The 55,435-nt window shown below is 58.0% G+C and carries 58 protein-coding genes and 1 tRNA gene (1 of these 59 cut by a window edge); 22 read left to right on the forward strand and 37 right to left on the reverse strand.

Annotated features, from left to right (window positions below; all coding sequences use genetic code 11):
- On the reverse strand, window positions 1–2,794 hold the 5' portion of the coding sequence (gene purL / locus KDX37_RS09280) for a phosphoribosylformylglycinamidine synthase (RefSeq protein WP_231652451.1). Its footprint begins 1,103 nt before the window's first position; only the first 2,794 of its 3,897 coding nucleotides appear in the window; its start codon is at window positions 2,792–2,794; its stop codon lies beyond the left edge, outside the window.
- 212 nt (window positions 2,795–3,006) lie between these two features.
- On the opposite strand from purL, the gene mltF reads away from it, so the two are divergent.
- The gene (mltF, locus tag KDX37_RS09285; RefSeq protein ID WP_231652371.1) at window positions 3,007–4,506 is read left to right on the forward strand and encodes a membrane-bound lytic murein transglycosylase MltF; all 1,500 of its coding nucleotides are present in this window, start codon (window positions 3,007–3,009) and stop codon (window positions 4,504–4,506) included.
- On the opposite strand, the gene tadA is transcribed toward mltF, so the two are convergent.
- The 4 genes from tadA to KDX37_RS09305 form a co-directional block, all read right to left on the reverse strand.
- Complete coding sequence (tadA, locus tag KDX37_RS09290) at window positions 4,503–5,012, reverse strand: tRNA adenosine(34) deaminase TadA (protein WP_231652373.1); 510 nt, start codon at window positions 5,010–5,012, stop codon at window positions 4,503–4,505. The two genes, mltF and tadA, sit on opposite strands and share 4 nt — an antisense overlap.
- On the reverse strand, window positions 5,012–6,385 hold the full coding sequence (locus tag KDX37_RS09295; protein WP_231652374.1) for a multicopper oxidase family protein: 1,374 nt from the start codon (window positions 6,383–6,385) through the stop codon (window positions 5,012–5,014). Before KDX37_RS09295 ends, tadA begins: the two co-directional genes overlap by 1 nt.
- Before the next feature lie 267 nt (window positions 6,386–6,652).
- Window positions 6,653–7,438 carry a hypothetical protein gene (locus KDX37_RS09300; protein WP_231652375.1) on the reverse strand — a complete coding sequence of 262 codons (786 nt, stop codon included), beginning with the start codon at window positions 7,436–7,438 and terminating at the stop codon, window positions 6,653–6,655.
- 336 nt (window positions 7,439–7,774) lie between these two features.
- Window positions 7,775–8,716 (reverse strand): alpha/beta fold hydrolase, encoded by a 942-nt coding sequence (locus KDX37_RS09305; RefSeq protein WP_231652376.1) that lies wholly within the window; start codon window positions 8,714–8,716, stop codon window positions 7,775–7,777.
- Between the two features lie 90 nt (window positions 8,717–8,806).
- Between KDX37_RS09305 and KDX37_RS09310 the strand changes: the two genes are divergently transcribed.
- Window positions 8,807–9,391 (forward strand): CGNR zinc finger domain-containing protein, encoded by a 585-nt coding sequence (locus tag KDX37_RS09310; RefSeq protein WP_231652377.1) that lies wholly within the window; start codon window positions 8,807–8,809, stop codon window positions 9,389–9,391.
- A 191-nt stretch (window positions 9,392–9,582) separates the two neighbouring features.
- On the opposite strand, the gene guaA is transcribed toward KDX37_RS09310, so the two are convergent.
- From guaA to KDX37_RS09330, 4 genes are all read right to left on the reverse strand, one after another.
- Complete coding sequence (gene guaA / locus KDX37_RS09315) at window positions 9,583–11,160, reverse strand: glutamine-hydrolyzing GMP synthase (RefSeq protein WP_231652379.1); 1,578 nt, start codon at window positions 11,158–11,160, stop codon at window positions 9,583–9,585.
- Between the two features lie 105 nt (window positions 11,161–11,265).
- Entirely contained in the window at window positions 11,266–12,735 is a 1,470-nt protein-coding gene (guaB, locus tag KDX37_RS09320) for an IMP dehydrogenase (RefSeq protein WP_231652380.1), read from the reverse strand.
- Window positions 12,736–12,830: 95 nt separating this feature from the next.
- Window positions 12,831–13,379: a sugar ABC transporter ATPase gene (locus tag KDX37_RS09325; protein WP_231652382.1), complete on the reverse strand. Its 549-nt coding sequence runs from the start codon at window positions 13,377–13,379 to the stop codon at window positions 12,831–12,833.
- A gap of 71 nt (window positions 13,380–13,450) precedes the next feature.
- Window positions 13,451–14,230: a sulfite exporter TauE/SafE family protein gene (locus tag KDX37_RS09330; RefSeq protein WP_231652383.1), complete on the reverse strand. Its 780-nt coding sequence runs from the start codon at window positions 14,228–14,230 to the stop codon at window positions 13,451–13,453.
- A gap of 210 nt (window positions 14,231–14,440) precedes the next feature.
- Between KDX37_RS09330 and xseA the strand changes: the two genes are divergently transcribed.
- The 5 genes from xseA (at window position 14,441) to KDX37_RS09355 (ending at window position 20,946) form a co-directional block, all read left to right on the forward strand.
- Window positions 14,441–15,820 carry an exodeoxyribonuclease VII large subunit gene (xseA, locus tag KDX37_RS09335; protein WP_231652384.1) on the forward strand — a complete coding sequence of 460 codons (1,380 nt, stop codon included), beginning with the start codon at window positions 14,441–14,443 and terminating at the stop codon, window positions 15,818–15,820.
- A 7-nt stretch (window positions 15,821–15,827) separates the two neighbouring features.
- Entirely contained in the window at window positions 15,828–16,652 is an 825-nt protein-coding gene (locus tag KDX37_RS09340) for a peptidoglycan DD-metalloendopeptidase family protein (protein WP_231652385.1), read from the forward strand.
- Between the two features lie 209 nt (window positions 16,653–16,861).
- A complete protein-coding gene (locus KDX37_RS09345; RefSeq protein WP_231652386.1) occupies window positions 16,862–17,524 on the forward strand; it encodes a DUF4214 domain-containing protein in 663 nt (220 codons plus the stop codon).
- Window positions 17,525–18,035: 511 nt separating this feature from the next.
- Window positions 18,036–19,706: a 2-isopropylmalate synthase gene (gene leuA / locus KDX37_RS09350; RefSeq protein ID WP_231652387.1), complete on the forward strand. Its 1,671-nt coding sequence runs from the start codon at window positions 18,036–18,038 to the stop codon at window positions 19,704–19,706.
- A gap of 370 nt (window positions 19,707–20,076) precedes the next feature.
- Complete coding sequence (locus KDX37_RS09355; protein WP_231652389.1) at window positions 20,077–20,946, forward strand: isocitrate lyase/PEP mutase family protein; 870 nt, start codon at window positions 20,077–20,079, stop codon at window positions 20,944–20,946.
- A gap of 82 nt (window positions 20,947–21,028) precedes the next feature.
- Here the strand turns inward: KDX37_RS09355 and KDX37_RS09360 are convergent, their stop codons facing one another.
- The 22 genes from KDX37_RS09360 to trmJ form a co-directional block, all read right to left on the reverse strand.
- Window positions 21,029–21,457: a hypothetical protein gene (locus tag KDX37_RS09360; RefSeq protein ID WP_231652390.1), complete on the reverse strand. Its 429-nt coding sequence runs from the start codon at window positions 21,455–21,457 to the stop codon at window positions 21,029–21,031.
- A gap of 60 nt (window positions 21,458–21,517) precedes the next feature.
- On the reverse strand, window positions 21,518–22,309 hold the full coding sequence (locus tag KDX37_RS09365) for an amidohydrolase (RefSeq protein WP_231652391.1): 792 nt from the start codon (window positions 22,307–22,309) through the stop codon (window positions 21,518–21,520).
- The gene (locus tag KDX37_RS09370) at window positions 22,297–23,445 is read right to left on the reverse strand and encodes a pyridoxal phosphate-dependent aminotransferase (protein WP_231652393.1); all 1,149 of its coding nucleotides are present in this window, start codon (window positions 23,443–23,445) and stop codon (window positions 22,297–22,299) included. Before KDX37_RS09370 ends, KDX37_RS09365 begins: the two co-directional genes overlap by 13 nt.
- Before the next feature lie 112 nt (window positions 23,446–23,557).
- Entirely contained in the window at window positions 23,558–25,027 is a 1,470-nt protein-coding gene (gene der / locus KDX37_RS09375) for a ribosome biogenesis GTPase Der (RefSeq protein ID WP_231652394.1), read from the reverse strand.
- A 135-nt stretch (window positions 25,028–25,162) separates the two neighbouring features.
- Window positions 25,163–26,317 carry an outer membrane protein assembly factor BamB gene (gene bamB / locus KDX37_RS09380; protein ID WP_231652395.1) on the reverse strand — a complete coding sequence of 385 codons (1,155 nt, stop codon included), beginning with the start codon at window positions 26,315–26,317 and terminating at the stop codon, window positions 25,163–25,165.
- Window positions 26,310–26,951, reverse strand: a complete 642-nt coding sequence (locus KDX37_RS09385; RefSeq protein WP_231652397.1) for a tetratricopeptide repeat protein — start codon at window positions 26,949–26,951, stop codon at window positions 26,310–26,312. Before KDX37_RS09385 ends, bamB begins: the two co-directional genes overlap by 8 nt.
- A 39-nt stretch (window positions 26,952–26,990) precedes the next feature.
- Window positions 26,991–28,289 (reverse strand): histidine--tRNA ligase, encoded by a 1,299-nt coding sequence (hisS, locus tag KDX37_RS09390; RefSeq protein WP_319941684.1) that lies wholly within the window; start codon window positions 28,287–28,289, stop codon window positions 26,991–26,993.
- Between the two features lie 43 nt (window positions 28,290–28,332).
- Complete coding sequence (ispG, locus tag KDX37_RS09395) at window positions 28,333–29,442, reverse strand: flavodoxin-dependent (E)-4-hydroxy-3-methylbut-2-enyl-diphosphate synthase (protein ID WP_231652398.1); 1,110 nt, start codon at window positions 29,440–29,442, stop codon at window positions 28,333–28,335.
- Window positions 29,443–29,445: 3 nt separating this feature from the next.
- Window positions 29,446–30,447 carry a RodZ domain-containing protein gene (locus KDX37_RS09400; RefSeq protein WP_231652399.1) on the reverse strand — a complete coding sequence of 334 codons (1,002 nt, stop codon included), beginning with the start codon at window positions 30,445–30,447 and terminating at the stop codon, window positions 29,446–29,448.
- Window positions 30,447–31,208, reverse strand: a complete 762-nt coding sequence (gene pilW / locus KDX37_RS09405; RefSeq protein ID WP_231652400.1) for a type IV pilus biogenesis/stability protein PilW — start codon at window positions 31,206–31,208, stop codon at window positions 30,447–30,449. The genes KDX37_RS09400 and pilW overlap by 1 nt, the downstream gene beginning before the upstream one ends.
- 26 nt (window positions 31,209–31,234) lie before the next feature.
- Window positions 31,235–32,383 (reverse strand): 23S rRNA (adenine(2503)-C(2))-methyltransferase RlmN, encoded by a 1,149-nt coding sequence (gene rlmN / locus KDX37_RS09410; protein ID WP_231652401.1) that lies wholly within the window; start codon window positions 32,381–32,383, stop codon window positions 31,235–31,237.
- 32 nt (window positions 32,384–32,415) lie between these two features.
- The gene (gene ndk, locus KDX37_RS09415) at window positions 32,416–32,841 is read right to left on the reverse strand and encodes a nucleoside-diphosphate kinase (RefSeq protein ID WP_002552482.1); all 426 of its coding nucleotides are present in this window, start codon (window positions 32,839–32,841) and stop codon (window positions 32,416–32,418) included.
- 96 nt (window positions 32,842–32,937) lie between these two features.
- A complete protein-coding gene (iscX, locus tag KDX37_RS09420) occupies window positions 32,938–33,138 on the reverse strand; it encodes a Fe-S cluster assembly protein IscX (protein ID WP_231652402.1) in 201 nt (66 codons plus the stop codon).
- A gap of 14 nt (window positions 33,139–33,152) precedes the next feature.
- The gene (gene fdx / locus KDX37_RS09425; protein WP_231652403.1) at window positions 33,153–33,494 is read right to left on the reverse strand and encodes an ISC system 2Fe-2S type ferredoxin; all 342 of its coding nucleotides are present in this window, start codon (window positions 33,492–33,494) and stop codon (window positions 33,153–33,155) included.
- A gap of 3 nt (window positions 33,495–33,497) precedes the next feature.
- Window positions 33,498–35,360 (reverse strand): Fe-S protein assembly chaperone HscA, encoded by a 1,863-nt coding sequence (gene hscA, locus KDX37_RS09430; RefSeq protein ID WP_231652404.1) that lies wholly within the window; start codon window positions 35,358–35,360, stop codon window positions 33,498–33,500.
- Between the two features lie 45 nt (window positions 35,361–35,405).
- Window positions 35,406–35,927, reverse strand: coding sequence for a co-chaperone HscB (hscB, locus tag KDX37_RS09435; protein WP_231652405.1), 522 nt, complete (start codon window positions 35,925–35,927; stop codon window positions 35,406–35,408).
- 11 nt (window positions 35,928–35,938) lie between these two features.
- Complete coding sequence (gene iscA / locus KDX37_RS09440; protein ID WP_231652407.1) at window positions 35,939–36,262, reverse strand: iron-sulfur cluster assembly protein IscA; 324 nt, start codon at window positions 36,260–36,262, stop codon at window positions 35,939–35,941.
- A gap of 43 nt (window positions 36,263–36,305) precedes the next feature.
- Window positions 36,306–36,692 (reverse strand): Fe-S cluster assembly scaffold IscU, encoded by a 387-nt coding sequence (gene iscU, locus KDX37_RS09445; protein WP_062383507.1) that lies wholly within the window; start codon window positions 36,690–36,692, stop codon window positions 36,306–36,308.
- A gap of 85 nt (window positions 36,693–36,777) precedes the next feature.
- On the reverse strand, window positions 36,778–37,992 hold the full coding sequence (locus KDX37_RS09450; protein WP_231652408.1) for an IscS subfamily cysteine desulfurase: 1,215 nt from the start codon (window positions 37,990–37,992) through the stop codon (window positions 36,778–36,780).
- A gap of 44 nt (window positions 37,993–38,036) precedes the next feature.
- Window positions 38,037–38,528: a Fe-S cluster assembly transcriptional regulator IscR gene (iscR, locus tag KDX37_RS09455; RefSeq protein ID WP_231652409.1), complete on the reverse strand. Its 492-nt coding sequence runs from the start codon at window positions 38,526–38,528 to the stop codon at window positions 38,037–38,039.
- A gap of 157 nt (window positions 38,529–38,685) precedes the next feature.
- Window positions 38,686–39,462, reverse strand: a complete 777-nt coding sequence (cysE, locus tag KDX37_RS09460; RefSeq protein WP_231652411.1) for a serine O-acetyltransferase — start codon at window positions 39,460–39,462, stop codon at window positions 38,686–38,688.
- Window positions 39,462–40,229 (reverse strand): tRNA (cytosine(32)/uridine(32)-2'-O)-methyltransferase TrmJ, encoded by a 768-nt coding sequence (gene trmJ / locus KDX37_RS09465; RefSeq protein ID WP_231652412.1) that lies wholly within the window; start codon window positions 40,227–40,229, stop codon window positions 39,462–39,464. The genes cysE and trmJ overlap by 1 nt, the downstream gene beginning before the upstream one ends.
- 181 nt (window positions 40,230–40,410) lie before the next feature.
- Here trmJ and suhB point away from each other — a divergent pair, with 181 nt between their 5' ends.
- A complete protein-coding gene (gene suhB / locus KDX37_RS09470; protein WP_231652413.1) occupies window positions 40,411–41,226 on the forward strand; it encodes an inositol monophosphatase family protein in 816 nt (271 codons plus the stop codon).
- A gap of 64 nt (window positions 41,227–41,290) precedes the next feature.
- Here suhB and KDX37_RS09475 read toward each other — a convergent pair whose 3' ends face one another.
- The 6 genes from KDX37_RS09475 to queA all read right to left on the reverse strand — a co-directional run bounded on the left by KDX37_RS09475 (window position 41,291) and on the right by queA (window position 47,375).
- On the reverse strand, window positions 41,291–41,830 hold the full coding sequence (locus KDX37_RS09475; protein ID WP_231652415.1) for a glycine zipper 2TM domain-containing protein: 540 nt from the start codon (window positions 41,828–41,830) through the stop codon (window positions 41,291–41,293).
- A 109-nt stretch (window positions 41,831–41,939) separates the two neighbouring features.
- Entirely contained in the window at window positions 41,940–42,851 is a 912-nt protein-coding gene (gene secF, locus KDX37_RS09480; protein WP_231652416.1) for a protein translocase subunit SecF, read from the reverse strand.
- Window positions 42,852–42,860: 9 nt separating this feature from the next.
- Window positions 42,861–44,729: a protein translocase subunit SecD gene (gene secD, locus KDX37_RS09485; RefSeq protein ID WP_231652418.1), complete on the reverse strand. Its 1,869-nt coding sequence runs from the start codon at window positions 44,727–44,729 to the stop codon at window positions 42,861–42,863.
- A 62-nt stretch (window positions 44,730–44,791) separates the two neighbouring features.
- On the reverse strand, window positions 44,792–45,127 hold the full coding sequence (gene yajC / locus KDX37_RS09490) for a preprotein translocase subunit YajC (protein WP_002552468.1): 336 nt from the start codon (window positions 45,125–45,127) through the stop codon (window positions 44,792–44,794).
- 53 nt (window positions 45,128–45,180) lie between these two features.
- Entirely contained in the window at window positions 45,181–46,296 is a 1,116-nt protein-coding gene (gene tgt, locus KDX37_RS09495) for a tRNA guanosine(34) transglycosylase Tgt (RefSeq protein WP_231652454.1), read from the reverse strand.
- Between the two features lie 14 nt (window positions 46,297–46,310).
- Entirely contained in the window at window positions 46,311–47,375 is a 1,065-nt protein-coding gene (gene queA / locus KDX37_RS09500) for a tRNA preQ1(34) S-adenosylmethionine ribosyltransferase-isomerase QueA (RefSeq protein WP_231652419.1), read from the reverse strand.
- A gap of 117 nt (window positions 47,376–47,492) precedes the next feature.
- Between queA and KDX37_RS09505 the strand changes: the two genes are divergently transcribed.
- The 14 genes from KDX37_RS09505 to KDX37_RS09570 form a co-directional block, all read left to right on the forward strand.
- Window positions 47,493–47,577, forward strand: a tRNA-Leu gene (locus KDX37_RS09505).
- Window positions 47,578–47,784: 207 nt separating this feature from the next.
- Complete coding sequence (locus KDX37_RS09510) at window positions 47,785–48,990, forward strand: tyrosine-type recombinase/integrase (protein WP_231652421.1); 1,206 nt, start codon at window positions 47,785–47,787, stop codon at window positions 48,988–48,990.
- A gap of 121 nt (window positions 48,991–49,111) precedes the next feature.
- Entirely contained in the window at window positions 49,112–50,116 is a 1,005-nt protein-coding gene (locus KDX37_RS09515) for a hypothetical protein (RefSeq protein WP_231652422.1), read from the forward strand.
- A 177-nt stretch (window positions 50,117–50,293) separates the two neighbouring features.
- A complete protein-coding gene (locus tag KDX37_RS09520; RefSeq protein WP_151318993.1) occupies window positions 50,294–50,518 on the forward strand; it encodes a helix-turn-helix transcriptional regulator in 225 nt (74 codons plus the stop codon).
- Window positions 50,515–51,177, forward strand: a complete 663-nt coding sequence (locus KDX37_RS09525; RefSeq protein WP_231652423.1) for a hypothetical protein — start codon at window positions 50,515–50,517, stop codon at window positions 51,175–51,177. Before KDX37_RS09520 ends, KDX37_RS09525 begins: the two co-directional genes overlap by 4 nt.
- Entirely contained in the window at window positions 51,174–51,452 is a 279-nt protein-coding gene (locus KDX37_RS09530; RefSeq protein WP_231652424.1) for a helix-turn-helix domain-containing protein, read from the forward strand. Before KDX37_RS09525 ends, KDX37_RS09530 begins: the two co-directional genes overlap by 4 nt.
- Window positions 51,449–52,102: a KilA-N domain-containing protein gene (locus KDX37_RS09535; RefSeq protein ID WP_231652425.1), complete on the forward strand. Its 654-nt coding sequence runs from the start codon at window positions 51,449–51,451 to the stop codon at window positions 52,100–52,102. Before KDX37_RS09530 ends, KDX37_RS09535 begins: the two co-directional genes overlap by 4 nt.
- Window positions 52,099–52,263 (forward strand): hypothetical protein, encoded by a 165-nt coding sequence (locus KDX37_RS09540; protein WP_231652427.1) that lies wholly within the window; start codon window positions 52,099–52,101, stop codon window positions 52,261–52,263. Before KDX37_RS09535 ends, KDX37_RS09540 begins: the two co-directional genes overlap by 4 nt.
- Window positions 52,264–52,716: 453 nt before the next feature.
- Window positions 52,717–53,022 (forward strand): hypothetical protein, encoded by a 306-nt coding sequence (locus KDX37_RS09545; RefSeq protein ID WP_231652429.1) that lies wholly within the window; start codon window positions 52,717–52,719, stop codon window positions 53,020–53,022.
- Window positions 53,019–53,228, forward strand: a complete 210-nt coding sequence (locus tag KDX37_RS09550) for a hypothetical protein (RefSeq protein WP_231652430.1) — start codon at window positions 53,019–53,021, stop codon at window positions 53,226–53,228. The genes KDX37_RS09545 and KDX37_RS09550 overlap by 4 nt, the downstream gene beginning before the upstream one ends.
- Window positions 53,225–53,623, forward strand: a complete 399-nt coding sequence (locus tag KDX37_RS09555) for a hypothetical protein (RefSeq protein ID WP_231652431.1) — start codon at window positions 53,225–53,227, stop codon at window positions 53,621–53,623. The genes KDX37_RS09550 and KDX37_RS09555 overlap by 4 nt, the downstream gene beginning before the upstream one ends.
- On the forward strand, window positions 53,620–53,952 hold the full coding sequence (locus KDX37_RS09560) for a hypothetical protein (protein ID WP_231652432.1): 333 nt from the start codon (window positions 53,620–53,622) through the stop codon (window positions 53,950–53,952). Before KDX37_RS09555 ends, KDX37_RS09560 begins: the two co-directional genes overlap by 4 nt.
- A gap of 62 nt (window positions 53,953–54,014) precedes the next feature.
- Window positions 54,015–54,299, forward strand: a complete 285-nt coding sequence (locus KDX37_RS09565; RefSeq protein WP_231652433.1) for a hypothetical protein — start codon at window positions 54,015–54,017, stop codon at window positions 54,297–54,299.
- On the forward strand, window positions 54,296–55,435 hold a 1,140-nt coding region (locus KDX37_RS09570; protein ID WP_231652434.1), incomplete at its 3' end, for a DUF927 domain-containing protein. The genes KDX37_RS09565 and KDX37_RS09570, both read left to right, overlap by 4 nt.

Raw genomic sequence — 55,435 nt, forward strand, 5'->3', positions numbered from 1 at the left:
TAACTGCTCCAAGCTCTTCGTTGAACAGAATAGCGCTCAGCTCGGATGCGTTGTCAGCCAGACCGTCGAGGTGCAGGTTCAGACCGCAATGACCGGCGAAGGCCATTTCCAGCGTGCTGACCAGCAGACCACCGTCGGAACGGTCGTGATACGACAGGATGTGGCCGTCGGCGTTAAGGCCCTGGACGACGGCGAAGAACGCCTTGAGGTCTTCGGCATCGTCAACGTCGGGCGCAACACGACCCAGCTTGCCATGCGTCTGGGCAAGAATGGACGCGCCCATACGGTTCTGACCACGACCCAGGTCGATCAGGATAAGGTCAGTGATGCCTTTATCCATACGCAACTCAGGGGTCAGGGTCTGACGGATATCGACGACCGGTGCAAAGCCGGTCACGATCAGCGACAGCGGCGAGGTCACGCTCTTCTCGGTGCCCTCATCACTCCAGCGGGTTTTCATGGACATGGAGTCCTTGCCCACCGGAATGGTGATACCGAGTTCAGGACACAGCTCCATGCCGACCGCTTTCACGGTGTCATAAAGACGGGCGTCTTCACCTGGGTGACCAGCAGCCGACATCCAGTTGGCCGACAGTTTGATGTCGGACAGCCTGGCAATGCGCGAGGCCGCAATGTTGGTCAGGGTTTCGCCGATGGCCATACGGCCGGAAGCCGGAGCGTCCAGCAGCGCAAGCGGCGTGCGCTCGCCCATGGCCATCGCTTCGCCGGTATTCACGTCAAAACTGGTTGCCGTCACAGCACAGTCAGCCACTGGCACCTGCCATGGACCCACCATCTGATCACGCGCCACCAGGCCGGTGATGCTGCGGTCACCGATGGTGATCAGGAAGCTTTTGCTGGCGACCGCTGGGTGACGCAGCACGCGCTGAACGCTTTCTTCTATATCCAGCGTGCTTGGGTCGAAATCGTCACCGATCTCGTCCTCACGCTCGACTGAACGGTGCATGCGCGGCGCCTTGCCAAGCAAGACTTCAAGCGGCATGTCGACCGGGCTGTTGCCGAAATGGCTGTCGGTGACGGTCAGTTGCGGCTCGGCAGTGGCTTCGCCGACGACGGCGAACGGGCAACGCTCGCGCTCGCAGATAGCCTTGAAACGGTCAAAATCTTCAACGCCAACGGCCAGGACGTAACGTTCCTGGGACTCGTTGCTCCAGATTTCCAGCGGGGCCATGCCCGGCTCGTCGTTAGGCACGTTGCGCAGTTCGAAACGACCGCCACGACCACCGTCGTTGACCAGCTCAGGGAAAGCGTTGGAGAGACCGCCAGCGCCGACATCGTGGATGAAGCTGATCGGGTTGCGATCACCCAACTGCCAGCAACGGTCGATGACTTCCTGGCAACGACGCTCCATTTCCGGGTTTTCGCGCTGTACCGAAGCAAAATCCAGATCAGCCGAGCTGGTGCCGGTTGCCATCGAAGACGCCGCACCGCCGCCCAGACCAATCAGCATCGCCGGGCCACCCAGCACGATCAGCTTGGAGCCGACGGTAATCTCGCCCTTCTGGACGTGATCTTCGCGAATGTTGCCCATACCGCCAGCCAGCATGATCGGCTTGTGGTAACCACGGACTTCGTCGCCGTGCGGTGTGGTGATCGACTGTTCAAAGGTACGGAAGTAGCCGGTCAGCGCCGGACGACCGAATTCGTTGTTGAACGCAGCACCGCCCAGCGGGCCTTCAATCATGATGTCCAGCGCAGTAACGATGCGGTCCGGCTTGCCGTAAGGGACTTCCCACGGCTGCACGAAACCTGGAATCTGCAGGTTGGAAACGGTGAAACCGGTCAGGCCAGCCTTTGGCTTGGCACCACGACCGGTAGCACCCTCGTCGCGGATCTCGCCACCAGAGCCAGTTGATGCGCCCGGGAACGGAGCAATGGCGGTCGGATGGTTGTGAGTCTCGACCTTCATCAGAATGTGCACAGGTTCCTGCACCGCGCCGTACTGACGGGTTTCAGGATCCGGGAAGAAGCGGCCGGCGACGCTGCCGACGATCACCGAGGCGTTGTCCTTGTAAGCGGACAGCACGCCTTCACTGTGCATCTGATAGGTGTTCTTGATCATGCCGAACAGGCTTTTCTCCTGACTTTCGCCATCAATATCCCAACTCGCGTTGAAGATCTTGTGGCGGCAGTGCTCGGAGTTCGCCTGCGCGAACATCATCAGTTCGATGTCATGAGGGTTGCGACCCAGACCATTGAAGCTAGTCACCAGATAGTCGATCTCGTCTTCAGCCAGGGCTAGACCCAGTTCGACATTCGCTTTTTCCAGCGCAGCGCGACCGCCACTCAGGATGTCGATAGCGGTCAGCGGCTTGGGCTGGGCGTGACTGAACAGACCGGCGGCCTGTTCGTGGTCGCTCAGGACCAATTGAGTCATGCGGTCGTGCAGCCCATCGGCAATAAGCTGAGCGTTAGCATCGCTGAACTGACCCGCCACATAAAAGGCTATCCCGCGCTCGATGCGCTGAATCTTGGCCAGGCCGCAATTGCGGGCGATGTCACTGGCCTTGCTCGACCAGGGCGAAATAGTGCCAAACCGCGGCAAGACCAGAAACAGACGGCCGCTCGGCTCTTGAACAGGCACACTCGGGCCGTACTTCAGGAGTCGGTCGAGAACCTGCTGTTCTTCGCTGGTCAGAACGTCGGTGACGTCGGCGAAGTGAGCGAATTCAGCGTACAAGCCACTGACAGCTGAAACTTTTTGTTTCAGTTGTTCTAGTAATTTGCTGTGGCGGAAGGCAGAAAGGGCAGGAGCACCGCGCAGGATCAACATCTTCGGGACAGCCTCGGGAAGGGGGTGTGCTTTGAGGCCACGCATTCTAGCCTAAAGCGGACCTTTGAGCACTCAAAACGGGTGCATCTGATGCGCCCGAATGTCGCCCCGACCTTAAAAGTGAAATAAATATGCCAAAACGGCATCACCTATCAGACGCAAGCCTCACTGTCGAGATATGGCGCCCGGGGCGCTTTGCGTATACTGCACGGATGTTCTTCCAATCAGACTTCCGCCCTCGTTGTGCCAAATGGCTCATCGCAACCGGACTCTTCCTGATGCTCAGCGCCTGTGTGGACAAACCCAACACACTGGAGCGAGTAAAGGAGGACGGCGTGCTGCGCGTGGTCACTCGTAACAGCCCGGCGACTTATTTCCAGGACCGCAACGGTGAAACCGGCTTCGAGTACGAGCTGGTCAAGCGGTTTGCGGAGGATCTGGGCGTCGAACTGAAAATCGAGACTGCTGACAACCTTGACGATCTGTTCGACCAAATGAACAAGCCAGGCGGCCCGGTGCTCGGCGCTGCAGGCCTTATCGATACCGAGAAGCGCCGGCAGCAGGCGCGTTTCTCTCATGCCTATCTGGAAGTCACCCCACAAGTCGTCTACCGCAACGGCCAGTCACGCCCCACCGACCCTGGCGATCTGGTGGGCAAGCGCATCGTCGTGCTTAAAGGCAGCAGTCATGCCGAGCAGCTTGCGGCGCTGAAGGTGCAGACTCCGGGCATCGAGTACGAAGAATCCGATGCGGTCGAGGTCGTCGACCTGCTGCGCATGGTCGACGAAGGGCAGATCGACCTGACGCTGGTCGATTCCAACGAACTGGCCATGAACCAGGTGTATTTTCCTAATGTGCGGGTCGCGTTCGATCTGGGCGAGGCTCGCGAGCAGCGCTGGGCCGTGGGGCCGGGCGAAGACAACAGTCTGCTCAACGAAATCAATGCCTACCTCGACAAGGTCGAAAAGAATGGCACGTTGCAGCGCCTCAAGGACCGGTACTACGGTCATGTCGATGTTCTGGGCTATGTGGGTGCCTATACCTTCGCCCAGCATTTGCAGGAACGCCTGCCCAAATACGAAAAGCACTTCCAGACATTCGCCAAGAAAGAGCAGGTTGACTGGCGGCTGCTGGCCGCAATCGGCTATCAGGAATCCATGTGGCAGCCTGCCGTCACTTCAAAGACTGGCGTTCGCGGACTGATGATGCTGACCCAGAACACAGCGCAAGCCATGGGCGTGACCAACCGTCTGGACGCCAAGCAAAGCATTCAGGGGGGTGCCAAGTATTTTGCTTACGTAAAGGATCAGTTGGACGAGAAGATAGAAGAGCCCGATCGTACATGGCTTGCGCTCGCGTCCTACAACGTTGGCAGTGGCCATCTCGAGGACGCACGCAAACTTGCAGAAAACGAGGGCCTGAATCCCAATAAATGGCTCGACGTTAAAAAAATGCTGCCGCGCCTTGCGCAGAAGAAGTGGTACAGCAAGACTCGTTATGGATATGCCCGTGGCGGCGAACCTGTGCACTTTGTTGCCAACATCCGCCGCTATTACGACATCCTGACCTGGGTCACACAGCCTCAGCTTGAGGGCAGTCAGGTCGCTGATGGTAACCTGCACGTGCCTGGTGTCGACAAGACACAACCTCCCGCCTCACCAGCACCGCCAGCCCCGTCCAACGGCAGCAGCCAGGAAGCGCCTGCGCTCTAGGCCTCGCCCTGCCCTTTGCCTGCATCCTTTGCCGCTCGACGCATTCTGAAAAACTCGCTCAGCATCGCCCCGCACTCCTCGCCCAGTACGCCGCCTTCCACCAATACGCGGTGATTGAGAAAGCCCTGGCTGAAAAACTGACCCTGGCTCTGAACGATACCCGCCTTGGGCTCAAGCGCGCCGTAAACCACACGCGTTACTCGAGAATGAACGATCAAACCCGCGCACATGCTGCACGGCTCCAGCGTGACATAGAGCGTACTGCCCGGCAGGCGATAATTATCCAGGGCTCTTGCTGCGTCACGAATGGCGACCATTTCGGCATGGGCACTGGGATCGCTGCCACTGATCGGGCAATTGTAACCGCGCCCGATAATCTCGCCATTCTGCACCACGACTGCACCGACCGGCACCTCGCCCAGCAGCGCACCCTGCGCGGCGAGCTCCAGCGCTTCACGCATGAAGTTCTGGTCGCGGCTGCGGTCAATGATCTGCGGCTGCCTCATCAGGACACCTCAATCGCAGCCATCAGGCCGGTTTCCATGTGGTCGATCACGTGGCAGTGAAACATCCACACGCCAGGGTTATCCGCCACCAGCGCCACCCGCGCGCGCTCATTACGACCCAGAAGAAAGGTATCAGTAAAATAAGGCGTGATCTTGCGACGATTGGACGCGATCACCTTGAAACTCATGCCATGCAGGTGAATCGGGTGCTGATACTGGGTCATGTTTTTCAGTTCGAATATGTAACTCTTGCCCAACTGCAGTTTGGCGATAGGACGATCGGCACAGGTCTTGTCGGTAATGTCCCAGGCTTCGCCATTGATCTGCCACAGGCTGGGTGGCTTGCCGTTGTCGGCGTTGACTGACACGGAGCCTACCCATTCAAAGTTGAAATTGATTTTTTCGGCGCTTGCCAGATCCGGTTCGGCGACGGGATTGGCTGGCAGCTCGGGTGGCCATTGACCCGGCGCGTCATTATTGGCGACCGAGCGGAAGGTCCCCAGCCGGACCGGCCCATTGCGCAACGCGATCTCTTTGCCAACCGCTGGCGCCTTGATTGCCAGACAGATGCGCATCCCAGGGCCAAGCCAGTATTCGTCGCCAAACGGACGTGGCGCGACCGGGTTGCCGTCCAGCGCATAGATCTGCGCCTCAGCGTCAGGCAGGTTGAGTCGATAGGTCACGGTATTGTCGAGGTTAAGCAGACGCACCCGGGTGATCTGCCCGGCTGGCAGCTCGATGACCGCCTGCGGCACACCGTTGAGCGTTGAAAGCCGCCCTGCAGTGCCTTCACGCGCGGCTTCGCGCAGCACGCTGAACTCGGTAAAAGCACCCTGTTCATCCACGTGCCAGCTTTTCAGGCTGACGGTGCGTTCGTGCAGAAAACCGGTGGGCTCGCGCTCTTCAACGATCAATGGCCCGACCAGCCCGCGCCCCAGCTCTTCGCTGCTGCTGACGTGTGGGTGATACCAATAGCTGCCGGCGTCCGGCACGCGGAATTTGTAATCAAAATATTCGCCCGGCTTGACCGGCAGTTGCGACACATACGGCACGCCGTCCATCTCCAGCGGCAACCGAATGCCGTGCCAGTGAATGGTCGTCTCAACCGGCAATTGGTTGATAAAGCGCAACCGCAGCCACTCACCCTGACGCACTCGCAACTCGGTCCCTGGCGCAGAACCGCCAAACGCCCATGCCGGGGTCTTGTGACCCGGAACCAGCTCAACATCCAGTGGAGCGGCGATCAGCACAAAGTCTGACCCTGCCTCCGAAGCCCGACGCCCCATCCAGTAACGCGAAGCACCGCCCGCGCCAAGGCCAACCACGGCAAGACCGGCGATACCACCGAGGATTTGGCGACGGGTGAAGGACATAAACAGCAGAACCTCAAAAACGAATGCGGGCGGCATCCGGTACAGGATGCGAGGGGCGAATACGATACACCTGCCGCTGGGGAAAGATAAGAACGATTGACGATTACTGCCCTGGTTTCCTGAGAAACGAAGGCAGCATTTGCTCTCAGACTCGCACCTCGACTCGCTTCAGCCATTCATAATCCTTCGGGGTTGCATCAGCAGTGAGGGCTAGTGCGTAAACCAGCAATCAGTGATGCATACCGATGGCATGCTGCGACTGGGCCCTCAGGCGGGCGCCTTGATTTTTTGCCGGCCTCTGGACCGGCTCTCGTGGTAAGCAGATACGCCCAGATAGGCCGCCAGTTCGCAGGCTTGTTGGCGATCCTGTTTGCCATCGTGGTGCCGGGCGACCAGCAGCGTTCCATTTTCGTAGACGATGAAAGTACGGTAACTGAGCACGCGTGCGAAATCGCATCTGATCACCACGCGCTGGGGCGTATGGAGGGCGCCGTTGACGCCCGCCACCTTTGCCTTGCCGGCAGGATCGACAATGAGCGATGTGCGTTGATAGATGCCCCTCGCCAACCGGTACGCCGTAAGCAACAGCACCAGACTGCCGAACAGCGAACCCGCCCATGCCTTGCTCGGGTCATCCTCGGGTGACGAGGACGTAAAGAGCAGCCACATCGCGATCAATGCCAACGGAACCTGACGAAGCAGCACCGGGAAGATAAGACGCAACAAGCCCAGCTTCGGTCTCAAGACCTTATAAGTCGGAACAGGTGGCGGTGGTGGTTCAAGGCTGAGGAATGGCTCGAGCACCCTGCTAGCCTTGGCTATCAACTCAGCGTCAAGACCAGGGTTCGCTGGCTCGTTCTCGACCAGCAGCATGATCCCCAGGTAATGCTCCAGATGCAGGGTAATCACCCCACCGTCCACCGCCAGGTCCCAGTAACGCTGGTCCAGCCCATCTGCTTGCACTACCCACTCGCCCCCAAGCTCACGCTCCATCACCGCAGCGATGGCATTGAATAACGTCCAGTCAGAAACATCGCTGATATGCAGTTCCATGAGTGCCTTCGCAGTAGGCCGATCAGTCGCGGCGTGATGATAGAGGGTGAGGACAGGAAGAAGAGTCGATAACTCAGACGCCCCCCAGCGGGGAGATTACAGAACTTTTGGCGCATTCCTATCGCCGCCCACGATTTGGTTATAGCGGGTCGCGGTACGCGAGCTGCCTGCTTTCAATCACATACGTTTGCTTCTGGCTGGTAGCACCGCCTGCTGCACAGGTACTTTCAGCCAACCGCAGACATCACAGACTTCCGTCGACATTCCCGGCAAATCCTGATGACAGTGAAGATGTGTCAGATATGCCGGGGCTGGTAAAACGCCGCAGTGTCCGTCTTAACGGATGTTATTGTCCAGAAACTCGCGAATCACCGGAATGATCTGTTTGCCGTGGGTTTCAAGTGCGAAATGTCCAGTGTCATAGAAACGAACGTCTGCCTTGGGCAAATCGCGCTTCCAGGCTTGGGCACCGGCCGGCAGGAAGAACGGATCGTTCTTGCCCCACACCGCCAGCAATGGCGGCTGGTACTTGCGGAAGTATTCTTGAAAGGTTGGATACATCGCTACGTTCGTGGCGTAATCCAACAACAGGTCCAGCTGAATTTCCGCATTGCCAGGTCGCGATATCTGAAGCCCTTCCAACGTGTAACCGTCTGGCGACACGGCGCTCTTGTCGGTCACGCCTTCAAGGTATTGCCATTTGATTGAGGCTGGTGTCGGGAAGTCAAGCACAGCCTCCCGGTTCTGCGGCGTCGGCTCCTTCCAATACCGCTGAATAGGCGCCCAGCCATCGCCCAACCCTTCCTCATAAGCATTGCCGTTCTGGGAAACAATTGCGCTCACCCGTTCAGGATGGGCAACAGCCATGCGCCAGCCCACAGGAGCGCCGTAGTCGTGGACCATCAATGCATATTTATCGAGTTTGAGCTGCTCGGTGAACTGGCCGATGGTCTTCGCCAGTTGTGTGAAGGTGTACGCGTACTGACCCCTGACCGGGGCTTCGGTGAAACCAAACGCAGGCAAGTCCGGGGCGATTACATGATAGCGATCGGCCAAGGCGGGCATCAGATCACGGAACATGAATGACGACGCCGCGAAGCCGTGGAGCAACAACACGGTGGGTGCCTTGGGGTCGCCGGCCTCACGGTAGAACACTTTCACATCACCGACTTGCTCATAGCGGTAATGAACTGTGCTGTCGACATTGGCAGCCTGCGCACCACCAGCAAGCAGAGATGCCGTGAGCCCAGCCGCTGCGATTGATTTTGAAGATGTCATGGTAACTCCTAGTAACCTTTAAAGTGGAGATTTGAAGGTTACGGATTAATTTGGTAACCTGTCAATCAAATTTTATGAGTTACAAGCCGCATGAATTCCACCAGCGCTTCTTCCGCCGCCCTCTTCCTGGCTGACAACCTTGCCCTGGATTTCATCAACAGCGAGTACGGTGTAGGTGAACAACGCCATGACTGCCTTGCCGACGATCAAGGCGTTGCGAACTGGCTCAACACGGCCGGACAGCTGCCCAGGCTCGTTGAACAGAAAGTCCCACACGGACTGCTGGCGAAAGCCCGTGAGCTTCGCGACTGTTCAAGGGCGGTAGTGAACGCGGCAATGGAAGGCACTACCGTCGATCTCACGCTGATCAATCAGGTGCTTGAAGCGGGTCGCCCGGTGAGGAAGCTGGAATGGGATAACGAGGTGCAGCAGTTCCGCGTCGGCGTTCACCAAAGGGATGCCAGCGCGGCGAGTTTGCTCTGGCCGGTGGCCGAATCCCTGGTGAGGCTGGTCACGAGCGACAAGTTCGAATTCGTTCGCCAATGCGAGGCGCATGACTGCGTTCTGCTCTTCCACGACCTGAGCAAATCGCACCGCCGCCGCTGGTGCAGCATGGCGACCTGCGGCAATCGCATGAAAGTGGCAGCGTTTCGTTCCAGGAAGAAACCTGAATAGGGCCGGTTAAAGTACAAGCTGCCGGTCGAAAGCCGAGGGCAAAAAACATACTCAGCAGCACCCTGCACGCGGTGCCTGGCGATGCAGAAGGCTACCTGAATTTGCCAGACCCAAAAAGCCAAAAAGCCCGCAATTACGCGGGCTTCAGGGCATTTTTTGCTAGATCGTGCCGGACGATGCCGGACGTCCAATCATTCCCACTCAATCGTCGCAGGCGGCTTGCTCGAGACGTCATAGGTCACGCGGGAGATGCCTTCGATTTCGTTGATGATGCGGCCGCTGACGACTTCCAGCAGTTCGTAAGGCAGGTGTGCCCAACGAGCGGTCATGAAGTCGATGGTTTCAACGGCGCGCAGCGCAACGACCCAGGCGTAGCGGCGACCATCGCCGACCACACCGACCGATTTCACCGGCTGGAAGACGACGAATGCCTGGCTGACCTTGTGGTACCAGTCGGCCTTGCGCAGTTCTTCGATGAAGATGTGGTCGGCGCGACGCAGGATGTCGGCGTATTCCTTCTTCACTTCACCGAGGATGCGCACGCCCAGGCCTGGACCCGGGAATGGGTGGCGGTAGACCATGTCGTACGGCAGGCCCAGTTCGAGGCCCAGACGGCGGACTTCGTCCTTGAACAGCTCGCGCAGTGGCTCGACCAGCTTGAGGTTCATTTCTTCCGGCAGGCCGCCCACGTTGTGGTGCGACTTGATGACGTGAGCCTTGCCGCTTTTCGCGCCAGCCGACTCGATCACGTCCGGGTAGATGGTGCCCTGAGCGAGGTACTTGATATTGTCCAGTTTGCAGGATTCGGCATCGAACACATCGATGAAGGTACGACCGATGATCTTGCGCTTCTTCTCTGGATCGCTCTCGCCTTCCAGGTTGTTCAGAAACTGCTCTTCGGCGTTGGCGCGGATGACCTTGACGCCCATGTTCTCGGCGAACATGGCCATCACTTGCTCGCCTTCGTGCAGACGCAGCAGACCGTTATCAACGAACACGCAGGTCAGTTGATCACCAATGGCCTTGTGCAGCAGCGCCGCGACCACAGAAGAGTCAACGCCACCGGACAGGCCCAGCAGCACGTTGTCAGTGCCAACCTGGGCACGAATGGTGGCGATGGCATCGTCAGCAATGTGCGACGGCGTCCACAGTGCTTCGCAACCGCAGATGTCGAGGATAAAGCGCGACAGGATGCGGCCACCCTGTTTGGTGTGGGTCACTTCCGGGTGGAACTGCACACCGTAGTAGCCTCGGGTGTCGTCAGCCATACCGGCGATCGGGCAGCTCGGGGTGCTGGCCAGAACGTGGAAGCCTTCCGGGATCTCGGTAACCTTGTCACCGTGGCTCATCCAGACGTCGAGGCCGAATACGCCGTCGGCGTCGATGTGGTCTTCGATACCGTCCAGTACGCGGCTCTTGCCGACCACGTCGACGCGGGCGTAACCGAACTCGCGCAGGTCGGAACCTTCAACGCGACCGCCGAGCTGCTCGGCCATGGTCTGCATGCCGTAGCAAATGCCGAAGACCGGTACGTTGAGGTCGAACACTGCCTGTGGCGCGCGCGGGCTGTCGGCTTCGTGCACGGACTCGGGACCGCCGGCGAGGATGATCCCGCGCGGAGCGAATTCGCGAATCGCTTCATCGTCCATGTCGAACGGGTGCAGCTCGCAGTACACACCGATTTCGCGCACGCGGCGGGCGATCAGTTGGGTGTACTGGGAACCGAAATCGAGGATCAGGATACGGTGGGCGTGAATGTCGAGGGCCATGACTCATTCTCGTCAAAAAACAGAAACGACACGGGGCTGCGTCAACAGCCCCGGCCATGAAACTTGCTGGGTTGCAGCGTGGCACAAACCACGCTGCACACCTGATCAACCAACGCGATAGTTCGGCGCTTCCTTGGTGATCTGCACGTCGTGAACGTGGGATTCAGCCATGCCGGCGCCTGTGATGCGGACAAACTCAGGCTTGGTGCGCATCTCTTCGATGTCTGCGCTGCCGGTATAACCCATCGAGGAGCGCAAGCCGCCCATCAGTTGATGGATGATGGCCGACAACGGACCTTTATAGGCCACACGGCCTTCGATGCCTTCCGGTACCAGTTTTTCAGCACCGGCGGACGAGTCCTGGAAGTAGCGGTCCGAAGAACCTTGAGCCTGGGACATAGCACCCAGCGAGCCCATACCACGGTACGCCTTGTAGGAGCGACCCTGGAACAGTTCGATTTCGCCCGGAGCCTCTTCGGTTCCGGCAAACATCGAGCCCATCATCACGCAGGAAGCACCGGCCACGATGGCCTTCGACAGGTCACCGGAGAAGCGGATACCGCCATCGGCGATCATCGGCACGCCTGTGCCTTCAAGGGCAGCTGCGACGTTGGCGATGGCGCTGATTTGCGGTACACCAACACCGGCCACGATACGGGTGGTGCAGATCGAGCCTGGACCGATGCCGACCTTGACCGCATCAGCACCCGCTTCGACCAGCGCCTTGGCGGCTGCGCCAGTGGCGATGTTGCCGCCAATGACCTGTACCTGAGGGAAGTTTTCCTTGACCCAGCGAACACGGTCGATCACGCCCTTGGAGTGGCCGTGCGCGGTGTCGACCACAACAACGTCAACGCCTGCGGCAACCAGCGCGGTCACACGCTCGCCGGTGTCCTTGCCAGTACCCACTGCAGCGCCGACGCGCAGGCGAGCCTGATCGTCCTTGCTGGCGAGTGGATAGGCCTTGGCTTTTTCGATGTCCTTGACGGTCATCATGCCCTTGAGGGCGAAGTTGGCGTCGACGATCAGGACTTTCTCGAGGCGGTGCTTGTGCAGCAGTTCGCGCACTTCGTTCTTGTCAGCGCCTTCACGCACAGTGACCAGACGCTCTTTGGGCGTCATCACTTCACGAACAGGAACATCAAGACGGTTCTCGAAACGAACGTCACGGGACGTCACGATGCCGACCAGGTCGCCATCATGCAGTACCGGTACGCCGGAGATGTTGTGCATGCGGGTCAATTCGAACAGGTCGCGAACCGTTGCGTCGGCCTCGATCGTGATCGGGTCCTTGACGACACCGGCCTCGAACTTCTTGACCTTGCGCACTTCGGCAGCCTGCTGCTCGATGGTCATGTTCTTGTGGATGATACCGATACCGCCTTCCTGGGCCATGGCAATTGCCAGACGCGCCTCAGTGACGGTGTCCATTGCAGCGGAGACCAAAGGAATATTCAGTTCGATGCCACGGGTCAAACGGGTTTTCAGACTGACTTCGTTGGGCAGTACCTCGGAATAACCGGGCACAAGGAGAATGTCGTCGAATGTAAGGGCTTCTTGACTGATACGCAGCATCGCGGGGGCTCCCGAGCGGGAAAATTGGAAGCGCGCCATTATACCTGTGCACCCCTTCCAGCTCAATGTAAACCTCAGTCTATTATCAATAGCCGCTATAAATGAACCTTCACGCAGGAAATCGGCCGGTCCAGGCGCTCAGCGAAGTCATCGAGAAAAGTCTGGGTAAACGATGCCTCCAGCCAATTATTGAAGATGAAGCCAAGGTTGGAAAAGCCGCAGGGGTCGAGAAACAGAAACCCGTTGATGTCGTCCTCATGCTTGCATTCAGGGCAGGTGAAGTTGTCGGTATGACCAGGCATCCAGTCTTCCAGACTGTCGAACAGCGCTTCACCGACTTCGCGTCGACACTCCGGGCAACCTGCCTCTTCGGCGAAATCCTTGAGCGGCGTGAAAATGCAGCGTTTGGTGACGACCTCCAGACCATTGACGGTCTGCCCGAACGGTAGCGTGTCGGGGTTGTGCACCACACGCCGAGCACCGTGCGCTATGGCATAGGCCATTTTGTTGTAGGTCCGTCCACAGGTGGTCAGTTCGGGCTCAACCACATCAAGCTTGACCAGCCAGCGCAGGATCAGCCGTGCTCTGGCCTCGTGCGCCGGGAACGTGGAAATTTGCGGGACGATGATACTTTGGGTGTTCATGGCAGTGTCGCTGAAAGCTGTGTGAGGCGGCAGCTTAATCCGCCATCGTCTGAGGTCAAGGTCAATCTCGATCACCCTGTAATGTAGCGCCCTATCAACGCGATGCCGCTGACCAGCACCAGCCAGGTCACCAGCCGTACAAAGGCCTCCCTGGAAAGCCTGCTCACCAGCGACCGCCCTGACCAGGAACCCAGCAACATGGCGGGTAGCAGGCAGGCACCCAGCACCAGCAGCGGAATTTCCGCATAGACACCAGCAATCACAAACAGGCTCAGGCGGACCACTGTGCTGCAACTGATCAGCGCACTTTGTGTGGCCCTCGCCTGCTCTTTGGACGCAAGCCGGCTGTTCAGGTAGAGGGCGTATAGAAAACCGCCGCTGCCGAACAGCGCACCGAACAATCCGCCGATGGTGCCCATGGGAATCGCCCATCCGGCAGACAATTGCGCCGGTCGGAGCTTCACCGCCAGGCTGTACAGCGCGTAAGCCGTGACAAAAATGCCCATCAATAACAGCAGCAGGTCTGACTTGAGGTTGAGCAGAAACACCACTCCCACCGTGCAGCCTGTTGCCATGCAAGGCAGCAGCCGCAACAACTCGGACCGCACCACCGACTGGCGTGCTGGAAGCAGGTTGCCGAACGCAGCCAGAAAATCCAGCATCACCAGCAAAGGAATGATCCGCGACAGCGGCATGAAGTGAATCAGGATGGGCCCAGCCACCAGCGCTGTGCCGAAACCGGCAACGCCGAACACTATATAAGCTGCGAGTACGCTCAGTTCGATCAGCAACCAGTCAAGCGGCGTGAAGCCGAGTTGCGTGAATGCCTGCGCCACATCGAAAACAGCCACCGGCTTTCCTCCCTGAAAACTTTACTGAATCATCGACCATCAAAACGGCCTGATGGGCTGCAATGACTGTGCATCAAGTCTCGTCAGAAAACTATCCAATGCCTTGAAAGTCGACGCAGGCCAACCCGAAGCGCGATGTACACAGCCCCCGGACCGGGGAACCGACATGCGCGGATGCGCTGAAAGCCTATTGCCTTTATGATGCCCGCCATGATCAAAGACCCTTTCGCAAGACTCGGCCTCGACCGGGAAGTCCTTACTGTCAGCCAGCTCAACGGCCGCGCGCGGGTGTTGCTGGAGGACGTGTTCAGCAGCATCTGGGTCGAGGGCGAGATATCCAACCTCTCGCGCCCGGCTTCGGGCCACGTGTACTTCACCCTGAAGGACTCTGGTGCTCAAGTGCGTTGCGCGCTGTTTCGTCAGAGCGCAGCCCGCGTCAGGCAAGCGCTCAAGGACGGCTTGCAGGTCAAGGTACGCGGCAAGGTTTCGCTGTTCGAAGGCCGTGGTGATTACCAGTTGATCCTCGATACGGTCGAGCCTGCCGGCGATGGTGCACTGCGTCTGGCCTTCGATGCCCTCAAAGCCAAGCTGAGCGATGAAGGACTGTTCAGCGCCGAACGCAAGGTCGCACTTCCGCTGCACCCGCAACGCATCGGGATCATCAGCTCGCCCACCGGTGCGGTCATTCGCGACATCATCAGTGTGTTCCGCCGCCGCGCACCGCGCGTCGAGCTGACACTGATCCCGACCGCCGTTCAAGGACGCGAGGCTATCAATCAGATAGTTCGCGCTTTGAAACTGGCTGACTCCAGAGGCTTCGACGCATTGATCCTGGCCCGTGGCGGCGGCTCGCTAGAAGACCTGTGGTGCTTTAACGAAGAGGCTGTCGCCCGCGCCATCGATGCCTGTGTCACGCCCATCGTCAGTGCGGTAGGCCATGAAACCGACGTATCGATCAGTGACTTCGTCGCTGATGTGCGTGCGCCAACGCCCTCCGCTGCTGCAGAACTGCTGGCGCCGGACTCCAGCGATCTGCATCGCCGCGTCGATAATCTGCACCGTCGGCTGGTGAGCCGGATGCAGGACAGGCTGATGCGTGAACGGCTGCGCCTGGACGGCATCTCGCGCCGCTTGCGTCACCCTGGTGAGCGTCTGCGTCAGCAGGCTCAGCGCCTGGATGACCTGGACATGCGTCTGCGTCGCGCCTTCGAACAGAACATGCATACGCGCAAGGTTCGCCTCGCGCACATGGAAAGCCGTCTGGCCGCGCAACATCCAGGGCGTACCCTGGCGTTTCTGCGTCAGCGTCTGGAGGTGCTGGCCGAACGCCTGCCTCGCGCCATTCGCGAACAGATCAAGACCCGCAAACTGCAACTGCAAAGCCAGATGCAGACACTCAATGTGGTCAGTCCGCTGGCCACACTGGGACGCGGCTACAGCATCCTCCTCGATGAACGCGGGCAAGCGATCCGCAATGCAGCGCAAACCCGAACTGGCCAGCGCCTGACGGCAAAGCTCGGTGAAGGCGAACTGCAAGTACGCGTCGAAGACAACCACCTCACGCCCGTGACCCTTTCTCTTCTGGACTGACTGCCCAATGCTGCGTTTTATCGCCCCCTTGCTTGCCTTGCTGCTATGTCTACCTGCCCAGGCCGACAGTTTCATCACCCGCGCCCTGAACAAACCGGTGCCCGGCGGCGTTGCCGTCGTGGATCTGGGCACAGGCGCGCAGGCACCTACTGCGACTTATCAAGGCAAACCGGTGCTCGTGGTCAAGGAACAGGGCGTTCGCTGGCTGGCCATCGTCGGTATTCCGTTGACGATCAAACCCGGCACCCAGCAATTGGCGAGTGGCGGTCGCACTCTGACCTTCACGGTGGGTAACAAGAATTATCCAGAACAGCGCATCACGCTCAAGAACAAGCGGCAGGTAAACCCAAACCCGGAAGACACCAAACGCATTGAGGGCGAATTGGCCGAGCAGATCCGTGCGTATCGCAGCTTCAGCCCCGGTACGCCCAGCAACCTGATCCTCGACAAGCCGGTCAACGGCCCGCTGTCGAGCAAGTTTGGCGTTCGACGCTTTTTCAATGGCGAGGAGCGTAACCCTCATGCAGGCCTGGACTTCGCTGTTCCCGCTGGCACGCCCATCAAATCTCCAGCCGCTGGCAAGGTGATTCTGATCGGCGATTACTTCTTCAATGGCAATACAGTGTTCGTTGACCATGGCCAGGGTTTCATCAGCATGTTCTGTCACATGTCGAAGATTGACGTAAAAACCGGTGACAACGTGCCGCGTGGTGGCGTCGTCGGCAAGGTGGGCGCAACGGGCCGTGCGACTGGCCCGCACATGCACTGGAACGTCAGCCTGAACGACGCCCGCGTCGATCCAGCCATCTTCATTGGTGCGTTTCAGCCTTAAGGCTTCAAGCGTTTCCCCGGATCGTCCTCAGCGTTTCGCAGCACATCTGCGACTGCGAAGCTCTCGTCTCACTGGCAACGCCCGACAGCGCTGCGGGCATCACCTCTGCATGTTTTCCTCGCTGACCATTCGAAACATTACGTTTAAGTTTCATTTAAGTTTCCGATCGTACTGTGCCAGACACACAATCCCTCGGAAGGAAATACGGCATGTCTGATAATGATCTGAAGCGCTTTGATATTGTTTCTGGCGAGATTCAGCGAGTTTATGAATCTGACGACGGCCGCTGGGAATTGGAGCACATTGACGCTGACGAGACCTATACGCTGTCGGGTTCTGATGTCGTGCATACCGAGCGCGATGATGGCCTGCTGGAAACCACGGTTTACCGTGATCTTGACGGGTCTGGCACTTTTCGAGAAATTTCGTCTTCTTATAGCAGCCCCGATCAAACAGACAGCCCGGTCCCCGTGGCCTCAGATGCGTCACTGGCGCGCCTTTACATGGCCGTATTTGATCGAGCACCGGATCAGGAAGGCTTCCGCTACTGGGAGCAGCAACTGGACCGCGGCATGGAGTTCGATGACGTCGCTGAAAGCTTTATAAAAAGCCCAGAATTCTCGCAGACCTACAGCACGCTGGACAATGCCGCATTTATTGATCGGGTTTATCTGAATGTGCTGGATCGCAACGCCGATGCCGCTGGCAAGAACTTGTGGGTGGGTCAGCTCGAAAATGACATACAAGACAGGGAAGACGTAGTGATTGGCTTCTCAGAGTCTGCCGAGTTCGTGGCGTTGAGCGCCGACTCAGTCGATGCTTTTCTGCAACTGGTTGGCCAGCCACCGGCGGTCGCGGAAAACACCTTCTGATGACGCTAATGCAAGCGGGCCCGGATCAGGGCCCGTTCATTGAGTAGCCAGCCAGGCACTTGATCTGGCGCGTCCTTCGCCTCAGATATATTGCGAGACCCCTCCGTAGCGCTAGTACGGTGTTCCCGCCTGTTCTTCCTACTTTCTGAGCATTTCGGGCCAGCAATCGCTGCGATGGGTCACTGCGCACTGGCTTCGCGAAGCATCTTTGCGCTGAGCCGGCTTCAGCAACAATTAATAAGTTCAGAATTGACTTATTCCGCTATAAAAAAGCTTAATTCTGCTTTTTTCGAGAATTTATCCCATATTTTTTCAAGTGCTTGCCAACCTTCACCCCAGTGGTTAACTTGGCCTCATGAAAACCTCTCAAACACTTATCCTGCTGCGCCAGCACCGGTGTCTCAGCCTCGTCAGTGCACGACTGCAAAGCTGAATCGAGTTGCCTCGCCCGCTGTATTTGTAATGGCTGGCCGCCTTTTCTCGGCCCACTCTGTACTCAAGGACTGTTCACATGACCATGCTCACCGATCCCTCGAAAAAGTACCGCGCCTTTCCCACCATCAATCTGCCTGACCGTACATGGCCTTCCAAGACCATTAATACGGCGCCGATCTGGTGCAGTTCTGACCTGCGCGACGGTAACCAATCGCTGATCGAGCCAATGGATGCGGTCAAAAAGCTGCGCTTCTGGAAAACGCTGGTCAGTGTCGGCGTCAAGGAAATCGAGGCGTCGTTCCCGGCCGCATCGCAAACCGATTTCGATTTCGTGCGTACGTTGATTGAAGACGGGCACATCCCGGATGACACCACCATTCAGGTGCTGACCCAGGGCCGCGAAGATCTGATCGCGCGCACCTTCGAATCGCTGCGCGGTGCCAAGAAAGCCATCGTTCACCTCTATAACGCGACCAGCCCTTCTTTCCGCCGCATTGTTTTCAATCAGGACAAGGCCGGCGTCAAGGAGATCGCAGTCAACGCTGCCAAACTGTTCGTCAAGTTTGCAGCGCAGCAGCCTGAAACCCAGTGGACTTTCGAGTATTCGCCAGAGACGTTCAGTGCCACCGAACTTGAGTTCGCCAAAGAAGTCTGTGACGCAGTCATCGAGGTATGGAACCCGACACCAGAGAACAAGGTAATCCTCAACCTCCCGGCCACGGTGGAAGTGGCGACACCTAACGTCTATGCCGACCAGATCGAGTGGTTTGGCCGTCACATCAACCGTCGCGACAGCGTGTTGATCAGTCTGCACACTCACAATGACCGCGGAACTGGCGTTGCGGCCACCGAACTGGGCCTGATGGCCGGTGCAGATCGTGTCGAAGGCTGTCTGTTCGGCAATGGCGAGCGTACTGGCAACGTCGACCTGGTGACTGTCGCGCTGAACCTGTACACCCAGGGCATCAACCCTGAGCTGGATTTCTCCGATATCGACGGCGTGCGCAAAGTCGTCGAAGAGTGCAACCAGATCCCGGTTCATCCACGTCACCCATATGTGGGCGACCTGGTCCACACCGCCTTCTCCGGCTCGCACCAGGATGCGATCCGCAAGGGTTTCACCCAACAGAAGGAAGGCGAGCTGTGGGAGGTTCCGTACCTGCCAATCGACCCAGCGGATATTGGTCGCAGCTATGAGGCGGTGATTCGCGTCAACAGCCAGTCCGGCAAAGGCGGCATTGCGTACCTTCTGGAACAGGAATACGGCATTGCCCTGCCCCGCCGTATGCAGATCGAGTTCAGCCAGGTTGTACAGGGCGAAACCGACCGCCTGGGCCTCGAAATGACGGCTGAACAGATTCACTCGCTGCTGCGTCGCGAGTACCTGCAAGCCAACGTGCCTTATGCGCTGATCAGCCACAAGCTGCAGGAAGAAAATGGCAACAGCTCGGTTGACGCCGAAGTGCATGTCGATGGCGAAACCCAGCATTGGCGCGGCAAAGGCAAGGGTGCTTTGGAAGCGCTCGTGGCAGGCTTGCCGATTGCTGTTGAAATCATGGATTACAACGAGCATGCCATCGGTTCGGGCACCACAGCCAAAGCGGCGGCCTACATTGAGCTGCGCGTCAATGGTGATCGCGCTGTGCATGGTGTGGGGATTGACGAGAACATCACCACGGCCAGCTTCCGTGCGCTGTTCAGTGCTCTCAATCGCTCACTGAGCCAAGCGCAAGCCAAGGCAGCCTGATCGAGCACAAGGGCAGCGAGCCTGACTCCGCTGCCCTTTTTTACGTTGCGAGACGTCTCTCGCGTCCTGGTCACGCTGGCCTGCGGGCCTCTTTCATTTCGCGCATGACCCTGTCCGTTTCGGCATAATCTTTTTATTTATGCTGTGGTAGCATGCTGCCTTTATTCCTGACTGGCGCACATCCAACGGCAATTCATAAGCTGAAGATGCCATTCTGGACTTACCTGCCAGCTACATTCTTTCTATAAAAACCAAAACGACTACTGCATTGTTTTCCGGACGAAAAGAATGCACGGGCAGACCGACCGTGCATTGAAATTACCATCGGCCTCGGTAACGCTGAGCTGATCCAATCACATTTGGAGCGATTATGCCCAAGGCTTCCCATCAAGACCTGCGTCGCAGCTTTCGCGCTCTTACTTCTTCAGATTCGTGCTTTCACACAGCCTCGGTGTTTGACCCCATGTCGGCCCGAATCGCCGCAGACCTGGGTTTTGAAGTCGGCATCCTCGGTGGCTCGGTAGCCTCCTTGCAGGTACTCGCCGCTCCCGACTTTGCACTTATTACTCTCAGCGAATTCGTTGAACAGGCCACGCGCATTGGCCGCGTTGCCCAACTTCCCGTCATTGCGGACGCCGACCATGGTTATGGCAATGCCCTTAACGTCATGCGCACCGTTACTGAACTGGAGCGCGCAGGTATTTCTGCGCTGACGATCGAAGATACCCTGCTGCCGGCCCAGTTTGGCCGCAAGTCTACCGATCTGATTTCCACAGCCGAAGGCGTCGGCAAGATTCGCGCGGCGCTGGAAGCACGCGTTGATCCGGAGCTGTCGATCTTCGCCCGCACCAACGCGGCGATCATCCCCGTGCAAGAAGCCATCAGTCGCGTCCAGCAGTACCAGAGCGCTGGCGCTGATGGAATCACCATTGTCGGCATCCGAGACTTCGAGCACCTGGCACAGATTTCCGAAGGGCTGACCGTTCCGCTTATGCTGGTGACCTACGGCAACCCGGAGCTGCACGACAACCAGCGCCTTGCTGAAATGGGCGTACGGATCTGCGTGGATGGGCACGCAGCCTACTTCGCAGCGATCAAGGCGACCTACGACTGCCTGCGTGAACAGCGCCAGATACTTGGCAGCACCTCGAACATGAGCGCGACCGAGCTGACCCACACCTACACGAAGCCGGAAGACTACGTCGAGTGGGCGAAGAAGTTCATGAACGTCAACGAGTAAGCCAGAAGCGCTACACGGTGCCTGTAACGAAAAAGCCTCCGTCTCAACCGAGACGGAGGCTTTTTGCTATGCAACAACAGGATCAAGCTGTGGTGTTGACGCCACCTTCGTTCATAAGTTGCAACAGCGAGCCTTGCAGGGTCTGAAGAGCAGCGTTGGTCGCTACGATTTGAGCCTGAATAGACATGGCACGCTGAGCTTTTTCTTCAGGCGTACCGGAACCGTTCTGAACAGCCGCCAGCTGCGCCTGCTCTTGAGCCAGTTGTTTTTGGGTCTGTTTGATCTGCTCCTTTATCCTGTCGATGGTTTCATCGAGAGCAGACTTGCTCGACCCTCCCGCACTACCGCCGGACGCCGCGTTGGTCGTTGCGCCTTCCAGGGACACCTCAGTCGTTTTCTTGTCATCCGTCGTCGTGTTTGCAGCAGCGGCCGCCTGCGCGTCCTTGGTAGTTACCGACAATGAGAACGAGCTTGAGTAAGCACTGAGCGTGGACGTATTGATAGTAGTCATGACGATCTCCGAGGGTTCTGGACTCACTATCGGCGGCCTTGTAACAATCTGAAGCACTTTTTAATGAATAATAAATGAATCTGCGTCCAGCCCTGCCGGAAAGCGTGTCCGGTAGGCTTGCAGGTCCGTGGCGCTCAACGTCGCCTGAAAGACACCATCCGCCTCACCAGCGCCCAGAAGGCTCTCTCCCTGAAAATCCAGCACCTGGCTGTCGCCCGTGTAAGCGAACCCCTTGCCGTCCGTTCCAACACGGTTAACCGCCGCCACATAACACAGGTTTTCGATGGCTCTGGCGGGCAACAAGCGGTTCCAGTGCATGCGTCGAGCTCCTGGCCAGTTGGCGGTATAAAGCAACAGGTCTGTGTCCTGTGAATCGCGACTCCAGACCGGAAAGCGCAGGTCATAACAAATCAACGGCCGAATGCGCCAACCGTTGAGCTCGAACATGACTTGTCGATCGCCTGGCGAATAGTGCTCGTGCTCACCCGCCATGCGGAACAGGTGGCGTTTGTCGTAATGCAGCAGCTCGCCGTCAGGACGCGCCCACAGCAGGCGATTACGATGAGTACCATCGGCTGCGCGAATGATCACGCTGCCGGTAATGACCGCATTGATACGTTTGGCCTGGGCCAGCATCCAGACCGAAGTAGGCCCTTCTTCTGGCTCTGCCAGTTTTTCCGACTCCATGGAAAAGCCCGTCGTGAACATTTCCGGCAGGATCACCAGATCGGCTTCTGGTGCTTGATCAAGCAACGTCTCGAAGTGTTCAAGATTGGCTTCGCGGTCGTGCCAGACCAGTGTGGTCTGCACCAGGGCGATATTCAGGTTAGGTAACTGACTCAAATCGCGCATAGTCTCTCCGCTGCCTGACGCAGCGTCTCCTCCTGCTTGGCAAAGCACAAACGGATCAGGCGCTGGCCTTGCGGTGGGCTCTGGTAGAACACCGATATCGGGATACTGGCGACGCCGTGTTCGCGCGTCATCCACAACGCCATGTCGACGTCATCCAGGTCGGGCCGAATCTGTGAATAGTCAACCAGCTGAAAATACGTGCCGCCCACACGTTTGAAGCTGAAGCGCGAGGCTGCAAGCTGATCACAGAAATAGTCACGCTTGGCTTGATAGAATGCGGGCAGCTCATCGACATGCTCGGGATGCTCAGCCATGAACTCAGCCAGGGCGAACTGCAAGGGTGTCACGCCGCAAAAACTCACGTACTGATGCACCTTGCGCAATTCGGCCGTCAAGGCCGGTGGCGCGACCACGTAGCCGGTTTTCCAGCCTGTCACGTGATACGTTTTGCCGAATGAGCTGACCACGAAAGCGCGCTGATACAGCGCTTCGTGATCCAGCACGCTGACATGCTGGAGACCGTCGAATACCAGGTGCTCGTACACTTCGTCGCTCAGCAGATAGATATCGCGGTCGGCAATCAGCGCGGCCAACCGATCAAGCTCGGCACGACTGATCAGTGCCCCGCTCGGGTTGTGGGGGCTGTTGATGACGATCATGCGCGTGCGCGGGCTCAGGGCATCGGTCAGCTTCTGCCAATCAATGGAGAAGTCATCCAGACCAAGCTGCACATGCACGCAACGTCCACCGGCCAGTTGGACAGCTGGCTCATAACTGTCGTAGCACGGGTCAAAAATGATGACCTCGTCACCGGAACGGATAACGCTCTGGATGGCACAGAAGATTGCCTGGGTCGCCCCCGGCGTAATGGTAATTTCGCTGTCGGCATTGACTTGACGACCGTAACTGCGGGCAATCTTGGCCGCGACCTGCTGGCGCAGAGCTGGCAAGCCGGTCATCGGCGAGTATTGGTTATGACCCTGCATCACATGCTTGCAGACTGCATCACGCAACGCCTGCGGCCCGTCGAAATCGGGAAAACCCTGAGACAGATTGATACCGCCGGTTTCGGCAGCCAGCTGGGACATGGTAGTGAAAATGGTGGTGCCCACATTAGGCAACTTGCTGTCGATCATGGAGCCCTTTCCCTGAAATCCCCCGACACCACGGCGGCACGGGTCAGGCAGGATAGCCCATCGAGCGCGCATAAAAAAAGGCGCCAGTGGCGCCTTTTTCCAGGTTGCTGACTCAGCGCTTGTCGCGGCGCTTCTTGTCGGCTTTCTTGTGGTGCGACATCATCCGACGCTTCTTGTTGACCTGGCGGTCAGTCAGCGTGTTCTTGTTACCTTCGTACGGGTTCTCGCCACCTTTGAACTCGATACGGATCGGAGTACCGACCAGTTTCAGTACACGACGGTAAGTGTTTTCCAGATACCGGACGTAAGACTTGGGTACTTTCTCGACCTGGTTGCCGTGAATCACGATCAATGGCGGGTTGGCACCACCCAAGTGCGCGTAACGCAGCTTGATGCGGCGGCTGCCGACCATCGGCGGCGCATGCTCGCTGACAGCGTCTTCCAGAATCTGGGTCAGACGGCTGGTTGGCCAGCGCGTAACGGCCGACTTGAACGAGTTCTGCACCGACTGATAGAGGTTGCCCACGCCCGTGCCGTGCATGGCCGAGATGAAGTGAATGTCTGCGAAGTCGACGAAAAACAGACGACGTTCCAGCTCAACCTTCACAAAGTCACGCTCGCCGGGGGTCATGCCATCCCATTTGTTCAGCGCGATGACCAGTGCACGACCAGATTCCAGCGCAAAACCGAGCAGGTTGAGGTCGTGATCGACCACACCTTCGCGGGCGTCCATCACGAAGATCACCACGTTGGCGTCCTTGATGGCCTGCAGCGTTTTGACCACCGAGAACTTTTCAACCTCCTCGTGGATCTTGCCGCGCTTGCGCACACCAGCGGTGTCAATCAGCGTGTACTTCTCGTCATTCCGCTCGAACGGGATGTAGATACTGTCGCGCGTGGTGCCCGGCTGGTCGTAAACGATGACCCGGTCTTCGCCAAGCATGCGGTTGACCAGCGTCGACTTGCCGACGTTCGGACGACCGATGATCGCGATCTTGATACCGTCTTTTTCGCTTGGGCCTGGAATGCGCTTGGCTTCTTCGCCTTCAGCGACTTCCTCGATCTCGCCCTCTTCGAGCTCGTCCTCATCCTTCGGGAATTCCCGCAGGGCGATTTCGAGCATCTGCGAGATACCACGACCGTGAGCACCGGCCACCGGAATGGCGTCACCCAGACCCATCGGGCTGAACTCGGCACGCGCCAGGTTCTCGTCGATGTTATCAATCTTGTTGGCAACCACATAAGAACGCTTGTTGCGCTTGCGCAGGTGCTCACCAATCATCTGATCGGCGGCGGTATAGCCTGCGCGGGCGTCCACGAGAAACAGCACAACATCGGCTTCTTCGATGGCGAGCAGCGACTGCTCGGCCATTTTTTCGTCCATGCCATGCTCGTCACCAGATATACCGCCGGTGTCGATCAGAATATAGGAGCGCCCTTGCCACTTCGCCTCTCCGTATTGGCGATCACGGGTAAGACCGGACAGATCGCCGACAATGGCGTCGCGGGTCCTGGTCAGGCGGTTGAACATGGTGGACTTGCCGACGTTCGGTCGACCCACCAGGGCGATTACGGGAACCATGCGGCTCTCCACTTCGTTATTTCAGAAAATACAAAAGCCGCTGCAGGGCAGCGGCCGGAGTTCGGAGCGGCGCTCGAAAGCACCGCAGCCTTGCCGAGGCAAGGTCACCCGGGACCGCAGCCCCGGGCGTTACAATTACTGCTTGATGGTCAGGGCTTCCAGCTTGCCACTGTTGCCATACACATAAATCATGTCGCCAACTACCAGCGGACGAGCACGCAGCCCATCGCTGTCAATGCGGGTCCGGCCCACGAAACGACCATCCACCTGGCTCAACAAGTGAAGATAACCTTCCATGTCACCGACCGCCACGTAGCTGGAATACACTTCTGGTGCGCCCAGTTGACGGCGAGCCAGAGATTCGTTGCTCCACAGTGCAGAGGACGAACGCTCATCGATACCTTCCACCGTACCGGACGCCAGCGACGCGTAGACGCTGCCAAAGCCCTGGGCTACGCCCGAATAGCTCGACGCATCACGCTGCCAGAGCACACGGCCGCTTTCCAGTTCAAGACCGGCAACCCGACCCTGATAGGTAGCGACGTACAGTGTACCGCCGGAGAGCAACAGACCGCCGTCGATATCGACGACACGGTCCAGTTCGGAACGACCTTGTGGGATCGCTACGCGCTGTTCCCAGATCGGCACGCCGTTGGAGATATCCAGCGCGACAACCTTGCCCGTCGACAGACCTGCAACAGCCAGACGATTGGTGGCGATCGGTGCGCCAGTACCACGCAAAGTCAGTACAGCTGGAGTACTTTCGTAGATCCAGAGCTGGGAGCCTGTCGAAGCATCGAAACCGACCAGATGGTCGTCCTGAGTCTGGACGACCACCACGCTGCCGTTGGTCGCAGGCGGAGCCAGCACTTCGCTGGTTACGCGAGCGCGCCACTTTTCTTCGCCGGTTGAGGCGTCCATGGCGACTACTTCACCCTTCAGGGTGCCGATCATCACCAGGCCGTAACCCACGCCAACAGCGCCGGACACCGGAAGGTCGAGGTTTTTTTTCCAGATCACGTCGCCGGTCAGACGATCGAGCGAAACGATCTCGCCCGTGACGTCGGCGGCGTAGATACGGTCGCCGTCGATAGCCGGAACCAGCATATTGTAGGTTTTGCCCTGACCATCACCAACGGAGCGGCTCCACTGCTTTTGCAGAACGACCTCTTCCTTGAAATCGGTCAACTCGGCTGGCGGCAATTCCTTCTTGCTGTTGCTGCTGCAACCCGCGGCCAAAATGGCCAGAGCCAGCAATGCTGCATGTTTCCAACGAATCACGTCACGCATCCCCTTTCGCCAGATCGTCGAGCTTCATTTGCAGGCCACCTACCGCAGCGTCTTCGGACAGCGCGGATTTCGCCTTTTGGTATGCAGCATGTGCCTCGTCGGTACGACCCAGCTGAACCAGCAGGTCACCCTTGAGTTCTTCACGACTGGCCAGGAACGATTTTTCAGCATCGCCAGCCAGCAGTTTCAAAGCGTCGTCAGTCTTGTTCTGCGCAGCGAGCACACGAGCAAGACGCTGACGGGAAATTTCACCCAGCGTCGCGTTCGCAGGCTTGTCGCTCACGGCTTTCAGCTCGGCTGCCGCGTCGTCGAGTTTACCGGCATCGACGGCAACTTTGGCGACGAACAGGCTACCGAACTGAGCGTAGGTTGTACCACCAAACTCGCTTTTGAGCTTGCCCGATATCTCGGCAACACGGGTAGTGTCAGCCTGGCCACTCGGCGTCAGTGCGGTTTCGAGCAACTGCTGATACAGCATCGAGGCGCCTTGCGACTGGTTCGCCTGATACCGGTGCCAGGCCTGCCAGCCCAGGACCACAACCAGCGCCAGCAGACCGCCTGCAACCAGGGGTTTGCCGTTTCGCTGCCACCAGTCCTTCATTACCGCCAGCTCTTCATCTTCGGAAACCGACACCCCAATACTCCTATTCGCTAAAACGGCTGTTAATCAGCTTCAACCCTGCACGACGCAGGAGGCCAGGTGCTCTGACAGAGCATCCCAGGCAATATTTTGTTGTTCACCCTGGCCACGCAGGGGTTTGACGCCGATGATCTTCTGGGCAAGCTCTTCGTCACCCAGGATCAACGCATACAACGCACCGCTCTTGTCGGCCTTCTTGAACTGGCTCTTGAAGCTCCCGGCACCGGCGTTGACCTGCAGGCGCAGGTTCGGCAACTGGTCACGCACCTGCTCGGTCAGCGCCAGTGCAGCCAGCTCAGCCGCCTCGCCGAAGGCGCACAGGTAAACATCCACCTGACGGGAGATTTCTTCCGGGACCTGCTCAAGGGTTTCAAGCAACAGCACCAGACGCTCGATGCCCATCGCAAAACCGACGCCAGCAGTAGGCTTGCCACCCATCTGTTCGACCAGACCATCATAACGGCCGCCCGCACAGACTGTACCTTGAGCCCCCAATTGATCGGTGACCCACTCAAAGACTGTCTTGCTGTAGTAATCCAGCCCGCGTACCAGTTTAGGGTTGATCACATACGGAATGCCTGCGGCGTCCAGACGTGCCTTGAGACCTTCGAAGTGGACGCGGGACTCGTCATCCAGATAGTCCGCCAGCTTCGGTGCGCCGACCAGTGCTGCCTGGGTTTCAGGATGCTTGGTGTCGAGTACACGCAGCGGGTTGGTTTTCAGGCGACGCTGGCTGTCTTCGTCCAGCTGGTCGAGACGGGCCGAAAGGAACTCGACCAGCGCTTCGCGATAGCGCGCACGCGCCTCGCTGGTGCCAAGGCTGTTGAGTTCAAGCTTGACCGCATTACGGATACCCAGCAGACCCCAGAGGCGCCAGGTCATCACGATCAGCTCGGCGTCAATGTCCGGGCCGTCGAGATTGAAGACTTCGACGCCAATCTGGTGGAACTGGCGATAGCGGCCTTTTTGAGGGCGCTCGTGGCGGAACATCGGGCCGATGTACCAGAGTTTCTGTACCTGACCGCCACCGGTGATGCCATGCTCGAGAACCGCTCGAACGCAAGCGGCTGTCCCTTCAGGGCGCAACGTCAGAGAGTCACCGTTGCGATCGGCAAAGGTGTACATCTCTTTTTCGACGATATCGGTCACTTCACCGATAGAGCGCTTGAACAGGTCGGTAAACTCGACAATGGGCATGCGAATCTGCCGGTAACCGTAGTTATCCAGCAGACGCGAAACAGTCCCTTCAAAGTGACGCCACAGGGGCGTCTGCTCAGGCAGGATGTCGTTCATACCACGAATGGCTTGCAGGGACTTGGTCGTGCCACGAATGGCTTGTAGGGAATTACTCACAGAAAATCCTTAGCAATCCGGGTTAGCCGCGCACGATGACCGAGGCGTCAGCTTCGACCTTTTCGGCCGCTTTCTGGCGGATCAAGCGTTCAAGCTCATCCACCAGATTATCATTGGTCAGTTTTTGTGCAGGCTTGCCGTCGATGTAGATCAGGTTCGGCGTCCCACCCGTAAGGCCGATATGGGCCTCTTTGGCTTCACCCGGACCGTTCACCACACAACCGATGACCGCAACGTCCAGCGGCACGAGCAAATCATCGAGGCGACCTTCCAGCTCGTTCATGGTCTTGACCACATCAAAGTTCTGCCGCGAGCAACTCGGGCAGGCGATGAAGTTGATCCCACGGGAACGAAGGCGCAACGATTTGAGAATGTCGTAACCGACTTTCACCTCTTCGACGGGGTCAGCGGCCAACGAGATGCGAATAGTATCGCCAATCCCGTCGGCAAGCAGCATACCTAGGCCGACAGCCGATTTCACTGTGCCTGAACGCAATCCACCCGCTTCGGTAATACCCAGGTGCAGCGGCTGGACAATCTGCTTGGCCAACAGACGATAGGCCTCGACGGCCATGAACACGTCGGATGCCTTGACGCTGACCTTGAAGTCCGGAAAATTAAGACGTTCCAGATGCTCGACATGACGCAGCGCAGACTCGACCAGAGCGGCCGGAGTGGGCTCGCCGTATTTTTTTTGCAGATCTTTTTCGAGAGAACCGGCGTTCACGCCAATGCGGATCGGGATACCCCGATCACGAGCAGCATCGACCACTGCACGCACGCGGTCTTCGCGACCGATGTTGCCGGGGTTGATACGCAGGCAATCGACGCCGAGCTCCGCAACACGCAACGCAATACGGTAATCGAAGTGGATGTCGGCAACCAGTGGCACCTTGACCAGCTTCTTGATACGGCCAAACGCTTCAGCGGCGTCCATGTCAGGCACGGAAACCCGCACGATGTCGACCCCGGCCGCCTCAAGACGATTGATTTGCGCGACTGTGGCCGCCACATCATTGGTATCACTGTTGGTCATGCTCTGGACGGCAATCGGTGCATCGCCACCGACCGGAACAGAACCGACCCATATTTTTCGGGATTCGCGACGCTTGATTGGAGATTCGCCGTGCATGACTTATTGCCCTAGCTTCAGGCGAGCAGTTTCGCCGCTGGTGAAAGGTGCCACGTCAACCGGCTGACCGTTATAGCTGACCTGCGCACCACGGGCGAAGCCCAGTCGCAAGGTCAGTGGCGGCTTGCCATTGACGTCAAGGTTCTCGCCTTTGCGCTTCAGACCGCTGACCAGCACCTTGCCGTTGCCGTCGGTCACCTGGGTCCAGCAATCCGCCGTGAACTGCACGGTGACCTGACCGGCACCAGCCGGTACCGGCGCAGGCTGTTCGGCAGGCGTGGTCGGCATGGACGGAACGGTTGGCGCAAAAGCGGGTACCTGCGCGTTAGTAGCTGGCTGTGTGTTGGTCGCAGCCGGCTGCTGGGTATGAGCCGGCGAGGTCACGGACGGAGTGGTCACGACCGGCGCACTGTTCTGGGGTTCAGCGGCAGGCGCTCCAGTGTTCAACGGCAATGAAGTCTGGCCTGACACCTGGTTTTCCACGACGGCCTGATCTTCCGGCTCGTCCAGCGGGTGAATCTGCGTCGTGCCATCAGCGCTTTCGACTTCTACATGCTCAAGGTTGAGCCCGGACTGATCCTTGCCACGCATGGCGGCCTGGTCCTGCCACCACAGGAAGCCAGCCCCCACGATGATCACGAGCAGCAGTAGACTGACGATGCGCAGGATATTGTGCGAAAGGCGCACAGGCTCCTCGATGCGTCCGAGTGCATGCACCGGACTGCCCTTGCCGTCTGTACCAGTGAACTGGTCGAACTGTTCAACCAGTGCGGCCTGATCAAGCTCAAGCAGTTTCGCGTAAGCACGCACGTACCCACGGGCAAACGTATGCCCAGGCAGTTTTTCGAAATTCCCGTTCTCCACATGAGTCAGTGAAGCCACGGTGAGGTTAAGCCTCAAAGCCACATCTGGCAGCGACCAGTTTTTACTCTCACGGACCTGGCGCAGGGTCTCTCCGGGGTTCGCGCGGGAGGTTGCTACAACTTCGGGATGCGCCGCTTTCATCATTGCTCCGACAGGTATTGCTGATATTCCGGCGTACCGGGATAGAGTCTTTTTAATTGCAGCCCATAACTGGCTGCCTTGTTGCGGTCATCGTAGATCTTCGCCAACCGCGTACCGAGCAGTAGACTACGTGCATTTTGCTCGCTCAGCTGATTAAAACGGTCGTAGTAGTCACGCGAAGGGACATATTGCCCGTCTTCATAATACAACTCGGCCATTTCCAGCAAAGCGCGCGGCTGTTGACGATCAAGGCGCAACGCCTTGGTGAACTCGTCACGTGCCCGATCACGATTGCCCAGCTTGAGCGACGTCATGCCCAGGCTTTCAAAAACCCGGGAACGCTCAGGATACAGGTTGTCGGCCGCTGCCTGCTCGAAACGTTCGTAGGCCTCCTTGTAACGTTTCTGCTCGTAGAGAAAGCTGCCGTAATTATTGACGATCCTTGTTTCATTGCGGCTGGCGGACAATGCCTTCAGAAAATACTGGTTCGCAAGCTCGGGTTCCATTTCGCGCTGGAACACCAGCGCCAACGCCGAATTGGCCTGAGCATCGGAGCCATCCAGCTCAAGCGCTTTCTTCAAGGGAACCTTGGCACGCTCGGTCTGACCCTGCTGCAGATAGCCCAACCCCAACTGTACGTAAGCCTGCCGCGCCTCGTCACGCCCTTTAGAGGTAGACAGCGGATTGACGTTACCTGTCGATACGCAACCTACCAGCGACATGACAACACAGAGCAGCAGCAACGAGGCACGCACAGACATGGAGTCTCTCTTGGTCAGGGTCGCGGTCAGGTTCGAGTCGCCGCTACAGGCGCCGTGTCGGCGTCAGCACTCAACTCACGCACAGCAATGTAGCGTTCACTACGGCGTGTGCGATCCATTACCTGCCCGACCAGCTGGCCGCATGCAGCATCAATGTCCTCACCGCGCGTGGTGCGCACAGTGACGTTATAACCGGCTTGATGCAACAGGTCCTGAAAACGACGAATCGCGTTATTGCTCGGACGCTCGTAACCGGAATGCGGGAACGGGTTGAACGGGATCAGGTTGATCTTGCAGGGTGTGTCCTTGAGCAGCTCGATCATCTCGACTGCGTGCTCGACCTTGTCGTTGATGTCCTTGAGCATCGTGTACTCGATAGTGAGAACACGCTTTTCGCCCAGACTGGACATATAGCGGCGGCAGGACTCGAGCAGCATTTTCAGCGGGTATTTCTTGTTGATCGGCACCAACTGGTTGCGCAGTGCGTCATTCGGCGCATGCAGCGACAAGGCCAGCGAAACATCGATGTGCTTGGACAGCTCATCAATCATCGGCACCACGCCCGAGGTGGACAACGTCACACGGCGCTTGGAAATGCCATACCCCAGGTCATCCATCATCAGATGCATGGCGGCGATGACATTATCGAAATTCAGCAGCGGCTCACCCATGCCCATCATCACCACGTTGGTGATAGCACGGTCGACGGTCGCCGGGACACTGCCAAAGGATTTGTTGGCAATCCACACCTGACCGATAACCTCGGCGGCGGTGAGGTTGCTGTTGAAGCCTTGCTTGCCCGTGGAGCAGAAACTGCAATCCAGGGCACAGCCCGCCTGGGACGAAACACACAAGGTGCCGCGTTTGCCTTGCGGAATATAAACGGTTTCGACGCAACTGCCGGACTCGACGCGCACCACCCACTTGCGGGTGCCATCGCTCGAAATGTCCTCGCTGACGACTTCAGGACCCCGAACCTCAGCACAAGCCTTGAGCTTTTCGCGCAAGGCCTTGCTGACATTCGTCATGGCGTCGAAATCATCGACGCCAAAGTGGTGAATCCACTTCATGACCTGACCGGCACGGAAGCGCTTCTCCCCGATAGAGTCGAAGAATTTTTCCATTTCCAGCTGAGTCAGACCCAGCAAGTTGGTTTTACCAGTCGATGCAATCATGAATTCACCCTTCACTCGTTAGTCGACAGGACTTAGCGAGCGGTTACTTCGGTAGCTGCGAAGAAGTACGAGATTTCGCGAGCGGCAGCGGCTTCGGAGTCCGAACCGTGAACAGCGTTGGCGTCGATGGAATCAGCGAAGTCGGCACGAATGGTGCCAGCAGCTGCTTCTTTAGGGTTGGTAGCGCCCATCAGCTCGCGGTTCAGAGCGATTGCGTTTTCGCCTTCCAGAACCTGAACAACAACAGGGCCGGAGATCATGAAAGCAACCAGGTCGCCGAAGAAGCCACGAGCGCTGTGCTCAGCGTAGAAACCTTCAGCTTCGGCCTTGGACAGCTGCTTCAGCTTGGAAGCAACAACGCGCAGACCGGCTTTTTCGAAACGAGTGGTGATCTCGCCGATTACGTTCTTTGCAACGGCGTCAGGCTTGATGATAGAGAAAGTACGTTGAACAGCCATGGTGAAACTCCAGAAACAGTGATTGAAGCGAAAAATTAAACCCGCGAATTATACGCGGGTTCTGATGTATTGCCTAACTGCGTGCGTTACAGAACGTCAATCCGCCTCTTCGATCCACAACCCCTGGATCGCTTCAAGGACCTTTTCACCGCCCCGATCAGGCACATCGTCGAACTCGGGCAACGCCATGACCAGGTTGCGCAACTTGACGAAGTTCACGGACAGCGGATCAACATCCGGGTGGCTTTCAGCCAGCTGAATGGCGATTTCCTGCACATCGACCCATTTGAGACTCATGAGCGTACCTCGAATCAGTGCGGCGCTTCAGCGGCGTGGTTGAGGGAATATTTCGGAATTTCGACCGTCAGGTCTTCGGTTCCAACAATAGCCTGACAGGACAGGCGCGAATTGGGCTCAAGCCCCCACGCCTTGTCCAGCATATCCTCTTCCAGCTCATCGGCTTCATTCAGCGAATTGAAACCCTCGCGAATAATGCAGTGGCACGTTGTGCATGCACAGACGCCGCCGCATGCACTCTCGATCTCGATGTGATGGTCGTGAGCAATTTCCAGAATAGACGTACCGGGCTCAACTTCTACAACCAGCCCGTCCGGGCAGTGCTCGGCGTGGGGCAGAAAAATCACCTGCGGCATCAGTTATTCCTCAATCTCATTCAAGTTGCGCCCGGCCAGTGCGGCTTTTACCGTCGAATCAAGGCGGCGGGCAGCAAATGCATCGGTCACCTGCGACAGACGCTTGGTCTGCTGCTCGATGGCGTGGCCATCGGTGCCCTGCATCAATTCACGTAATTCGTCCATTTGCAGGTTGATCACCAGACGCTCTTCGGCGTCCAGCAGGCGCTCTCCATCGGCTTCCAGCGCACCTTCGACCGCCTCGAGCAGACGCTTGGCGTCGACCTGATGTTCGCGCAGCACACGAGCAACCTTGTCGTCACCGGCGTAGGCGAAAGAATCCTTGAGCATGCGAGTGATTTCGCCATCCGTCAGCCCGTAGGACGGCTTGACCTGGATGCTCGATTCGATACCAGAGCCCAGTTCACGCGCTGAAACATTCAACAGGCCATCTGCATCGACCTGGAACGTCACACGGATCTTGGCTGCTCCCGCGACCATAGGGGGAATGCCGCGCAACTCGAAGCGTGCCAGAGAACGGCAATCGCTGATCAATTCGCGCTCGCCCTGCAAGACATGAATCATCATGGCCGTCTGGCCGTCTTTATAGGTGGTGAATTCCTGACCTCGCGCCACCGGAATCGTGGTGTTGCGCGGAATGACCTTTTCCATCAGACCGCCCATGGTTTCCAGCCCCAACGAGAGCGGAATCACGTCGAGCAGCAGCAATTCTTCGCCGTCGCGCTTGTTGCCAGCCAAGGTATCGGCCTGGATCGCAGCCCCGATGGCCACCACTTGATCCGGATCGATTTCTGTCAGGGGCTCACGGCCAAACAGCTCGGCAACCGCTTCACGTACCCGCGGCACACGGGTGGAACCGCCGACCATAACCACTGCGCCGACTTCTTCAAACTCGATGCCGGTATCACGGACCGCCCGACGGCAGGCCTTGAGACTACGGGCTACCATAGGCTCGATCAGCGCGTTGAACGCTTCACGAGTCAGCGTTGCACGCCAGTCGCCGTGGGCAACCTCGACAGAATCAGCGTCCGTCAGAGCTTCTTTTGCCGCGCAGGCAGCCTGGAGCAGACTACGTTGCGCAGAAGGGGCAAGATCAGCAGACAGACCTGCATCGGCGACCATCCAACTGGCAATCGCGTGATCAAAGTCATCGCCGCCCAGCGCAGTGTCGCCACCGGTTGCCAGCACTTCGAACACACCGCCGGTCAGACGCAGAATAGAGATATCAAAGGTACCGCCACCCAAATCGTAGATGGCAACGACGCCTTCAGCCTTCTGATCGAGACCGTAAGCCACAGCGGCCGCTGTCGGCTCGTTGAGCAGACGCAACACATTGAGACCGGCAAACTTGGCAGCGTCTTTGGTAGCTTGACGTTGTGCATCATCGAAATAGGCGGGAACAGTGATAACGGCACCGACCAGCTCGCCGCCCAACGCTTCTTCGGCACGCTGGCGCAACACTTTCAGGATGTCTGCCGACACCTGCACCGGGCTTTTCGGCCCTTGCACGGTGTCGATGAACGGCATGTGCGACTCACCCTCGACGAAGCGATAAGGCAGCTGTTCGCCCAACTGCTTGACGTCGCTCAGCCCGCGCCCCATGAGGCGCTTGACCGACAGTACGGTGTTGAACGGGTCCTGAGACGCAGCGATCTTCGCGGACTGCCCTACTTCAACGCGGTCAGCGTGGTAGCGCACCGCAGACGGCAGGATGACTTGCCCTTCTGCATCGGCCAGCGGTTCGGACAGGCCGCTGCGCACTGCAGCAACCAGAGAATTGGTAGTGCCCAAGTCGATCCCCACAGCCAGACGACGCTGGTGCGGTTGAGGACTTTGGCCGGGTTCGGCGATCTGCAGTAAGGCCATGCTTTATCAGAATAATCACTGGCGTACGGCCGAGGCCGCACGGGGTTAATCGTCGAGGCGCTCTTCTAGTTGGCGCACTTCGTGAGAGAGCTTGTCGAGGAACTGCATACGGCGCATCAGCCTTTCAGCGTGCTCACGTTGTGCAGCATCATTCCAACAGGCAGCAAAGCTGTCGTTCAGTTCATCCTGAGCGACCTTCAGCTGACGCTTGAAGGTCGCAACGCCAGCCAGATCAGCCTCATCCTGCAGATCCTCGAGCTCTTCCCGCAAATGCATCTGCTGCAGAAGAAAATCGGGGTCATGCACCGTCACCTCAAGCGGCACCTCGTTGCCATTCATGGCAAGCAGGTAACGCGCTCGTTTGGGAGGGCTTTTGAGGGTCTGGTAGGCTTCGTTGAGGCTGGCTGAACGCTCCAGCGCCAGACGCTGCTCACGCTCGGGAGCATCAGCAAAACGGTCTGGATGTACGCTACGCGCCAACTCACGGTAACGCGTCGCCAGTTGATCGAGATCAAGCTGAAACTCAGGCTTGAGCTCGAACAAGGCGAAATGACAAGGAGTACCCACGATAAAAAGCCTCAGACGTTGAAGCTTTCGCCGCAGCCGCACTCACCGCGCGAATTGGGGTTGTTGAACTTGAAGCCTTCGTTCAACCCTTCCCGCACGAAATCGAGCTCGGTGCCATCAAGGTAGACCAGGCTTTTCGGGTCGATAATCACTTTGACGCCGTGCTGTTCGAACACAGTGTCCTCGCTGCCTGCCTCGTCAACGAACTCGAGTACATAGGCCAGACCTGAACAGCCTGTGGTGCGAACACCCAGACGAACGCCGTCACCCTTACCACGCCCCTCGAGGGAACGTCGTACGTGGTTAGCGGCAGCTTCTGTCATGCTGATAGTCATCGGAACTCCTTATTTGTCGCAAGCTTCTCTGAAAAAGGGCTGCTTACAACAGGCCTTTCTTCTGCTTGTAATCGCGAACCGCCGCCTTGATGGCGTCTTCTGCGAGTACCGAGCAGTGAATCTTCACTGGAGGCAGCGCTAGCTCTTCAGCCAGCTGAGTGTTCTTGATGGTCTCTGCTTCATCCAGAGTCTTGCCCTTCATCCACTCGGTCGCCAGGGAGCTGGACGCAATCGCCGAACCGCAGCCGTAGGTCTTGAACTTGGCATCTTCGATGATGCCCTGCTCGTTGACCTTGATCTGCAGACGCATCACGTCGCCGCATGCCGGAGCGCCGACCATGCCAGTGCCGACATCCGGGTCTTCCGCGTTCATCTTGCCGACGTTGCGCGGGTTTTCGTAGTGGTCGATGACCTTTTCGCTGTAAGCCATGATTCTGTTCCTCTCACATCAGGGAGCCGCTCTTCAGGCCCAACCGGCATGTGCCGGCCAGACCTGTATTGGAGGCGACTTTAAATTAGTGCGCCGCCCACTCGATCTTGGAGATATCGACGCCGTCTTTGAACATGTCCCACAGCGGCGAGAGTGTACGCAGCTTGGTGACAGCCTCGCAGACCTTCTGCGCGGCGTAATCGATTTCTTCTTCGGTGGTGAAACGACCGAAGGTGAAGCGGATCGAGCTATGTGCCAGTTCGTCGTTACGACCCAGTGCGCGCAGCACATAGGAAGGTTCGAGCGAAGCCGATGTACAGGCCGAGCCAGACGAGACCGCCAGATCCTTGAGCGCCATGATCAGCGACTCGCCTTCAACGTAGTTGAAGCTCAGGTTCAGGTTGTGCGGTACGCGAGCGGTCAGGCTGCCGTTGACATAAAGCTCTTCGAGGTCTTCGACCTGCTTGAAGAAACGATCGCTCAACGCTTTGACGCGCACGTTCTCCGCAGCCATTTCCTGCTTGGCAATGCTGAACGCTTCACCCATACCCACGATCTGGTGAGTCGCCAGAGTGCCGGAGCGCATGCCACGTTCGTGACCGCCGCCATGCATGGCCGCTTCAAGGCGAACACGCGGCTTGCGGCTGACGTAGAGCGCACCGATACCTTTAGGACCGTAAGTCTTGTGCGCAGAGAACGACATCAGGTCAACCTTGAGGCTGGCCAGATCGATTTCAACCTTGCCGGTGGCCTGTGCGCCGTCAACATGGAACAGCACGCCACGCGAACGAGTCAGCTCGCCGATGGCGGCGATGTCGTTGATGGTGCCGATCTCGTTGTTCACATGCATGACCGAAACCAGAATGGTGTCGTCGCGCAGTGCAGCTTCAATCATGGCTGGGGTGATCAGACCATCTTCGCCCGGCTCAAGGTAGGTCACTTCGAAACCTTCACGCTCCAGTTGGCGCGTGGTGTCGAGAACAGCCTTGTGCTCAACCTTGGAGGTGATCAGGTGCTTGCCTTTGCTGGCGTAGAAATGCGCCACACCCTTGATCGCCAGGTTGTTGGACTCGGTCGCACCGGAGGTCCAGACGATTTCACGTGGGTCTGCATTGACCAGGTCTGCGACCTGACGGCGTGCATTTTCGACCGCTTCTTCAGCTTTCCAGCCGAAAACGTGGGAACGCGAAGCCGGGTTGCCGAAGTTTCCTTCGACTGTCAGGCATTCGATCATTTTCTGCGCGACACGCGGATCGACCGGGGTCGTCGCGGAGTAATCGAGGTAAATCGGCAATTTCATTGAAGCTCTCCTATCAGGCAGGCGCACCGCTCATTCATCTGCGTTCATTCAACGGCGGACGTTTCAATCTTACCCAGTTGCGACGTATTGATATGGTTACGACGCATATCCTGGCGCTGAGCGACTTCTTGTACCTCACGGCGAGTGACAAGGTCGGCCAGGCTGATACCGCTTAAAAATTCGTGAATCTGCTGACTGAGGTCGCACCACAAATGGTGGGTCAGGCAAGTATCGCCAGCATGGCAATCGCCAAGCCCCTGACAGCGTGTGGCATCGACCGATTCATTGACCGCATCGACGACCTGAGCGACCTGGATACCTTTCATGTCGCGAGACAGTTGATAACCGCCACCCGGACCACGAACACTGGAAACGAGGTTGCCGCGGCGCAGCTTGGCGAACAACTGTTCGAGGTAAGACAGGGAAATGCCCTGCCGCTCGGAGATATCGGCCAGAGACACTGGCCCATTCTGCGCGTGCAAAGCCAGGTCAAGCATGGCTGTGACAGCGTATCGGCCTTTTGTAGTCAGTCGCATCGCGTATACCGCAGAGGTTCGGAATGGGAGTGAGTATGCTATTCCCGAGTAAATGAGTCAACTATTAGACCAAGTAAAATAGTCGGGATTAGCGAAAAGTGCGGGCTGCATCATAGCAAAGCCGGGGCGCAATGGCACGCCCGAACCCCTGCAATCCTTAGCCGACCTTGTCTTCCTGACGGTCCTTGACGCAATCGAATACCTCGTCGCGCAGCTCCGGCAACTCTTTGGCGCAGTAATCACTGCCAAGCCTGCCGAGCGCATCGCACATGCCCTCGAGACGGCCGTCGACAGCCTGCAGATGATCCAGTAACTGGCCGATGGCGCGAGCGATCGGGTCCGGCATGTCTGCGCTGACGCCATAGGCATCGAAGCCAAGCTTTTCAGCCATGGCCTTGCGCTTTGCCTCTGCCTCGTCATCTGACTTGATGATGATGCGCGCCGGAATACCCACCGCTGTCGCGCCCGCAGGCACAGCCTTGGTGACCACCGCGTTGGAGCCGATCTTGGCGCCGGCACCCACGGTAAAAGGCCCCAGCACCTTGGCACCAGCACCGACCACCACACCGTCTTCGAGCGTCGGATGACGTTTGCCGGCGTTCCAGCTGGTACCACCAAGCGTCACGCCCTGATAGAGGGTTACGTCATTGGCGATCTCAGCCGTTTCGCCAATCACGATGCCCATGCCATGATCGATAAAGAACCGACGACCGATCTTCGCGCCAGGATGGATCTCGATGCCGGTCATCCAGCGACCGAAGTTGGACACGACGCGCGCCGGCCACTTCCAGCCCTTGCGCCACAGAATGTGGGCGAAGCGGTGCAGCCAGATGGCGTGCATGCCGGGATAACAGGTCAGCACATCGAATGCATTACGCGCAGCGGGATCTCGATGGAAAACGCTTTGAATATCTTCTCGCAAACGCTCGAACATCACTGATCCTTCCGCTTGTAGGGTTCACCGCGCGCGGCTTTCTGGGTCTCGGTCAGCACGCCACGCAGGATACTCAACTCGGAGCGCTCCACTTCGCTGCGACCATAGAGCCTGCGCAATCGCGCCATAAGATGCCGTGGCTTTTCAGGGTCAAGGAAACCGATCGCGACCAGGGTTGTCTCCAGGTGAGCGTAAAAGCCTTCCATCTCATCCATGGTCGCCAGCTCGGCGTTATGGGCTGCGCCGACTGCAGAAGCCTGGGGCTGGGCACCTGCCGCCTCGAGCCATGACATGCGCACTTCATAGCTGAGCACCTGCACCGCCGCTGCGAGGTTGAGCGAGCTGAATTCAGGATCAGACGGGATATGCACATGAAAGTGACAACGCTGCAGCTCTTCGTTGGTCAGGCCTGCATGTTCACGGCCGAACACCAGCGCCACCTCGGCACCCTGCCCGGCCTGCTCGACAACCTTCACGCCCGACGCACGAGGGTCAAGCATCGGCCACGGCAGGCTGCGATCACGCGCACTGGTGCCCAGCACCAGACTGCATCCCACCAACGCTTCTTCCAGCGTGGCGACGACCTGCGCACTTTCAAGAATGTCAGTGGCGCCCGAGGCACGCGCATCGGCATCAGGGGACGGGAAAATCCGCGGATCGACCAGCACCAGCCGCGAGAGCCCCATGTTTTTCATGGCGCGAGCAGCCCCGCCGATATTTCCGGGATGGGTAGTGCCGACCAGGACAACACGAATATTCTGCAGCAATGCGAATGCTCACTGAGGCGAATTAGGGCGGCAAATCTTACAGAAGCGCCCCGGTTAACGCTACGAACCTGTGCATACCCGAGGGCCTTAAACCGACAGCCGTTACAACGCAAGGCTGGAAATAATTCGAATCAGCCAATAGAATGGCCGGCTCTCTTTAACAACCTTAGGTGAATTGTCCATGCAGCCCATGCTGAATATCGCGCTGCGCGCCGCCCGCAGCGCCAGCGAATTGATTTTCCGCTCCATCGAGCGCTTGGATACCATCAAGGTTGACGAAAAAGAAGCCAAAGACTACGTCACAGAGATCGACCGTGCAGCCGAACAGAGCATCATCACCGCTCTGCGCAAGGCCTACCCTACCCACGGCATCCTGGGTGAAGAAAGCGGCATGCACGAAGGCAGCGGCGAAGGCACCGACTACCTGTGGATCATCGACCCACTGGACGGCACCACCAACTTCGTACGCGGCATTCCGCACTTTGCAGTAAGCATTGCCTGCAAATACCGTGGCCGCCTGGAACACGCCGTTATTCTTGACCCGGTTCGCCAGGAAGAATTCACTGCCAGCCGCGGTCGTGGCGCAGCATTGAACGGTCGTCGTCTGCGTGTCAGCCAGCGCAAGAGCCTTGAAGGCGCTCTGCTGGGTACTGGCTTCCCTTTCCGCGACAACCAGATGGACAACATCGAAAACTACCTGGGCATGTTCCGCAGCCTGGTTGGCCAGACTGCAGGCATACGCCGCGCAGGCGCTGCCAGCCTTGATCTCGCCTACGTGGCAGCTGGTCGCTTCGATGCGTTCTGGGAGTCGGGCCTGTCCGAGTGGGACATGGCTGCAGGCGCGCTGCTGATTCAGGAAGCAGGCGGCCTGGTCAGCGACTTCACAGGCGGTCACGACTTCCTGGAAAAAGGCCACATCGTGGCTGGCAACACCAAGTGCTTCAAGGCAGTCCTGACTGCTATCGCACCACACCTGCCGGCTTCGCTGAAACGCTAAGCGGCAGATGTAAAAAAACCGGCGAAAGCCGGTTTTTTTATGAGTCCAGGAAACATGAAGCTGATTACTGAGCCTGACCCAGGATCAACTGACCGTTCTTGTCCACAGGGATCTGGTTGCCCGGATCACGCTCCATACGAACCTGACCCACTTTTTCGTTCAGCTTGTACTTCACGTTGTAGCCGACCACTTTGTCGCTGACGTCATTGACTGTGGTGCAACGGTTCTGGGTAGTGGTGTAGGTGTCACGCTCCTGCATACCTTCCTGCACCTTGTTACCGGCATAGCCGCCACCCACCGCACCTGCAACGGTTGCGATCTTCTTGCCGTTACCGCCACCGACCTGGTTGCCCAGCAAACCACCGGCAACCGCACCAATCACGCTACCTACAATCTGATGCTGGTCCTTGACCGGCGCCTGACGAGTAACGGTTACGTCCTTGCAAACCTCACGAGGGGTCTTGATCTGCTGATTGATCGGCTCGACCGCCAATACATCTGCGTACTCAGGACCACCCTTGACCAAGCTATAGGTGGCAACGGCGCCGCCAGCAGTTACCACAGCAGCACCTAACACAACACCAACAAGCATAGACTTGTTCACTTGAACCTCCTGACCAATCGAAACGCAGCATGACTGCGCAGTACCTAGCCTTGGAGCATAAAAAAAGGCGCGAGTTCAGAGTTCGCGCCTTTTTTATGATGGCTGGATCTTATGGCAGATCGTCAGCCTTTTCGACGACCACCGGAGGAATCAGATCCTCTGTCGTCAGGTTCAGCCAGATCAATACCACGTTGGCGATGTAGATGGACGAGTAGGTACCCGCCAGTACGCCAATGAACAACGCGATGGAGAAACCTTCCAGGCTGTCACCACCAAACACCCACAACGCAACGATGGCCAGCAACGTCGAGACAGAAGTCGCAATGGTGCGCAACAGCGTCTGAGTGGTGGAGATGTTGATGTTCTCGATCAGCGAAGCCTTGCGCAGCAAGCGGAAGTTCTCACGCACCCGGTCAAAGACGACAATGGTGTCGTTCAACGAATAACCGATAATCGCAAGCACCGCCGCCAGCACCGTCAGGTCGAACGTTATCTGGAAGAACGACAGGATACCCATCGTCACCACCACGTCGTGGATCAGCGAGACGATCGCACCGACCGCGAACTTCCACTGGAAGCGGAACGCCAGGTAGATCAGTACCCCGCCCAGCGCCAGCAGCATGCCGATACCGCCCTGATCACGCAGCTCTTCACCGACCTGCGGGCCGACGAATTCCACGCGTTTCACCACAGCCGAGTTGTCAGCACCTGTCTTGCGAAGGGCTTCGGCCACCTGAGTACCCAGTTGCGGATCTTCACCCGGCATACGCACGAGCAGGTCAGTGGTCGCACCGAAGCTCTGTACAACGGCGTCGTGATAACCGGCCGCAACCAGCTCCTGACGCACCTTGCCCAGATCGGCTGGACGCTCGTAGGTCAGCTCGATGAGCGTACCGCCGGTAAAGTCCAGACCATAGTTGAGCCCTTTATGGAACCAGCTGAACAACGCCAGTGCGGTAAGGAGCATGGTGACGGCGAACGCAACGTTGCGAACGCCCATGAAGTTGATGGTACGTAACATGGCAGCCCCTTAAATCCACAACTTCTTGAAGTCACGACCGCCGTAGATCAGGTTGACCATAGCGCGGGTCACCATGATGGCCGTGAACATCGAGGTAAAGATCCCGAGCGACATGGTCACCGCGAACCCTTTGACCGGGCCGGTGCCCATCGCAAAGAGAATGCCGCCGACCAGCAACGTCGTCAGGTTGGCGTCGAGGATCGCCGTGTAGGCACGATCGAAACCTTCGTTGATTGCGCGCTGGACGGTCATGCCGTTGGCGATCTCTTCGCGTATCCGCGAGAAGATCAGCACGTTGGCGTCCACCGCCATACCCATGGTCAACACGATACCGGCGATACCTGGCAGGGTCAGCGTTGCACCCAGCAAGGACATCAGCGCCAGCAGCATGACCATGTTCAGACCCAGAGCCACTGTCGCGATCAGACCGAAGAAGCGGTAGATGGCCATGATGAACAGCGATACGAACAGCATGCCCCACAGAGACGCGTCGACACCCTTGGTGATGTTGTCAGCACCCAGGCTCGGGCCGATGGTGCGCTCTTCAGCGAAGTACATCGGCGCAGCCAGACCACCGGCGCGCAACAGCAGAGCCAGCTCGGAAGCCTCACCCTGACCGTTCAGGCCTGTGATACGAAACTGGCTGCCCAGCGGCGACTGAATGGTCGCCAGACTGATGATCTTCTTGTCTTCCTTGAAGGTCTGAACCGGCACGTCTTTTTCGACGCCGTCCACAGTCTGCCTGGTGTAGGTCGTGGTCGGCCGTTGCTCGATGAAGATCACCGCCATGCTGCGGCCCACGTTACTGCGGGTTGCACGGCTCATCAGCTCGCCACCATGACCATCAAGATTGATGTTCACCTGTGGGCGGCCCTGCTCGTCAAAACTGGCCTTGGCATCAGTCACCTGATCACCTGTAATGATCAGGCCTCGCTCCACGGCTGCTGCCGGACGGCCGCCTTCGCGGAACTCGAACATTTCAGTGGTGCCTTTCGAGTCATCCGGGCCTGCGCCAAGACGGAACTCGAGGTTGGCAGTCTTGCCCAGAATACGCTTGGCCTCGGCCGTGTCCTGCACGCCCGGCAGCTCAACCACGATGCGGTTGGCGCCCTGACGCTGAACCAGCGGCTCGGCCACACCCAGCTCGTTGACACGGTTACGGACCGTGGTCAGGTTCTGCTTGATGGAATACTCACGAATCTCAGCCAGCTTGGCCGGGGTCAGCGCCATGCGCAGCACGGGAATACCGTTCAGCTCGGCAGGCGTGATTTCGAAATCGGTAAAGGTTTTACGCACCAGACCACGAGCCTGCTCGCGCTCTGCATCATCGGTAAAGCCCAGCTGAAGCACGTTACCCAGTTGAGGCAGGCTGCGATAACGCACCTTTTCCTTGCGCAACAGGGCTTTGACTTCGCCTTCGTAGACTTTCAGACGGGCATCGATGGCCTTGTCCATGTCGACTTCCAACAGGAAGTGCACACCACCGGACAGGTCGAGACCGAGTTTCATTGGAGTTGCGCCAAGATTACGCAGCCATGTCGGCGTGGTACGTGCCAGGTTCAGTGCGACGACATAGTCATCACCCAACGCCTTGCGCACGACATCCTTGGCCGGCAACTGGTCTTCCTGCTTGCTCAGACGCAACAAACCGCCCTTGCCATTCTCAGCCAGAGAAGAAGCCTTGACCGAAATGCCTGCATCGGTAAGCGCCTTGGCTGCACGATCCACGTCCGCCTGGGTAACCTGCAGCGCGGTGCTTGCGCCACTGATCTGGATGGCCGAATCGTCAGGGTAGAGATTGGGTGCGGAATAAATAAAACCGATCACCAGCACCGCCAGGATCAGTACGTATTTCCACAGAGGGTATTTGTTCAGCATCACGCCGCCCGCTTAAAACGCGGGGCGCCTTGCGCGCCCCGTCGATGGGTAAAAGTTGGTACTCAGATCGCTTTCAGGGTGCCCTTTGGCAGAGTGGCAGCAATTGCGCCCTTCTGAATTTTCAGCTCAACCGTGTCGGACACTTCGATGACCACGAAATCGTCGGTCACTTTGTTGATCTTGCCGGCGATACCACCGCTGGTCACAACTTCGTCGCCTTTCTGCAGGTTGCCCAGCAGGTTTTTCTGCTCTTTGGCGCGCTTGGCCTGTGGACGCCAGATCATCAGGTAGAAGATGACCAGGAAGCCGACCAGGAAGATCCACTCGAAACCACTGCCCGCAGGACCGGCAGCCGGTGCAGCAGCATCCGCAAAAGCGGGAGAGATGAAAAAGCTCATTTGTCGCTCCAGTTACATAATTAGTATAAAAAGCAGGAAAAACTCGTTCTGTTTCAACCCAGAGGCGGCGTTGGGAGGCCGCGTTTGGCATAGAAGGCATCGACGAAGGCGGCCAATGTACCCTGTTGAATAGCCTCGCGCAAACCAGCCATAAGCACTTGGTAGTGCCGTAAATTGTGGATCGTATTGAGCATGCTACCCAGCATTTCTCCGCACTTGTCCAAGTGGTGCAGATAAGCACGCGAGAAGTTCTTGCAGGTGTAGCAATCGCAGGTCGGATCCAGCGGCGAATTGTCGTGGCGATGGAACGCGTTGCGGATTTTCAGCACACCGGTATCAATGAACAGGTGGCCATTGCGGGCGTTGCGGGTGGGCATCACACAGTCAAACATGTCAACGCCGCGGCGCACACCTTCGACCAGATCTTCCGGCTTGCCTACTCCCATCAAGTAACGAGGTTTGTCTGCTGGCATCTGGCCCGGCAGGTAGTCCAGCACCTTGATCATTTCGTGTTTGGGCTCGCCCACCGACAGACCGCCAATCGCCAGGCCGTCGAAACCTATCTGATCGAGGCCTTCAAGCGAGCGCATGCGCAGGCTCTCGTGCATGCCACCCTGCACAATACCGAACAGGGCTGCGGTGTTTTCGCCATGCGCCACCTTGGAACGCTTGGCCCAGCGCAGCGACAGCTCCATGGAAATGCGTGCGACGTCTTCGTCAGCCGGGTACGGCGTGCATTCGTCGAAGATCATCACGATGTCTGAACCCAGATCGCGCTGAACCTGCATGGACTCTTCCGGCCCCATGAACACCTTGGCGCCGTCGACCGGAGAGGCGAACGTCACGCCCTCCTCCTTGATCTTGCGCATCGCGCCCAGGCTGAACACCTGAAAACCGCCCGAGTCAGTCAGAATCGGCCCTTGCCACTGCATGAAATCATGCAGGTCGCCGTGTCCCTTGATGACCTCGGTGCCAGGACGCAGCCACAAGTGAAAGGTGTTGCCCAGAATGATCTGCGCACCAGTGGCTTCGATATCGCGCGGCAGCATGCCCTTTACCGTGCCATAGGTGCCCACCGGCATGAACGCCGGGGTTTCGACCACGCCACGCGGAAAGGTCAGCCGACCGCGACGGGCCTTGCCGTCGGTGGCCAACAACTCGAAAGACATACGACAGGTGCGACTCATGCGTGATCCTCTGTTGCCGATTCCGCTGGGGCCGTCGGCGCGGGATTGCGGGTGATGAACATGGCATCCCCGTAACTGAAGAAGCGGTACCCGTGCTCGATGGCGGCCGCGTAGGCTGCCATGGTTTCGGGATAACCAGCGAACGCCGAAACCAGCATCAACAGCGTGGATTCAGGCAAATGGAAATTGGTCACCAGGGCATCGACCACGTGAAACGGTCGCCCTGGATAAATGAAGATGTCGGTGTCACCACTGAACGGCTTGAGCTGACCGTCGCGCGCAGCACTTTCCAGCGAACGCACGCTGGTCGTCCCGACGGCTATCACCCGACCACCCCGCGCACGGCACGCCGCTACGGCATCGACCACTTCCTGGCTGACTTCCAGCCATTCGTTATGCATGTGATGGTCTTCGATGCGGTCAACGCGCACCGGCTGGAACGTGCCCGCGCCGACGTGCAGCGTGACAAACGCCGTCTCGACGCCCTTGGCCGCAATGGCTTTCATCAATGGCTGATCGAAATGCAGACCAGCCGTAGGTGCAGCCACCGCACCGGCACGCTCGGCATAAACAGTCTGGTAGCGCTCACGGTCTGCGCCTTCGTCGGGGCGATCTATATAAGGAGGCAGCGGCATATGCCCGACACGGTCCAGAAGCGGCAGCACCTCTTCGGTAAACCGCAGCTCGAACAACGTGTCGTGGCGCGCAACCATTTCAGCCTCGCCACCGCCGTCGATCAGAATTGTCGAGCCCGGTTTGGGCGCCTTGCTCGCTCGCACGTGTGCCAGCACGCTATGGCTGTCCAGCACGCGCTCGACCAGAATTTCCAGCTTGCCGCCGGACGTCTTCTGCCCAAACAGGCGTGCAGGAATGACGCGGGTATTGTTGAACACCATCAAGTCGCCCGAGCGCAGATGCTCAAGCAAATCAGTGAATTGACGATGTGCCAGCGCGCCGCTCACCCCATCGAGGGTCAACAGACGACTACTGCGACGCTCGGCCAACGGGTGGCGAGCAATCAGGGAATCGGGGAGATCGAAGGTAAAGTCAGCGACGCGCATGATGGGGTTCGTTTAGCAGGGCCGGGAAGTTTATCCGGTTTGGCGGAATTAGTAAAAAACCAACGCAAATCCCTGTTGACCAAAGGAAAAGTCATCCTTATACTTCGCCGCCATTGAGCCCTGATGGCGGAATTGGTAGACGCGGCGGATTCAAAATCCGTTTTCGAAAGAAGTGGGAGTTCGATTCTCCCTCGGGGCACCACACATAATTATCTAGCGTTGCTCAAAACGCCCAGATAACCAGAAAAACCGGCCACCGAGCCGGTTTTTTTGTGCCCAGCATTCCCAGTGGTTCCCTTGTAAGCCCAATATTATGTGAGTAGATTGGTGAGTAGAGCCGAGTTCGGTCCAGAATCCTACTCACACACCACCGCAGAGCCGCCCTGCTCGGTCACTGCAAGGAATACCCGTGGCACTCACAGACACCGCCCTTCGCACCGCCAAGCCCCGCGATAAGCTTTACCGTCTCGCCGATGCCCAAGGCTTGTGCATCGAAGTTACGCCTTCTGGTGGGAAGCTTTGGCGTCTGCGCTATCGATTCGACGGCAAAGCCAAGATGCTCAGCCTAGGTATCTACCCTGCTATCACGCTGGCGCAGGCCCGTGAGCGCCGTGAGGCTGCCCGAAAGATGCTGGCGCAAGGCGTAGATCCCAGCGCTCATAAACAGCAGGAGAAGACAGCAGCAGCGGCCCAGGTCCTTACAATGGAGCTGCTGGCACGAGAGTGGTACGACTACAACCGGCCACGGTGGGCGCCAGCTACTTCATCTAAGGTGCTGCAGTACTTGGAGTCGGACATTTTCCCGGTGATCGGCCGGCAACCTGCCTCCGAGGTACAGCGGCCAGAGCTGGTCGAGCTGGTACGCAAGATTGAAAAGCGTGAAGCGTTCAATGTCGCCCGCAAGGTTCGCCAGTGGCTAAGCCAGATTTTCCGCTTCGGGCTCGCAAAGGGCGTGGTACCCGGCAACCCGGCCACCGATCTGGACGTGGTGGCCGCGCATGCGCCCCGCACGCGTCACCACCCCCATGTATCAGAGGGCGAACTTCCAGAGCTGCTGGAAAGGCTGGAGACCGCCCAGTGCGATATCACAAGCAAGATCGCTATTCGGCTGCTGGCGCTCACAGCGGTGCGCCCTGGAGAACTAAGGCTGGCACCGTGGAGCGAGTTTGATCTGGATGCGGCAACCTGGACAATTCCAGCGTCCCGAATGAAAGCGCGGCGACCCCACATCGTTCCGCTTCCGCGTCAGGCCGTTGCATTGCTGCGCGCTCTGCATGAATTGACAGGCACCTACCCCCTCGCTTTCCCCGGGCGCAATAACCGCGCCAGGCCCATGAGCGAGAACACTGTGAACAAGGCTCTTTCGACGATGGGTTACGAGGGGCGCCAGACCGGCCACGGTTTCCGCCACCTTTTGAGCACCAGCCTCAACTCCCGTGGATACAACCGCGACTGGATCGAGCGTCAGCTCGCCCATGGCGATCAGGATTCGATTCGCGACACATACAACCACGCCAACTATCTGGAGCAGCGCCGGGGAATGATGCAGTCCTGGGCCGACTCAATCGACGCGCTATGTGCTGGCGCCAACGTGGTGAGCATCAAACGCGCTTGAGATGTTGAATTGCAATTAATCGTTCCTAAAAAGAACCTAGGGTTCCTTTTTCAAGCAAAGGACGTTTAAAATATTACATTGGCTGGATATTCATACAGCAGACTAAATGTGAGCTAATCAAATGGCGGGAGCCGATGCCCATAATCAGATAGGACCTTTTGGGCGCGTAAGGCTCGATGGGATCTATTATGACTGGGCATCTGCTCACCACCTGAACCCTCGCCTCCTGGCATCAGAACTCGCCGCCACTCTAGAAACGCTGGCGCCGATAGATCAGCCGATTCAATCCCTGCATGTAAGCGTCTTCTCAGAAGGCCGCTCCGACAGAGATATTAGAATTACTCATGGCTCACTTGCCGACTATTTCATAGCCGCCAGCACCGGAAGGCTAGCTACGACCATCTGTACCAGCTCGGGTCTGATTCCTGCTTCTAGCATACTTGTATGGCGTAAATGGATTGAGCGTCTTGTTGATGAGGCTACCGTCAGAGCCGAGCTGGCCGCAGGGTTTGCTCAACCTGCAAACGACAGTGTGTCGTTATCCATGAGTGTAAATGGCTCTGCTGCGGCAAATTGCATATCTCCGCCTCTGATACCAAGCAATTCCTCGATAGTGCTCAAGGCACAGCAGGCGCTGCTGCGCCGCGAAGGTGAGAAAAGCGCTAGCGAACAACTTGATGAACTTCGGATCGCGCGCGATAGGGCAGAACAAAAGACAGTAGAACTTTCAGCCCAACTTGAAAGCAAGATTTTTCAAAACCAGCAACTGGTAGAAGAGCTGGAATTGCAGGCTCGGGAGCTTAACGATGAACGCCGAGCGAAACGGAGCCTAGAGGATGAGCTCATTGAGATGGAAGAACGGCTTGAGCAAGCTATGGGGCTGGCCGAATTCATGAATGAAAAAAATATGCTTTCCCCTCCTGATGGCAGGCTGATCGTTCAATGCTGGCGTGAAGTTACACATGACGGCGTCAACCCACCGCCAATTGGCTGGAAAGTGCTGGTAGAAAAATGGGCCAAGGGGAAGGGGCTGAATCTACCAAAAATCAAAGTCCGACTATTTGTTACGGCCCTGACGAGCTCCAATCGTAAGCTCGGAGGCGCGATAGCGAGAACGCCAAAATAACGGGTGACACCTTTCAACCGCTGGCCAGATGGATATGCAGCATCATTTCCCTTAAAAACCAGCCCACCGCTGACACGTTAACTCCCACCTGTCATCTGTTCTGTCTGCACGCCAACCACCAGCATTGCAACCGTTGATTCCTGATAACGCTTTGCAATGCCCCGGAGGGCTGATCGCATGAATAACAATCCTGCTCGAACCCAATCAGTTGGCCGATTCATCAAGCGCCAAGCTGTAGAACACATCACCGGTCTCTCCTGCTCTGAGATTTACCGCCGCGTCGCAGAGGGTGCCTTTCCCAAGCAGGTAGCCTTGGGACCGAAGTCAGTAGTGTGGATCGAAAGCGAAGTCTGTGAATGGATGAACGCTCGCATCGCTGAAAGCCGCGAGGTGGCGGCATGAGCAAAGTAAACGAAGGCCTCAGAATCACCGCCGACGATCGCCACGCCCTGGTCATGAATGAACAGAACATGGTCAATGTCGAGACATTGGTTACTGGTGAGCGCCCGCCATCGACCATGGACTTTCTCTGCTTTGCAAGTACGCTGCAATTGATTCAAGCCATTCTGAACAGAAATGGAAATCCCCTTCCTGAGCGACTCTACGACGCTCAGGCCGCTGGCGCAGATCGAGGCCAGACCTTTCATGCCCTCCGGGCTACAGGTATCGCCATGCGTGTTCTAGGCGATGTCGGCCGCCGCGCAGCGCCCGGGCCAGGCCAGTTCGGTCGTGGAGAGGTCGACTATCGACCTGGCTTCTGGTTACACCCGGAGTTAGTCCTGCCTCTGGCCCGCTGGATTGCCAGCCGACAAGTAACGCCACGAAAAACCCCGCTGATTGCATTCCTTGAAAAGCATTTGCCCTCAGCAGTGACCGGCCAGGCAGCAGCCTCAATTCCAGCTCAAGAAGTAACAGCGATATTCGCCGGAGAGGTCAGCGCCAAGGAGCTGGCAGACCTGCGCGTCATTGATCGCATGATGATTACCGACGGCGTATCAGCAATCGAGCGAACCGAGGTATTGCGCGCTCGAATCGATTCAATGCAGGGGGCCTCATCATGAACAAGAAGAGAACCAGCCCTCCGGACAGTCTCAAAAGCACAAGTATAAACGCTCAGAACCAACGCTTCGTTGATCGACTCCGGCAGGGTTCTATCGACACGTTCACAGCCATGCGCGAGCTGAACATCTGCCGCCCAGGTGCCCGGATTTGCGATCTGCGCAACGCCGGATATCGGATCAATACGGCTCGAATCGTCCTCACTGATGAGTGGGGCCGCACCCATCGTGGTGTTGCCTTGTACACATTGATGTCCGAGCCGAGGGCCGCCGCATGACTGCCAAAATTCTGCAGATGAATTACGAGGGCCAAGTCGTCACGTTCAACGATGACGGCTGGATCAACGCTACGGAAGCGGCGGCCAGATTCGGTAAAGAACCGGCTCAATGGCTTCGCCTGCCCGACGCAATGCGCTATCTGAAGGCACTGGAGCGTACATCTGGGGGAATCACATATGTAAAAACCAGTCGTGCCCGAGCTGATCGTGGTGGCGGAACCTGGATTCATCCACGGCTGGCGGTCAAGTTCGCCCGCTGGCTTGATGTGGACTTTGAGATCTGGTGCGACGAGCAGATCGATGCCCTGATCCGCGGTGAACTCAATACACGGGCCATTGCACGGCGGCAGGCAGCCATGGGTTACCGGAGCCTGTGCGATGCCCTGTCGATTACCCACGAGGCCGCTGGCAAGACCACGAAACCGCACCACTTCATGAACGAAGCGCGGCTGATCAATGAGGTCATCACCGGGCAGTTCGCCGGCCGCAACCGTGACCAACTGACTCAGCCAGAACTGGAGCTGATCATGCTGGTGGAAAACCGCGACGTGCTGCTGATCGGCCAGGGCAAGGATTATGCGACCCGCAAGCAGGCACTGAATGCGTATGTTCAAGCGCTGCGCACCAAGCAGTTGCGGGGTGTCGCGTGAATCCCTTCGACTGGCTCTACTGCATCGGCCTGGCTGTTGCTCTCGCCGTGTCACAGGCAACGCCGCGCCAAGTCGCCGAGGTGTGTCCGCTCGGCACCGATACAAGTGCCGGAGTGCTGCTGATCGAGGGGTGTCGAAATGACATTATTCTTCACGATTAACGATCAGCGGTCGATAGTAGAGATTGCAAGCAATCGTGATGCTCGGTATCGTCTACGCGTCGTTGCAAATTCAGCGACCGGGCGTAGGAACCCGTGGAATAACTTGGCGCATGTAGCGCCTCCATTTCGATTGCTGGCGCTTTATTTTTGCCCGCAATTCAATGTTATGGCGGCTGTGTGTGAGCAGGCTTCGGCCTGGCTGGGTTCCAAGTTTCCCAGCATTCCTACCTCACACATGGCTGCCACCCAATCCCGTAGGAAGGATCGTGGCAGTTCCAAAACTAACTTGGAGCTACCAATGACCAGCATCATTCCGTCCGCACTTCGCGCACTTGCTCACCGCCGCATGGCCTTGAGCGCTCTCCGCGCAAACTCTTCCCTTTCTGTACGCCTCAACCGCTACAACTCCCACATGGACCGCGCCCGCGCTCTGGAAAATGCTGGGGGTGCCCAATGATCGCCTCGGAAAATAAAGCACTGCCACCACTGCAATCCATCAAGTTCGGCGCGCGCGACGATATGAATCACCTGCTCCAAGTGGTTCAAGGCGGCGATGCCGGTGAGGGCCTGGCGCTAGCCGCCGATCTGGCTCTGGGCGTAGAGCACCTCTGCGCTCGTCTCGACGTTGCAATCAATGACTGCGAAGACCCTGTCACCTGTGTGGAGCTTCGAGCCCTTGGCCTCCTTGCTAGCACTGCTGCCGAGCTGGTTCAGTCGGTGCGTTACAGCATGCGCGATGATCAGGGAGCTGCCCAATGAACGATCATGCCCGTATCGATTCCGAACTGGTCAAAGACCTCAGGGAAATCCTAACTCTGCTGGCGCTCGCCTCTGCAGTAATCGCCAGCCCGACCACTACGCCACTCGTGGCCAAAGTGATCGCCGTCATGGCCCAGCACACAGCAATGGCTTGGGCCGAGCTTCTAACTACCGACATTCCGGTAGTTGAAGGGTGTGCGCAATGAGCGCGAAAATAAACGACCAGCCAGGCGCAACAATCAACCTGCTAAAGCGCGCACTTGATGCCGATTTTACGCCCGAACAGAAGACCATAATCACAGAGCTGCTTACCGCCGAAAGAACGCACGCGTCACGCTGGTGGACACATTTGAACGAAATGCGCCTTGCCCAACAGCTTCCAGCATGGTGCTCAGGCGGAGACGTTGGCAGTCGTACGGATCACGAGCGGTGGCTGCAGGATTGCAGCGCCACCACGCAAGAGTTGCTCGGTTACAGAGGGCACTTAAGCCGGTTCGACCCGCATTACGTTCATAAAGTTATCGACCTGCACACTAACCGTTGCTTCTCGCTCGAAAATCCTTCCGTGCGCGGTAAATCTGGCAAGAGGGATGACGCATGAGCGGTCTCTTCACAGATCACGCTGCGCTCCAGGGTTTGAGTACTGAGCAACTCGCAGAACTTGCACTCTATGGCTTGCGCTACCGTGCGTTAGGCGCTGCGGACATCGATTTCAGCGACCCATCCAGGCTTGACGTTTACTGGACCGGCGAGCGAATGGTGAAAAAGACAGTCAAGAATGCGGTTAAGGCCTCTAAAGCTGGTGATCTGCTCGCACTTAAGCGGGAGGGAGAAGCCATCGGCCTCCTGCAGGCGCTATTCAACTGCAGCGTGATCGACAACGAAACCTACAAAGCGCAGTACCAACTTTTACTCGACCAGCCTCGGTGACCGAGAAAACTTTAGTTATGCACGGCTACAGCAAAACGTCGGCCAGATAGAGGTTTAACAGCATGAAATTTCAAAACGGCGCAATTGCGTCAACGGGATCGGCTTGCCTGAAAAAAGCCAACAAGCTGTTCTACTTAGTTCATCCGAAAGCGCCCAAGCCTCTGCTGGGGCCTTTCCTGACTGCGGAGGACGCCGAGTGCGGACGAGTTGTGATGCGCAGTCCTGACGCAACCGTAGAGGCTCGCCAAGTCGGATCAATTGATGAGTTCACCCACTGGCACGCGATCAATAACGGTCGTGTCATGCAGGCGTTTGCAGCAATACCGACGCGGGAGCAACTGCCATGAAACCCAGGCCAAAACTGTCCGTAGTGGGCGATGACCCGGCTAGCCGAATTCTTCAACGGCTGGATGGCGTAAAGCCGTCGGGCAAGAACCGTCACATCGCGAAATGCCCGGCGCACGTTGATAAGTCCCCCTCCTTGAGCGTGTCCAGCACCGACGATGGCCGGGCATTGATTCACTGCTTTGCAGGCTGCTCATCCGAGGATGTTCTCGCCTCAATCGGCCTGGAGTTCAAAGACTTGTTCCCAGGACGCCTGACAGCAGCAGATCGCTCCGAATATCGGCGTAAGGCGCTGGAGAGCGGGAGGGAGCATGCGCGGATCATTCAGCAAATCGCCCTCGCTCAGCTTGAGCGCGGTGAAGACCTGAGCGAAATCGACTCCGAGCAGCTGCAAGAAGCGGTAAGGCGCGAGCGCGAGATCTGCGACGAGTTGGCCGGGTTTGAGGTTGAGCGGGGCCAGCGCATCACACCAGACCGGCCGTGCTGGGCAGTCCATGAGCAATGGGTGATCAACGAGAAAGGCCGGCGTCTGCGCCCAGGCGTCTATTGGCATGGTTTCAAGCGTGGCGGTACCGACGAGGAAGAGAACGAAGATGATGCCAGTGACCGGCCCATCACCGACGAGTGGATTTCTACCCCAGTGACGGTCGTTGCCCGGACGACCAACAGTGACGACGGCAGCGAGGGCCGTCTGCTCCGCTTGGCCACCGAGGGCGGTATCAAGGAATGGATCATCGCCATGGAAGTATTCGGCGGCAGCGGTGAGGATGCCCGGCGCGCGTTGTTCGGCATGGGCGTCATCATCGCGCTCAAGAAGCGCGGCACGTTCATGGAGTACCTGCTCGATCAGCGCCCGGATGAGATGTTCGCCACCACCAGCCGCCCGGGCTGGCATGAGTCAGGCGCGTTTGTGCTGCCCGGGCGAACGCTGGGGAGTGCCAAGGTGCGGTATCAGGCCAGCAACAAGGCCCAGATACTGTTCAGTCGGCGTGGCGAGCTGGACGGCTGGAAAACCGAGGTGGCGGCCAAGTGTGAAGGCAATCCGGTACTGACACTGGCGATCGGCTGCGCACTGGCTGGCCCTCTGCTGAGTCTGGTGGGTGTGCTGGGTGGTGGTGTTCACCTAGTCGGCGACAGC

It is taken from the genome of Pseudomonas californiensis, assembly GCF_021147775.1.
GTDB classification, from domain to species: domain Bacteria; phylum Pseudomonadota; class Gammaproteobacteria; order Pseudomonadales; family Pseudomonadaceae; genus Aquipseudomonas; species Aquipseudomonas californiensis.

Bases quoted from the DNA above. Each gene is read 5' to 3' on its own strand.
- KDX37_RS09400 (WP_231652399.1), bottom strand. From the start codon at position 30,447: ATGAAAGCGGCGCATCCCGAAGTTGTAGCAACCTCCCGCGCGAACCCC.
- cysE (WP_231652411.1), bottom strand. From the start codon at position 39,462: ATGTTCGAGCGTTTGCGAGAAGATATTCAAAGCGTTTTCCATCGAGAT.
- KDX37_RS09450 (WP_231652408.1), bottom strand. From the start codon at position 37,992: ATGAAATTGCCGATTTACCTCGATTACTCCGCGACGACCCCGGTCGAT.
- queA (WP_231652419.1), bottom strand. From the start codon at position 47,375: ATGCGCGTCGCTGACTTTACCTTCGATCTCCCCGATTCCCTGATTGCT.
- KDX37_RS09535 (WP_231652425.1), top strand. From the start codon at position 51,449: ATGACTGCCAAAATTCTGCAGATGAATTACGAGGGCCAAGTCGTCACG.
- KDX37_RS09555 (WP_231652431.1), top strand. From the start codon at position 53,225: ATGAGCGCGAAAATAAACGACCAGCCAGGCGCAACAATCAACCTGCTA.
- guaA (WP_231652379.1), bottom strand. From the start codon at position 11,160: ATGGCCCTCGACATTCACGCCCACCGTATCCTGATCCTCGATTTCGGT.
- KDX37_RS09345 (WP_231652386.1), top strand. From the start codon at position 16,862: ATGTCTGATAATGATCTGAAGCGCTTTGATATTGTTTCTGGCGAGATT.
- iscR (WP_231652409.1), bottom strand. From the start codon at position 38,528: ATGCGACTGACTACAAAAGGCCGATACGCTGTCACAGCCATGCTTGAC.
- tadA (WP_231652373.1), bottom strand. From the start codon at position 5,012: ATGAGGCAGCCGCAGATCATTGACCGCAGCCGCGACCAGAACTTCATG.
- iscU (WP_062383507.1), bottom strand. From the start codon at position 36,692: ATGGCTTACAGCGAAAAGGTCATCGACCACTACGAAAACCCGCGCAAC.
- KDX37_RS09525 (WP_231652423.1), top strand. From the start codon at position 50,515: ATGAGCAAAGTAAACGAAGGCCTCAGAATCACCGCCGACGATCGCCAC.
- iscX (WP_231652402.1), bottom strand. From the start codon at position 33,138: ATGAGTCTCAAATGGGTCGATGTGCAGGAAATCGCCATTCAGCTGGCT.
- KDX37_RS09325 (WP_231652382.1), bottom strand. From the start codon at position 13,379: ATGAACACCCAAAGTATCATCGTCCCGCAAATTTCCACGTTCCCGGCG.
- fdx (WP_231652403.1), bottom strand. From the start codon at position 33,494: ATGCCGCAGGTGATTTTTCTGCCCCACGCCGAGCACTGCCCGGACGGG.
- KDX37_RS09365 (WP_231652391.1), bottom strand. From the start codon at position 22,309: ATGCGCGATTTGAGTCAGTTACCTAACCTGAATATCGCCCTGGTGCAG.
- KDX37_RS09370 (WP_231652393.1), bottom strand. From the start codon at position 23,445: ATGATCGACAGCAAGTTGCCTAATGTGGGCACCACCATTTTCACTACC.
- tgt (WP_231652454.1), bottom strand. From the start codon at position 46,296: ATGTCTTTCGAGTTGTTGGCCACCGACGGCAAGGCCCGTCGCGGTCGG.
- guaB (WP_231652380.1), bottom strand. From the start codon at position 12,735: ATGCTGCGTATCAGTCAAGAAGCCCTTACATTCGACGACATTCTCCTT.
- KDX37_RS09305 (WP_231652376.1), bottom strand. From the start codon at position 8,716: ATGACATCTTCAAAATCAATCGCAGCGGCTGGGCTCACGGCATCTCTG.
- ndk (WP_002552482.1), bottom strand. From the start codon at position 32,841: ATGGCTGTTCAACGTACTTTCTCTATCATCAAGCCTGACGCCGTTGCA.
- leuA (WP_231652387.1), top strand. From the start codon at position 18,036: ATGACCATGCTCACCGATCCCTCGAAAAAGTACCGCGCCTTTCCCACC.
- KDX37_RS09565 (WP_231652433.1), top strand. From the start codon at position 54,015: ATGAAATTTCAAAACGGCGCAATTGCGTCAACGGGATCGGCTTGCCTG.
- KDX37_RS09545 (WP_231652429.1), top strand. From the start codon at position 52,717: ATGATCGCCTCGGAAAATAAAGCACTGCCACCACTGCAATCCATCAAG.
- ispG (WP_231652398.1), bottom strand. From the start codon at position 29,442: ATGCACGGCGAATCTCCAATCAAGCGTCGCGAATCCCGAAAAATATGG.
- iscA (WP_231652407.1), bottom strand. From the start codon at position 36,262: ATGACTATCAGCATGACAGAAGCTGCCGCTAACCACGTACGACGTTCC.
- KDX37_RS09550 (WP_231652430.1), top strand. From the start codon at position 53,019: ATGAACGATCATGCCCGTATCGATTCCGAACTGGTCAAAGACCTCAGG.
- secD (WP_231652418.1), bottom strand. From the start codon at position 44,729: ATGCTGAACAAATACCCTCTGTGGAAATACGTACTGATCCTGGCGGTG.
- KDX37_RS09360 (WP_231652390.1), bottom strand. From the start codon at position 21,457: ATGACTACTATCAATACGTCCACGCTCAGTGCTTACTCAAGCTCGTTC.
- KDX37_RS09515 (WP_231652422.1), top strand. From the start codon at position 49,112: ATGGCGGGAGCCGATGCCCATAATCAGATAGGACCTTTTGGGCGCGTA.
- xseA (WP_231652384.1), top strand. From the start codon at position 14,441: ATGATCAAAGACCCTTTCGCAAGACTCGGCCTCGACCGGGAAGTCCTT.
- bamB (WP_231652395.1), bottom strand. From the start codon at position 26,317: ATGCGTGACGTGATTCGTTGGAAACATGCAGCATTGCTGGCTCTGGCC.
- KDX37_RS09355 (WP_231652389.1), top strand. From the start codon at position 20,077: ATGCCCAAGGCTTCCCATCAAGACCTGCGTCGCAGCTTTCGCGCTCTT.
- yajC (WP_002552468.1), bottom strand. From the start codon at position 45,127: ATGAGCTTTTTCATCTCTCCCGCTTTTGCGGATGCTGCTGCACCGGCT.
- KDX37_RS09300 (WP_231652375.1), bottom strand. From the start codon at position 7,438: ATGGAACTGCATATCAGCGATGTTTCTGACTGGACGTTATTCAATGCC.
- KDX37_RS09530 (WP_231652424.1), top strand. From the start codon at position 51,174: ATGAACAAGAAGAGAACCAGCCCTCCGGACAGTCTCAAAAGCACAAGT.
- der (WP_231652394.1), bottom strand. From the start codon at position 25,027: ATGGTTCCCGTAATCGCCCTGGTGGGTCGACCGAACGTCGGCAAGTCC.
- secF (WP_231652416.1), bottom strand. From the start codon at position 42,851: ATGTTACGTACCATCAACTTCATGGGCGTTCGCAACGTTGCGTTCGCC.
- KDX37_RS09310 (WP_231652377.1), top strand. From the start codon at position 8,807: ATGAATTCCACCAGCGCTTCTTCCGCCGCCCTCTTCCTGGCTGACAAC.
- KDX37_RS09340 (WP_231652385.1), top strand. From the start codon at position 15,828: ATGCTGCGTTTTATCGCCCCCTTGCTTGCCTTGCTGCTATGTCTACCT.
- hscA (WP_231652404.1), bottom strand. From the start codon at position 35,360: ATGGCCTTACTGCAGATCGCCGAACCCGGCCAAAGTCCTCAACCGCAC.
- pilW (WP_231652400.1), bottom strand. From the start codon at position 31,208: ATGTCTGTGCGTGCCTCGTTGCTGCTGCTCTGTGTTGTCATGTCGCTG.
- mltF (WP_231652371.1), top strand. From the start codon at position 3,007: ATGTTCTTCCAATCAGACTTCCGCCCTCGTTGTGCCAAATGGCTCATC.
- suhB (WP_231652413.1), top strand. From the start codon at position 40,411: ATGCAGCCCATGCTGAATATCGCGCTGCGCGCCGCCCGCAGCGCCAGC.
- KDX37_RS09295 (WP_231652374.1), bottom strand. From the start codon at position 6,385: ATGTCCTTCACCCGTCGCCAAATCCTCGGTGGTATCGCCGGTCTTGCC.
- KDX37_RS09560 (WP_231652432.1), top strand. From the start codon at position 53,620: ATGAGCGGTCTCTTCACAGATCACGCTGCGCTCCAGGGTTTGAGTACT.
- KDX37_RS09520 (WP_151318993.1), top strand. From the start codon at position 50,294: ATGAATAACAATCCTGCTCGAACCCAATCAGTTGGCCGATTCATCAAG.
- rlmN (WP_231652401.1), bottom strand. From the start codon at position 32,383: ATGATTGCATCGACTGGTAAAACCAACTTGCTGGGTCTGACTCAGCTG.